Annotated in this window: 59 protein-coding genes (1 of these 59 cut by a window edge); 37 read left to right on the forward strand and 22 right to left on the reverse strand. The window is 66.5% G+C overall.

Annotation, left to right across the window (positions count from 1 at the left end):
• Positions 1-150 precede the first annotated feature (150 nt).
• The gene (locus BMW87_RS26695; protein WP_177192852.1) at positions 151-1,068 is read right to left on the reverse strand and encodes an AEC family transporter; all 918 of its coding nucleotides are present in this window, start codon (positions 1,066-1,068) and stop codon (positions 151-153) included.
• Positions 1,069-1,175: 107 nt separating this feature from the next.
• Between BMW87_RS26695 and BMW87_RS26700 the strand changes: the two genes are divergently transcribed.
• From BMW87_RS26700 to BMW87_RS26725, 6 genes are all read left to right on the forward strand, one after another.
• A complete protein-coding gene (locus BMW87_RS26700) occupies positions 1,176-2,150 on the forward strand; it encodes a tripartite tricarboxylate transporter substrate binding protein BugE (RefSeq protein ID WP_093050982.1) in 975 nt (324 codons plus the stop codon).
• A gap of 70 nt (positions 2,151-2,220) precedes the next feature.
• The gene (gene xerD / locus BMW87_RS26705; protein ID WP_093080020.1) at positions 2,221-3,129 is read left to right on the forward strand and encodes a site-specific tyrosine recombinase XerD; all 909 of its coding nucleotides are present in this window, start codon (positions 2,221-2,223) and stop codon (positions 3,127-3,129) included.
• A 50-nt stretch (positions 3,130-3,179) separates the two neighbouring features.
• The gene (locus BMW87_RS26710; RefSeq protein ID WP_093080024.1) at positions 3,180-4,172 is read left to right on the forward strand and encodes a Bug family tripartite tricarboxylate transporter substrate binding protein; all 993 of its coding nucleotides are present in this window, start codon (positions 3,180-3,182) and stop codon (positions 4,170-4,172) included.
• A 55-nt stretch (positions 4,173-4,227) separates the two neighbouring features.
• A complete protein-coding gene (locus tag BMW87_RS26715) occupies positions 4,228-4,803 on the forward strand; it encodes a TetR/AcrR family transcriptional regulator (RefSeq protein WP_093080027.1) in 576 nt (191 codons plus the stop codon).
• 94 nt (positions 4,804-4,897) lie between these two features.
• Entirely contained in the window at positions 4,898-6,031 is a 1,134-nt protein-coding gene (locus BMW87_RS26720; protein WP_093080029.1) for a thiolase family protein, read from the forward strand.
• Positions 6,032-6,069: 38 nt separating this feature from the next.
• Positions 6,070-6,549, forward strand: coding sequence for a MaoC family dehydratase (locus BMW87_RS26725; protein WP_093080032.1), 480 nt, complete (start codon positions 6,070-6,072; stop codon positions 6,547-6,549).
• A 2-nt stretch (positions 6,550-6,551) separates the two neighbouring features.
• Here the strand turns inward: BMW87_RS26725 and BMW87_RS26730 are convergent, their stop codons facing one another.
• Together BMW87_RS26730 and BMW87_RS26735 are read right to left on the reverse strand one after the other, a co-directional pair.
• Positions 6,552-7,238, reverse strand: coding sequence for a pentapeptide repeat-containing protein (locus tag BMW87_RS26730; RefSeq protein WP_093080035.1), 687 nt, complete (start codon positions 7,236-7,238; stop codon positions 6,552-6,554).
• Entirely contained in the window at positions 7,235-8,047 is an 813-nt protein-coding gene (locus BMW87_RS26735; RefSeq protein WP_093050961.1) for a ferritin-like domain-containing protein, read from the reverse strand. The genes BMW87_RS26730 and BMW87_RS26735 overlap by 4 nt, the downstream gene beginning before the upstream one ends.
• A gap of 41 nt (positions 8,048-8,088) precedes the next feature.
• Here BMW87_RS26735 and BMW87_RS26740 point away from each other — a divergent pair, with 41 nt between their 5' ends.
• Both BMW87_RS26740 and BMW87_RS26745 read left to right on the forward strand, forming a co-directional pair.
• The gene (locus BMW87_RS26740; RefSeq protein ID WP_093050958.1) at positions 8,089-8,613 is read left to right on the forward strand and encodes a gamma carbonic anhydrase family protein; all 525 of its coding nucleotides are present in this window, start codon (positions 8,089-8,091) and stop codon (positions 8,611-8,613) included.
• 37 nt (positions 8,614-8,650) lie between these two features.
• A complete protein-coding gene (locus BMW87_RS26745) occupies positions 8,651-9,649 on the forward strand; it encodes an Hsp33 family molecular chaperone HslO (protein WP_093080037.1) in 999 nt (332 codons plus the stop codon).
• Between the two features lie 25 nt (positions 9,650-9,674).
• Here BMW87_RS26745 and BMW87_RS26750 read toward each other — a convergent pair whose 3' ends face one another.
• From BMW87_RS26750 to BMW87_RS26780, 7 genes are all read right to left on the reverse strand, one after another.
• Positions 9,675-10,649, reverse strand: a complete 975-nt coding sequence (locus BMW87_RS26750; protein ID WP_093080040.1) for a hypothetical protein — start codon at positions 10,647-10,649, stop codon at positions 9,675-9,677.
• Positions 10,650-10,679: 30 nt separating this feature from the next.
• Entirely contained in the window at positions 10,680-11,351 is a 672-nt protein-coding gene (locus BMW87_RS26755; RefSeq protein ID WP_093080044.1) for an AAA family ATPase, read from the reverse strand.
• On the reverse strand, positions 11,348-11,941 hold the full coding sequence (gene pnuC / locus BMW87_RS26760) for a nicotinamide riboside transporter PnuC (RefSeq protein WP_371258860.1): 594 nt from the start codon (positions 11,939-11,941) through the stop codon (positions 11,348-11,350). The genes BMW87_RS26755 and pnuC overlap by 4 nt, the downstream gene beginning before the upstream one ends.
• 165 nt (positions 11,942-12,106) lie before the next feature.
• Positions 12,107-12,385: a cell division protein FtsB gene (gene ftsB, locus BMW87_RS26765; RefSeq protein WP_093050946.1), complete on the reverse strand. Its 279-nt coding sequence runs from the start codon at positions 12,383-12,385 to the stop codon at positions 12,107-12,109.
• Positions 12,386-12,404: 19 nt separating this feature from the next.
• The gene (eno, locus tag BMW87_RS26770; protein ID WP_093050943.1) at positions 12,405-13,688 is read right to left on the reverse strand and encodes a phosphopyruvate hydratase; all 1,284 of its coding nucleotides are present in this window, start codon (positions 13,686-13,688) and stop codon (positions 12,405-12,407) included.
• Positions 13,689-13,736: 48 nt separating this feature from the next.
• The gene (locus BMW87_RS26775) at positions 13,737-14,027 is read right to left on the reverse strand and encodes a DUF1330 domain-containing protein (protein ID WP_093050941.1); all 291 of its coding nucleotides are present in this window, start codon (positions 14,025-14,027) and stop codon (positions 13,737-13,739) included.
• A 61-nt stretch (positions 14,028-14,088) separates the two neighbouring features.
• Positions 14,089-15,771, reverse strand: coding sequence for a CTP synthase (locus BMW87_RS26780; RefSeq protein ID WP_093080049.1), 1,683 nt, complete (start codon positions 15,769-15,771; stop codon positions 14,089-14,091).
• Between the two features lie 122 nt (positions 15,772-15,893).
• On the opposite strand from BMW87_RS26780, the gene coaBC reads away from it, so the two are divergent.
• The 4 genes from coaBC to BMW87_RS26800 all read left to right on the forward strand — a co-directional run bounded on the left by coaBC (position 15,894) and on the right by BMW87_RS26800 (position 18,716).
• The gene (gene coaBC / locus BMW87_RS26785) at positions 15,894-17,117 is read left to right on the forward strand and encodes a bifunctional phosphopantothenoylcysteine decarboxylase/phosphopantothenate--cysteine ligase CoaBC (RefSeq protein WP_093080052.1); all 1,224 of its coding nucleotides are present in this window, start codon (positions 15,894-15,896) and stop codon (positions 17,115-17,117) included.
• Positions 17,117-17,584, forward strand: a complete 468-nt coding sequence (locus tag BMW87_RS26790; RefSeq protein ID WP_256216926.1) for a hypothetical protein — start codon at positions 17,117-17,119, stop codon at positions 17,582-17,584. Before coaBC ends, BMW87_RS26790 begins: the two co-directional genes overlap by 1 nt.
• Positions 17,585-18,031, forward strand: coding sequence for a dUTP diphosphatase (dut, locus tag BMW87_RS26795; RefSeq protein ID WP_007835673.1), 447 nt, complete (start codon positions 17,585-17,587; stop codon positions 18,029-18,031).
• Positions 18,032-18,215: 184 nt separating this feature from the next.
• On the forward strand, positions 18,216-18,716 hold the full coding sequence (locus BMW87_RS26800) for a glycine zipper 2TM domain-containing protein (protein WP_093080054.1): 501 nt from the start codon (positions 18,216-18,218) through the stop codon (positions 18,714-18,716).
• Between the two features lie 78 nt (positions 18,717-18,794).
• Here BMW87_RS26800 and BMW87_RS26805 read toward each other — a convergent pair whose 3' ends face one another.
• A complete protein-coding gene (locus BMW87_RS26805; protein WP_093050929.1) occupies positions 18,795-19,319 on the reverse strand; it encodes an FKBP-type peptidyl-prolyl cis-trans isomerase in 525 nt (174 codons plus the stop codon).
• Positions 19,320-19,333: 14 nt separating this feature from the next.
• Here BMW87_RS26805 and BMW87_RS26810 point away from each other — a divergent pair, with 14 nt between their 5' ends.
• The 3 genes from BMW87_RS26810 (at position 19,334) to BMW87_RS26820 (ending at position 21,320) form a co-directional block, all read left to right on the forward strand.
• On the forward strand, positions 19,334-20,476 hold the full coding sequence (locus BMW87_RS26810) for a JmjC domain-containing protein (RefSeq protein ID WP_093080057.1): 1,143 nt from the start codon (positions 19,334-19,336) through the stop codon (positions 20,474-20,476).
• Entirely contained in the window at positions 20,466-20,972 is a 507-nt protein-coding gene (locus BMW87_RS26815) for a hypothetical protein (protein WP_093080060.1), read from the forward strand. The genes BMW87_RS26810 and BMW87_RS26815 overlap by 11 nt, the downstream gene beginning before the upstream one ends.
• Before the next feature lie 93 nt (positions 20,973-21,065).
• Positions 21,066-21,320, forward strand: a complete 255-nt coding sequence (locus BMW87_RS26820; protein WP_093050920.1) for a hypothetical protein — start codon at positions 21,066-21,068, stop codon at positions 21,318-21,320.
• A gap of 79 nt (positions 21,321-21,399) precedes the next feature.
• Here BMW87_RS26820 and BMW87_RS26825 read toward each other — a convergent pair whose 3' ends face one another.
• The 6 genes from BMW87_RS26825 to BMW87_RS26845 all read right to left on the reverse strand — a co-directional run bounded on the left by BMW87_RS26825 (position 21,400) and on the right by BMW87_RS26845 (position 26,349).
• Complete coding sequence (locus tag BMW87_RS26825; RefSeq protein ID WP_093080062.1) at positions 21,400-22,176, reverse strand: MBL fold metallo-hydrolase; 777 nt, start codon at positions 22,174-22,176, stop codon at positions 21,400-21,402.
• 5 nt (positions 22,177-22,181) lie between these two features.
• Positions 22,182-23,261, reverse strand: coding sequence for an outer membrane protein assembly factor BamC (gene bamC / locus BMW87_RS26830; RefSeq protein WP_093050915.1), 1,080 nt, complete (start codon positions 23,259-23,261; stop codon positions 22,182-22,184).
• Positions 23,262-23,401: 140 nt separating this feature from the next.
• On the reverse strand, positions 23,402-24,328 hold the full coding sequence (dapA, locus tag BMW87_RS26835) for a 4-hydroxy-tetrahydrodipicolinate synthase (RefSeq protein WP_371127351.1): 927 nt from the start codon (positions 24,326-24,328) through the stop codon (positions 23,402-23,404).
• 43 nt (positions 24,329-24,371) lie between these two features.
• Complete coding sequence (locus BMW87_RS26840) at positions 24,372-24,941, reverse strand: class I SAM-dependent methyltransferase (RefSeq protein ID WP_093080065.1); 570 nt, start codon at positions 24,939-24,941, stop codon at positions 24,372-24,374.
• A gap of 13 nt (positions 24,942-24,954) precedes the next feature.
• Positions 24,955-25,095, reverse strand: coding sequence for a hypothetical protein (locus tag BMW87_RS35195; RefSeq protein WP_176928714.1), 141 nt, complete (start codon positions 25,093-25,095; stop codon positions 24,955-24,957).
• Positions 25,096-25,119: 24 nt separating this feature from the next.
• Positions 25,120-26,349: an MFS transporter gene (locus tag BMW87_RS26845; protein ID WP_093080067.1), complete on the reverse strand. Its 1,230-nt coding sequence runs from the start codon at positions 26,347-26,349 to the stop codon at positions 25,120-25,122.
• 218 nt (positions 26,350-26,567) lie between these two features.
• On the opposite strand from BMW87_RS26845, the gene BMW87_RS26850 reads away from it, so the two are divergent.
• From BMW87_RS26850 to BMW87_RS26885, 8 genes are all read left to right on the forward strand, one after another.
• The gene (locus tag BMW87_RS26850) at positions 26,568-26,984 is read left to right on the forward strand and encodes a DUF2846 domain-containing protein (RefSeq protein WP_256216927.1); all 417 of its coding nucleotides are present in this window, start codon (positions 26,568-26,570) and stop codon (positions 26,982-26,984) included.
• A 90-nt stretch (positions 26,985-27,074) separates the two neighbouring features.
• The gene (locus tag BMW87_RS26855) at positions 27,075-29,072 is read left to right on the forward strand and encodes a DNA topoisomerase IV subunit B (RefSeq protein ID WP_093050902.1); all 1,998 of its coding nucleotides are present in this window, start codon (positions 27,075-27,077) and stop codon (positions 29,070-29,072) included.
• Positions 29,073-29,102: 30 nt separating this feature from the next.
• The gene (locus tag BMW87_RS26860; protein WP_093050899.1) at positions 29,103-29,561 is read left to right on the forward strand and encodes a hypothetical protein; all 459 of its coding nucleotides are present in this window, start codon (positions 29,103-29,105) and stop codon (positions 29,559-29,561) included.
• Between the two features lie 19 nt (positions 29,562-29,580).
• Positions 29,581-30,489, forward strand: a complete 909-nt coding sequence (locus tag BMW87_RS26865; RefSeq protein ID WP_093080073.1) for a lytic transglycosylase domain-containing protein — start codon at positions 29,581-29,583, stop codon at positions 30,487-30,489.
• A gap of 14 nt (positions 30,490-30,503) precedes the next feature.
• On the forward strand, positions 30,504-31,625 hold the full coding sequence (locus BMW87_RS26870) for a Kelch repeat-containing protein (RefSeq protein WP_093080231.1): 1,122 nt from the start codon (positions 30,504-30,506) through the stop codon (positions 31,623-31,625).
• 55 nt (positions 31,626-31,680) lie between these two features.
• Positions 31,681-34,089, forward strand: coding sequence for a DNA topoisomerase IV subunit A (gene parC / locus BMW87_RS26875; RefSeq protein ID WP_093080076.1), 2,409 nt, complete (start codon positions 31,681-31,683; stop codon positions 34,087-34,089).
• Positions 34,089-34,280, forward strand: a complete 192-nt coding sequence (locus BMW87_RS26880) for a hypothetical protein (protein WP_093050889.1) — start codon at positions 34,089-34,091, stop codon at positions 34,278-34,280. Before parC ends, BMW87_RS26880 begins: the two co-directional genes overlap by 1 nt.
• Before the next feature lie 47 nt (positions 34,281-34,327).
• Positions 34,328-34,849: a hypothetical protein gene (locus BMW87_RS26885; RefSeq protein WP_093080078.1), complete on the forward strand. Its 522-nt coding sequence runs from the start codon at positions 34,328-34,330 to the stop codon at positions 34,847-34,849.
• Here BMW87_RS26885 and BMW87_RS26890 read toward each other — a convergent pair.
• Positions 34,846-35,967: an MBL fold metallo-hydrolase gene (locus BMW87_RS26890; protein WP_093050883.1), complete on the reverse strand. Its 1,122-nt coding sequence runs from the start codon at positions 35,965-35,967 to the stop codon at positions 34,846-34,848. The genes BMW87_RS26885 and BMW87_RS26890 overlap by 4 nt on opposite strands.
• Positions 35,968-36,187: 220 nt before the next feature.
• Here BMW87_RS26890 and BMW87_RS26895 point away from each other — a divergent pair, with 220 nt between their 5' ends.
• Both BMW87_RS26895 and BMW87_RS26900 read left to right on the forward strand, forming a co-directional pair.
• A complete protein-coding gene (locus BMW87_RS26895) occupies positions 36,188-37,780 on the forward strand; it encodes an esterase/lipase family protein (protein WP_093080081.1) in 1,593 nt (530 codons plus the stop codon).
• 62 nt (positions 37,781-37,842) lie between these two features.
• Entirely contained in the window at positions 37,843-38,379 is a 537-nt protein-coding gene (locus BMW87_RS26900; RefSeq protein WP_093080084.1) for a cysteine hydrolase family protein, read from the forward strand.
• A gap of 80 nt (positions 38,380-38,459) precedes the next feature.
• Here the strand turns inward: BMW87_RS26900 and BMW87_RS26905 are convergent, their stop codons facing one another.
• Positions 38,460-38,942, reverse strand: a complete 483-nt coding sequence (locus BMW87_RS26905; protein WP_177192849.1) for a MarR family winged helix-turn-helix transcriptional regulator — start codon at positions 38,940-38,942, stop codon at positions 38,460-38,462.
• 307 nt (positions 38,943-39,249) lie between these two features.
• On the opposite strand from BMW87_RS26905, the gene BMW87_RS26910 reads away from it, so the two are divergent.
• Both BMW87_RS26910 and BMW87_RS35575 read left to right on the forward strand, forming a co-directional pair.
• Complete coding sequence (locus tag BMW87_RS26910; RefSeq protein ID WP_256216934.1) at positions 39,250-40,893, forward strand: tannase/feruloyl esterase family alpha/beta hydrolase; 1,644 nt, start codon at positions 39,250-39,252, stop codon at positions 40,891-40,893.
• A gap of 305 nt (positions 40,894-41,198) precedes the next feature.
• Entirely contained in the window at positions 41,199-41,540 is a 342-nt protein-coding gene (locus BMW87_RS35575; RefSeq protein ID WP_256216928.1) for a hypothetical protein, read from the forward strand.
• A gap of 21 nt (positions 41,541-41,561) precedes the next feature.
• On the opposite strand, the gene BMW87_RS26920 is transcribed toward BMW87_RS35575, so the two are convergent.
• Positions 41,562-43,256, reverse strand: coding sequence for a magnesium transporter CorA family protein (locus tag BMW87_RS26920; RefSeq protein WP_256216929.1), 1,695 nt, complete (start codon positions 43,254-43,256; stop codon positions 41,562-41,564).
• Positions 43,257-43,400: 144 nt separating this feature from the next.
• Between BMW87_RS26920 and BMW87_RS26925 the strand changes: the two genes are divergently transcribed.
• The 8 genes from BMW87_RS26925 (at position 43,401) to BMW87_RS26960 (ending at position 50,175) form a co-directional block, all read left to right on the forward strand.
• Positions 43,401-44,072 carry an amino acid ABC transporter permease gene (locus BMW87_RS26925; RefSeq protein ID WP_093050872.1) on the forward strand — a complete coding sequence of 224 codons (672 nt, stop codon included), beginning with the start codon at positions 43,401-43,403 and terminating at the stop codon, positions 44,070-44,072.
• A gap of 24 nt (positions 44,073-44,096) precedes the next feature.
• Positions 44,097-44,750, forward strand: coding sequence for an amino acid ABC transporter permease (locus BMW87_RS26930; protein ID WP_093050869.1), 654 nt, complete (start codon positions 44,097-44,099; stop codon positions 44,748-44,750).
• A 61-nt stretch (positions 44,751-44,811) separates the two neighbouring features.
• Complete coding sequence (locus tag BMW87_RS26935) at positions 44,812-45,609, forward strand: transporter substrate-binding domain-containing protein (RefSeq protein WP_093050866.1); 798 nt, start codon at positions 44,812-44,814, stop codon at positions 45,607-45,609.
• Positions 45,610-45,638: 29 nt separating this feature from the next.
• Entirely contained in the window at positions 45,639-46,394 is a 756-nt protein-coding gene (locus BMW87_RS26940; RefSeq protein WP_093050863.1) for an amino acid ABC transporter ATP-binding protein, read from the forward strand.
• Complete coding sequence (locus BMW87_RS26945) at positions 46,395-47,138, forward strand: sugar phosphate isomerase/epimerase family protein (protein ID WP_093080086.1); 744 nt, start codon at positions 46,395-46,397, stop codon at positions 47,136-47,138.
• A 10-nt stretch (positions 47,139-47,148) separates the two neighbouring features.
• Positions 47,149-48,102, forward strand: coding sequence for a sugar kinase (locus BMW87_RS26950; RefSeq protein WP_093080089.1), 954 nt, complete (start codon positions 47,149-47,151; stop codon positions 48,100-48,102).
• A 5-nt stretch (positions 48,103-48,107) separates the two neighbouring features.
• Positions 48,108-49,097 (forward strand): 2-hydroxyacid dehydrogenase, encoded by a 990-nt coding sequence (locus BMW87_RS26955; protein ID WP_093080092.1) that lies wholly within the window; start codon positions 48,108-48,110, stop codon positions 49,095-49,097.
• Positions 49,098-49,149: 52 nt separating this feature from the next.
• On the forward strand, positions 49,150-50,175 hold the full coding sequence (locus tag BMW87_RS26960; protein WP_093050851.1) for a LacI family DNA-binding transcriptional regulator: 1,026 nt from the start codon (positions 49,150-49,152) through the stop codon (positions 50,173-50,175).
• Here the strand turns inward: BMW87_RS26960 and BMW87_RS26965 are convergent.
• Both BMW87_RS26965 and BMW87_RS26970 read right to left on the reverse strand, forming a co-directional pair.
• Positions 50,075-51,811 carry a GMC family oxidoreductase gene (locus BMW87_RS26965; protein WP_093080096.1) on the reverse strand — a complete coding sequence of 579 codons (1,737 nt, stop codon included), beginning with the start codon at positions 51,809-51,811 and terminating at the stop codon, positions 50,075-50,077. The two genes, BMW87_RS26960 and BMW87_RS26965, sit on opposite strands and share 101 nt — an antisense overlap.
• Positions 51,748-53,415: an FAD-dependent oxidoreductase gene (locus tag BMW87_RS26970; RefSeq protein ID WP_093080099.1), complete on the reverse strand. Its 1,668-nt coding sequence runs from the start codon at positions 53,413-53,415 to the stop codon at positions 51,748-51,750. Before BMW87_RS26970 ends, BMW87_RS26965 begins: the two co-directional genes overlap by 64 nt.
• A gap of 79 nt (positions 53,416-53,494) precedes the next feature.
• On the opposite strand from BMW87_RS26970, the gene BMW87_RS26975 reads away from it, so the two are divergent.
• Entirely contained in the window at positions 53,495-53,950 is a 456-nt protein-coding gene (locus BMW87_RS26975) for a MarR family winged helix-turn-helix transcriptional regulator (RefSeq protein WP_256216930.1), read from the forward strand.
• A 157-nt stretch (positions 53,951-54,107) separates the two neighbouring features.
• Positions 54,108-54,844, forward strand: the 5' portion of a protein-coding gene (locus BMW87_RS26980) for a serine hydrolase domain-containing protein (RefSeq protein WP_093080102.1). The gene runs 631 nt beyond the window's last position; the window shows 737 of its 1,368 coding nt (coding positions 1-737); it begins with the start codon at positions 54,108-54,110; its stop codon lies beyond the right edge, outside the window.

Below are 54,844 nucleotides of genomic sequence, written 5' to 3' on the forward strand. Positions count from 1 at the left end.
CGAGCACCGCAGGTTGCCCGAAGCGAAGCGTAGGGACGCAGACAGCAGGGTCGCCTTTTCTTTGCTTACTTTCTTTTGGCGAAGCAAAAGAAAGTGAGTCGGCCGCCGGGCCGAGACCCGGCCCCGGAACGCACTACAGAACACAGCACTTCACCGAGGCAGCGCCAAGGCAAACGGCAAACTAACAACCCCCAGCAAGGTAGACAACGTCACCAACCCCGCCACATAAGGCCCGTTGTACCCCATCCGAGCAGCCAGCACATAAGCACTGGAAGCCGTAGGCACAGCAGAAAAAGCCATCAACACGGCAGCATGCGTCGCATCCAGCCGCAACCAAAGCGCCAACCCCCATGCGACCAGCGGCAAGAACAGATGCCGTATCGCCAGCACCGAAACAGCCAGCACCTTCCCCGCCCCCAGCGTGGAGAACTTCATCCCAGCCCCCGCAGCCAGCAACCCCAACGCCAGCGACGCAGCCCCGATACGCGTCAACGTAGGCGTCGCCCAGGCAGGCACAGTCAAGCCCAGCACATTCGCCAGCAGCCCTGCCACCGTCGCGACGATCAGCGGGTTGCGCACCAGCTGCCGCACGAACCCGGTCTGCGCATGTCGCGTCATCGGCCACACGGCCGCGATGTTGAAGATGGGCACGCACACACCGATCAGCACCGCGATCAGCAACAGGCCCTCGGCCCCGGCCAGCCGCTCCGCCAACGCCAGGCAGATGAAAGAGTTGAAGCGGAACGCGACCTGCGCACTGGCCGCGTGGTCGCGCCGGTCGATGTGGGTGCGCAGGCCCGGAATAAAGGGCAGGGCATAGGCCATCGCGATGCCGCAGGCACCGACGCCGACGCCCGCCGTGAGCAGGCTCGATGTCGCACCGAAGTCGAGCGGGCTGCGCACGATCGAATGGAACAGCAGTACGGGAAAAAGAAAGTAGTAAACGAGGCTCTCGACCTGATCCCACACGCGGCGGTCGAGCGCGGTGTAGCGGCACAGGAGCCAGCCGATGGCGATGAGGGAGAAGTCGGGGAAAAGCAGCTGAGCGTAATTCACCGCTTCGAGGATAAACCCGCTTGACCATGGGTAATCCACAGCACGGAGAGCGCTCCTGAACCGCTAGCATCCGGGCTTCGTTTTTCGACATCATTCATTCAAATACCAAGGAGTTTTCGATGCAACGTCGTCAATGGAGCGCGCTGGTGGGAGGCGCCGCACTGGTCGCCATCGCGGGTCAGAGCTTTGCGCAGGGTTACCCCAACAAGCCCGTCGAGTTGAGCGTGCCCTTCGCACCGGGCGGCACGACGGACATCGTGGCGCGCGTGATCTCCGATCCGCTGGGCAAGGTGCTGGGCCAGCCCGTGGTGGTGATCAACCGCGCCGGCGGCGGCGGCATCGTGGGCGCGGCCGAAACGGCGCGTGCCACGCCCGACGGCTACAAGCTCGGCATTGCCACAGTGTCGAGCACGGCGGCCAACCCGGCCATCAACCCGAAGACGCCGTACGACCCGATCAACGACTTCACGCCGATCATCAACATCGCGGCCACGCCGAACATCATTGCGGTCAACCCGAGCTTCCCGGCCAAGAACTATGCCGAGTTCGTGGCCGAGCTGAAGAAGAACCCCGGCAAGTATTCGTACGCCTCGTCGGGCACGGGCGGCATCGGCCACCTGCTGATGGAGCTCTACAAGAGCCTGACCAACACCTTCGTCACGCACATCCCCTACCGCGGCGCGGGCCCGGCGCTGAACGACGTGGTGGCCGGCCAGGTGCCGATCATGTTCGACAACATTCCCTCGGCCATGCCCTTCATCACCAGCGGCCGGCTGATCCCCATCGTGGTGTCGGCGCCGCAGCGCCTGGCCGCGCTGCCCAATGTGCCGACCTTCAAGGAAGTGGGCCTGGAGCCGGTGAACCGCATGGCCTACTACGGCATCCTCGGCCCCAAGGGTCTGCCGAAGGAAGTGGTCGAAAAGATCAGCGCTGGCGTGAAGAAGGCCGTGGAAGAACCGGCGGTGCGCAAGCGCATCGAGGACACGGGCTCGCTGATCGTGGCCAACTCGCCCGAGCAGTTCGCTGCGCAGATCAAGGCCGAGTACGAGGTCTACAAGCAGGTCGTGAAGAAGCAGAACCTGAAGCTCGACTGATAACTCTTCTTCGCACGAAAGAAAGCCGCCCGCATGCCGGGCGGCTTTTTCTTTTGTTATCTTGCAAGGCATGACCGAGGCAGCCACGCAGACACCCGACATCGACGACTTCATCGACGCCCTCTGGCTCGAAGACGGGCTGTCGAAGAACACGCTGGCCGCCTACCGCCGCGACCTCGCGCTGTTCGCGCAGTGGCTGCACGCGCAGCGCAGCGGCGCCGGGCTCGATGCCGCGAAGGAGTCCGACCTGCAGGCCTACATGGGCGCGCGCCTGTCCACCAAGGGCAAGGCCACTTCGGCCAACCGCCGCCTCACCGTGTTCAAGCGCTACTACCGCTGGGCGCTGCGCGAGCGCCGTATCGTGGCCGACCCGAGCATCCGGCTCGCGCCCGCGCGGCAGATGCCGCGCGCCATCAAGACGCTGTCGGAAAAGCAGGTCGACGACCTGCTGGCCGCGCCCGACGTCGAGTCGGCGCTCGGCCTGCGTGACCGCGCGATGCTGGAGCTGATGTATGCGAGCGGCCTGCGCGTGAGCGAGCTGGTGGCGCTCAAGGCCATCGACATGAGCCTGAACGACGGTGTGCTGCGCGTGCTGGGCAAGGGCAACAAGGAGCGGCTCGTGCCCTTCGGCGGCGAAGCGCGGCGCTGGATCGAGCGCTACCTGGAGGAGTCGCGACCCGCCATCCTCGATGGGCAGCAGACGCCCGACCTGTTCGTGACCGCGCGCGGTGCGGGCATGACGCGCGTGATGTTTTGGATCATCGTGAAGAAGCACGCCACCGCGGCCGGCATCCACGTGCCGCTGTCGCCGCACACGCTGCGCCATGCCTTCGCCACGCACCTGCTGAACCATGGGGTCGACCTGCGCGCGGTGCAGCTGCTGCTGGGGCATGCCGACATCTCGACGACGACGATCTACACGCACGTGGCGCGCGAGCGCCTGAAGCAGCTGCATGCGCAGCACCATCCGCGTGGATGAAGGCGGACAATGAGAAGCGACGCAACCCTCGCAGACGAACGACAGACACCATGAATTTCCTTGCTTCCTCGAAGCCCTCGCACCGCATGGCGACCCGCCTTCTTGCTGCCGCCGCGCTGTGCGCCGCTTCCGGCGCGCACGCGCAGGCCGTGCCCAAGACGGTTCGGCTCATCGTTGCCTACCCGGCGGGCGGCGTCAGCGACGTGGTCGCGCGTGCACTGGGCGACCGGCTCGCTGCGCAGATGGGCATCACGGTGATCGTGGACAACCGCGCCGGCGCGAGCGGTGCCATCGGCATGGACGCCGTCGCCAAGGCCGCGCCCGACGGGGCAACGCTGGGCTTCTCGGCCATCAGCCCGCTGGTGCTGAGCCCGCACCTGGGCAAGCTGCCCTTCGACCCGCTGAAAGACGTGGCACCGGTGGCGAGCGTGATGTATTCGCCGGTGCTGCTGATTGCCACGCCGGCCAGCAAGGCGAAGGATTTCCGCGCGCTGATCGATGACGCCAAGGCGCATCCGGGTGCGGTGCGCTGGGCCACGTCGGGGCCGGCCTCGCTCGGGCACATCGTGCTGGAGCAGCTGCGTGCGGCGGCGGGCGTCGACATCACGCACGTGCCCTACAAGGGCGGCGGCCAGCAGCTCAACGATGCGATCGGCGGGCAGTTCGAGATCCTGTCGACCAACGCGAGCCCGACGCTGTCGTCGCACATCCAGTCGGGCAAGCTGCGTCCGCTGGCGGTGGGCGCCCCCGCGCGCCTCGAGAGCCTGCCCCAGGTGCCCACGCTGGGCGAGCTGGGCTACAAGGCGGCCAACATCAATTCACTGTTCGGCGTGTTCGCGCCCGCAGCCACGCCGAGCGCTCTGGTTGCGAAGTACAACGCCGAGATCAACAAGGCGCTGGCCAGCCCCGAGCTGCGCGCCAAGCTCACGGCCACCGACAACGTGCCGACCGGTGGCAATGCGGCCGCGTTTGCGAAAGAGATCGCCAGCGAGTTCGAAAGCAACGGCCGCATCGTGAAGGCCGCGGGCATCAAGGCCGACTGACGCCTGAATGACACCTCGGCTTGTGGTTTGATTTTCCCTACCTTATAGTAGGTAGATGACCAGCGCCACAGCCCTTGCCACCGGCAGCACCCGCGAGCAGATCCTCGCGGTGGCGCGCGGGTTCATCGAAACGCGCTCCTACCTGGGCTTCAGCTTCCAGGACGTGGCCGACGCGGTCGGCGTGCGCAAAGCCAGCCTGTACCACCACTTCCCGACCAAGGAGGCGCTGGGTGTCGCGGTGATCCGCGCGGCCACGCAGGGCTTCAAGGACTGGGACGCCGCCCGGGCGCGCGAGCCGAAGGACGCGCTCGAATCGTATTTCCGCATGTACCGCAACACGCTGAGGGCTGGCTCGGGCATGTGTCCCGCCGGGGCGCTGGCGCCCGGCTGGGGCGTCATCAACGACGAACTGCGCCAGGCCGTGCAGGAGTTGCGCAACACGCAGGTGACGTGGCTCACCGGTGTGCTGGGCGCGCTGATGCCGGCGCGGAAAAAGGGCGCGTCGGTCGCTTCGCTGGCCGCCTATGTGTTTTCGGTCTGCCAAGGCGCGCTGCTGTCGGCGCGCATGACAGGGCGCGTGGACGACTTCGACGAAGCCGTCGCGCAACTCAGGAGTTCACTGCCCGGCTGACCGCCAGGCCTGATGCAGGCACGTTTCGGCGTGCCTATTTTTTGACCTCGTAGCCTACCGATTGGATGGTAGACAAACCTGTTGGAGCACACCCATGAAAGCCGTCATTTCTGCCTACGCCCGTTCCCCTTTTCATTTCTCGAAGAAAGGCGCACTCGCTGAAGTGCGGCCCGACACGCTCGCTGCGGGCGTAGTGCGTGGCCTGCTGCAGCGCACCGACCTCGACCCTGCGCTGCTCGAAGACGTCATCCTCGGCTGCGCGTACCCTGAAGCCTCGCAGGGCAACAACCTCGCGCGCATCGTCGGGTTGCTGGCCGGCCTGCCGCACGAGGTGGGCGGCATGACGGTGAACCGCTTCTGCGGCTCGTCGATGCAGGCCGTGCACATCGCCGCCGCGCAGATCGAGGCAGGCATGGGCGACGCCTTCCTGTGCGTCGGCGTGGAGTCGATGACGATGGTGCCGCAGGGCGGCTTCAACTTCTCGCCGAACCCCGAGCTGAAGGAGAACACCGACGCCTACATCTCGATGGGCGAGACGGCCGAGAACGTGGCGCAGCGCTGGAACGTGAGCCGCGCCGACCAGGAGGCCTTTGCGGTCGAGTCGCACCGCAAGGCGGCCGAGGCGCGCGCGCAGGGGCGCCTGGCAGGCGAGATCGTGCCCGTGCGCCTGGCATCGGGCGACATCGTCGATGCCGACGGCTGCATCCGGCCCACGACTTCGGCCGAGGCACTGGCGAACCTCAAGCCCGCATTTCGCCCCGATGGCGTCGTGACGGCCGGCACCTCGTCGCCGCTGACCGACGGCGCGGCCGTGGTGCTCGTCACCAGCGATGCCTTCGCTGCCAAGCATGGCCTGCAGGCGCTGGCGCGCATCAGGTCGTTCGCCACCGTGGGCGTCGACCCGGCCATCATGGGCATCGGCCCGATTCCCGCGACCCGCAAGGCGCTGGCGCGCGCCGGCCTGAGCGCGGCCGACCTTGATGTGATCGAGATCAACGAGGCCTTCTCTTCGCAGGCGCTGGCTTGCATCCGCGACCTCGGGCTCGACCCGGCGAAGATCAACCTCGACGGCGGTGGGCTTTCGATCGGCCATCCGCTGGGCGCGACGGGTGCGCGTATCACCGGCAAGGCTGCATCGCTGTTGGCGCGCGAGAAAGGCCGCTATGCGCTGGCCACGCAATGCATCGGCGGCGGGCAGGGCATTGCGACGATTCTCGAGCGGGTCTGAGCGTCCGAGAATGCGGACAGAAACCACAAGGAGACCCGATGACGGCAAGCACTGAAGCCGGCGCGAAGCGCAAGCTGTACCTGGAAGACCTGGCGGTAGGCGACCGCTTCCAGAGCGGCGAGCACGTGCTGGACGTGGCGCAGATCAAGGCCTTCGCGCAGCAGTTCGACCCGCAGCCTTTCCACACCGACGAAGAGGCCGCCAAAGCCACCTTCTTTGGCGGCCTCGCCGCGAGCGGCTGGCACACGGCCGCCCTCACGATGAAGCTGCTGGTCGACAGCGGCATCCCCCTGGCCGACGGCATCATCGGTTCGGGCGGCGAGCTCCAATGGCCCAGGCCGACGCGCCCCGGCGACGTGCTGCACGTGGTGAGCGAGGTGGTCGAGATCATGCCCTCGCGCTCCAAGCCCGGCCGCGCGATGGTGACGATGCACTGCCAGACGCTCAACCAGCGCGGCGAAGTGCTTCAATCCTTCACGCCGAAGCTGGTGGTGCACAGCAGGCCAGCATCGGCCTGAGTTCAGACCACGCGCAGGCCCAGTTCCTCGACCAGGGAGGCGGCCTGTCGATGTGAGATGGTGGCGCCCTTGAACTGGGCCGCGTTCGCGAGCCGCAGACCGCCCAGGTCGACCTCGCGCAAGTCCGCGCCTTCGAAGCGCGCGAGCTTCAGGTGCGCGTTGCGCAGGCTGCCGCCCTCGAACACGGCCTCGCGGAAATCGCAGCCCGACAGGTCGGCCTCGGAGAAGTCGAGTTGTTCGAGCTTCTGCTTGCGGAATGACATGCCCCGCAGGTGCGCGTCCACAAGCAGCGAATCCTTGAAGCCGATGCCCAGCGCCGAGACTTCGCCGAAGTGCGCACCCGTGAGCTTCACGCCGCTGAAGAACGCCGAGGCCAGCTTGGCGCGCGTCCACTGCGTGTTGTTCAGGTCGCAGTCCTGGAAGCGCGCGTTCGTCAGGTCTGCAAGGCCGAAGTCGGCCTGGCGTGCCCTGCATCCGGCCCAGCGCGTCTCCGACAGCAGCGCGCGGTCGAACGAGGTTTCGGCGAAGTTGCAGAGCGTGAACTGCGCACCGCGCAAGTCGAGTCGCGACAGGTCGGCTTCATCGAAATTGCAGCGCTCGAAATGCAGCGGCTCGGCGCCCTTGTGGTCTTGCAGGCAGGCCAGCAGGTCGGGGCGCGACCAGGTCTGGTCGGAAATCATGTTGCTCATTCGGGGCGCGAGTCGGTCAGCGCACGGAGCTCTTCGGGGCTGAAGCCCGCCCGGCTGCGCGCCTCGAGGTTGAAAGGCGGTTTGTGGCGCGGTGCGTCGTAGCGCGCCACCAAAGCGGGGTAGGTCGCCTCCGCATCGAGGCCCGCGCCGTCGCACAGCCAGCGGTACCAGTGGTTGCCGATGGCCACGTGGCCCACTTCGTCGCGCAGGATGATGTCGAGGATCTCCACCGCGCGCAGCGCATCGGGCGTGTTCACGCGCTTGAGCTTGCCCTGGATGAGCGGCGTGGCGTCAAGCCCGCGCGCCTCCAGCGTGCGCGGCACCAGCGCCATGCGCGCGAGCACGTCGTCCTTCGTTTTCTCGCACATGTTCCACAGGCCGTCGTGGCCGGGGAAGTCGCCGTAGCGCCAGCCCATGTCCTGCAGGTGCGTGTGCAGCAGGGTGAAGTGCAGAGCTTCTTCGTCGGCCACGCGCAGCCAGTCGCGGTAGTAGGCCTCGGGCATGCCGTCGTAGCGCCACACGGCGTCGAGCGCGAGGTTGATCGCGTTGAACTCGATGTGGCAGATCGAATGGATCAGCGCGGCACGGCCTTCGGTGGTGAAGGGCGAGCGCTTTTGCACGGCGGTGGCGGCCACGCGCAGCGGTCGTTCGGGGCGGCCCGGCACGCCAACATCGTCGCCGGCGGTGCGGATCGGGTCGGTTGCTATGGAATCGGTAGCGCCGGACAAAGATATGGCGCGCGTTGCAGCCACCTTCTCGTCGGGGTCTGTCAGGCGTAGCGCGGCGAGCGCGCTCAATCGGGGGTGCATCCCTACAATTCTAGTTTTTGACCTTCCATGGACTGAAAGCAATGGCGCTCTACGAACTCGACGGCGTGGCCCCCCAGATGGGCGAAGGAGCATGGGTGGCCGACAGCGCTGAGGTCATGGGCAACGTCAAGCTGGCGGACAACGCCAACGTGTGGTTCGGTGCCGTGCTGCGCGGCGACACCGAGCTGCTGACCGTCGGGCGCAACAGCAACATCCAGGACCTGTCGGTGCTGCACGCCGACATCGGCTGCCCGCTGACCGTCGGCGACAACGTGACCATCGGCCACCAGGTGATGCTGCATGGCTGCACCATCGGCGACAACACGCTGATCGGCATCCAGGCGGTGGTCTTGAATAACGCGAGGATCGGCCGCAATTCGATCGTTGGCGCCGGCAGTGTCGTGACCGAGGGCAAGGAGTTCCCGGACAACTCGCTCATCATGGGCTCGCCGGCCAAGGTGGTGCGCACCCTCGACGACGCGGCGGCCGCCAAGCTGCGACAGGGCGCCGAGCACTATGTGTTGAACGCCCGTCGCTTCGCGAAGGGCCTGAAAAAGATCGCCTGACCGCCCCGGTGGCAGGCACACAGAGAAAGAAGACGTTTTGAGCGAGCTGCACAAATTCCTGTTCGATGGCCTGCCGGTGCGCGGCATGATCGTGCGCCTGACAGATGCGTGGCAGGAGATCCTTGCGCGGCGCGCCTCCAACACCGCCACCGGCGCCTACCCGCCGCCCGTGGCCGAACTGCTCGGCGAGATGACGGCTGCCGCCACGCTGATGCAGGCCAACATCAAGTTCAATGGCGCGCTGATCCTGCAGATCTTCGGCGACGGTCCCGTGAAGGTCGCGGTGGCCGAGGCCAAACCCGACCTGAGCCTGCGCGCCACCGCCAAGGTGATCGGCGACCTGCCGACCGATGCGCGCCTGCCCGACATGGTCAACGTGAACAACAAGGGCCGCTGCGCCATCACGCTCGATCCCAAGGACAAGCTGCCGGGCGCCACCCCCTACCAGGGCGTGGTGCCGCTCTTCGGCGACGAGGGCGAGAAGCTCGGCAAGCTCAGCGACGTGCTGCAGCACTACATGCTGCAAAGCGAGCAGCTCGACACCACGCTGGTGCTCGCGGCCGACGACAAGGTGGCTGCTGGCCTGCTGATCCAGCGCCTGCCGGTGAAGGGCGAGGGCAACCTCGAAGGCACCTCCGACAAGGATCACGACCAGGCCAACGAAGACCAGATCGGCCGCAACGAGGACTACAACCGCATCTCGATCCTCGCGTCTAGCCTGACGCGCGACGAGCTGCTGACGCTCGACATCGAGACCATCCTGCGCCGCCTGTTCTGGGAAGAAAAGCTGCTGCGCTTCGAGCCGCAGGCCGGCCTGCTGGGCCCGCACTTCGCGTGCACCTGCGGCCGCGAGCGCGTGGCGCAGATGATTCGCGGGCTGGGCGTGGAGGAGGCCGAGAGCATCCTCGCCGAGCGCGGCGACATCGAGGTGGGCTGCGACTTCTGCGGCAAGCAGTACCGCTTCGACGCGGTCGACGCGGCGCAACTGTTCAAGCCGCTGGGCGACCAGATTCCGGGTAGCCCGGTCGTTCAGTAATCCTGGGTGCCCGGGCTGGGCAGGCTCAGCGCGCGCCGTCGTCGAATTCGCTGAAAGCTATGTCGGGCGCGCTCGTGTTGTGCTTCGACGGCAGGCTGCGGCCGAAGCGCACTTGCGTGGCCTGCAGCGTCTTCACCTCGGGCAACGGCAGCACCTGCAGCGCCGCTTGAGGCGATGCCTGCCAGCGCACTTCGCTCACGTCGGCGTTGTCGGGCGTGACGTACATCGAGCGCAGCACCGCGAAGGGCTGTGCGCTCGCGGTGGGCTTCGACAGCGTCACGTCGAGCGCGGTGCGTGCGCGGCTGATTTCGTCCACGCGCACCGCGGCGCTGCCGCCGTTGGTGAAGCGCACGTTAATGGCCAGCGGCCGCGGCACGATGCGGATCGACGCGATGTTCACCACCGGCCGCGCGGCCGCCTCGACCGGGCCGAGCAGGAACGACGAGCCGTACACGCCATCGCCGAAGCGGGCTTCGGGCAGCGGCTTGATGCGCCAGTAGCCGTCGGACGGGTAGAGCACGATCGCTTCGAGCGCCTTGCCGTTTTCCTTCTTGAACACCTGCAGCAGGTGAAAGCCGCTGTCCTTGCGCTTGCCCACCTGCACAGGCACGCGCTGCGGCCGCCAGAAGGTCGGCAGCGTCATGCCGACGATGCGCCACTGGGCGTTGTCCATCAGCACCACGGTGCGCTTGCGGAAGCGGTGCGCCGGGTCGGTCGGGTGCGCGCCGCCGTCGAAATTGCAGCCCGAGAAGTCGGGCTTGGTGACGTCGTTGCCGATCTTGTCGAGATAGTCAGGCTGCAGCGCCTCGATGCGCATGTGGCGGATGCCATCCCCGCGCAGGGTCAGCGAGACGTTGTCTTCCTCGGCGCAGGCGGTGGTGGTGGTGCCGTTCTCGACGGTGGCGGCAACGGGGGCTGCGGTGGCCTGGCCAGTGGCCAGCAGCAGGGCGGCCAGAACGCCGGGAAGAAGCGTGACGCGCGCGACGGTCGAAAGGGGCATCGGGTCTCCGGTAAGAAGTGAGGCGCGCCGCTACTCGCGGCGCGCGATCAGGTCGCTGAAGAGCTTATGTTCGCATTCCGGGTCGGAGCATTTCTCGCAAGGCCACGACCACGAGGCGGGCTTCGCGTCGGACTGGACGCGCGTACGCGGACGGCCTTCGCTGCCCGCGATGGAATTGATGGCGTTCCAGGCATTGGCAAGCCGTTCGCCGCCCGTGCCGTGCACCACGGCATACGAGAGCTTCGCGCCCGTGAGCGCGGCGCGCACCAGCGTGTCGGTCGGCTGGCGCGCGTGCGGGCCGTCGCGCATGTCGTCGGCCACCCAGGGCAGGTCGAGCGCGGTGAGCAGCGTGATGGCATAGCGCCGTTGCGCGGCCAGGGCGCTTTCGTAGAGCATGGTGTCGGCGAACAGCTGCTCGCTGTAGACGGCCGTCATGAGTGCGGTTGTGTCGGCCACCACCACGCCGGTGGCGGCCGCGGCGTCGATACGGCGGGTCTGCTCGTCGGCGATGGCCTGCTGCTCGTCGGGGCGTGGCGTGCGGCCTTCACGCTCGCACCATTCGCGCAGGTATTCGCCCACCAGCATGGTCGGCGTGCCGCGGTCCTGCAGGCGCTGCGCGATGGCGCGGGCCAGCTCGGTCTTGCCGGTGCTCTCGGCGCCCACGAGTGCGATGACGCAGCCGGTCGGCAGCACTGGCGTCATGCACGCACCGCCTGCGCGGGCATGCGCTGCCGCCACGCGATGTAGCCCGCCACGCTGAGCACGGCGAATACCGCGTACAGGCCCACGGTGAGCCACAGCCCCTTGTGAATGAACAGGCCCACGCTCACGACGTTCACGGCCAGCCAGATCAGCCAGTTCTCGATGAACTTGCGCCCGAGCAGGAACTGCCCGACAAGGCTCAGGCCGGTGGCGAAACCATCCCACCAGGGCACGTCGGTGTCGGTGAAGCGGCGCAGGAAGAGGGCGACGGCCGGCCACGCCAGTGCGCAGGCAGCAAGTGTGAGCGCGATGCCGCGCGCCGAGAGCCGGGTGACATGCAAGGCGCTGCCGTCGGCGCGATGGCCACGCAGCCATTGCGACCAGCCCCATAGCGCGACGAAAGCGAAGAAGACCTGGAGCGAGGCGTCGCCGTAGATGCGCGCCTTGGCGAATACCGCCACGTAGAGCAGTGAACTGACGATGGCCAGCGGCCATCCCCAGTGAATCTCGCGCATGTTGCAGCCGACCATGGCGAGCGCCAGGAGCGAGGCCACGAGCTCGAGCCAGCTGACAGGAGAGCCCCACAGCAGAAATGCAGGGGCCGAGAGAAGCTCGAGGATCAGGTTCTCCCCCGGAGGGCACCGTCGCAGTCTGTGCGTGGGACACCGCGGAACCGGCTTTGCCGGGCCGCTGGTGTCGCCCCCTGGAAGGGGGTTGGCGAAGCGACACGAAGTGCGCGAAGACTGGGGGGCATCCTAATGTGCGATCTGTACGAACACTTCGTTCGGCTTCACCATGCCGAGTTCCGCGCGTGCACGCTCCTCGACCATTTCTAGGCCGTCCTTGAGGTCGTTGACCTCGGAGGTCAGGCGCTCGTTGGTCAGCGCAGCCTTGGCGTTGGCTTCCTTCTGGTCGGCCAGCTTGGTGCGCAATTGCGTCACGTCGCGCACGCTGCCGCGCCCGTTCCACAGCTGCCACTGCAGGATGGCCAACAGGAGCAGCAGGACGATCGGTGGAACGAGGCGGGCGCGCATGCCGCGTGGCGTCCGGGCGTTACTTCAGGTTGTAGAACGCGCCGCGGCCCGGGTAGACGGCGATGTCGCCGAGGTCTTCTTCGATGCGCAGCAGCTGGTTGTACTTGGCGATGCGGTCCGAACGCGACAGCGAGCCGGTCTTGATCTGGCCGGCGTTGGTGCCCACGGCGATGTCGGCGATGGTGCTGTCTTCGGTTTCGCCCGAACGGTGCGAAATGACGGCCGTGTAGCCCGCGCGCTTGGCCATCTCGATGGCGGCGAAGGTTTCGGTCAGCGTGCCGATCTGGTTGATCTTGATCAGGATCGAGTTGGCGATGCCCTTCTCGATGCCTTCCTGCAGGATCTTGGTGTTGGTGACGAACAGGTCGTCGCCCACCAGCTGCACGCGCTTGCCCAGGCGTTCGGTCAGGTGCTTCCAGCCGTCCCAGTCGCCTTCGTGCATGCCGTCTTCGATGCTGATGATCGGGTACTTGTCGACCCAGGTCGCGAGCATGTCGGTCCAGCTTTCGGCCGTGAGCGAGAGGTTTTCGCCCGACAGCACGTACTTGCCGTCCTTGTAGAACTCGCTGGCCGCGCAATCGAGGCCCAGGGCGATCTGCTCGCCGGCGGTGTAGCCGGCCTTGTCGATGGCTTCGAGGATCAGCTGGATGGCTGCTTCGTGGCTCTCGACGCTGGGGGCGAAGCCGCCTTCGTCGCCGACCGCCGTGCTGATGCCGCGGTCGCCCAGGATCTTCTTCAGTGCATGGAACACTTCGGCGCCATAGCGCACGGCCTCGCGGAAGCTCTTGGCGCCCACGGGGATGATCATGAATTCCTGCAGGTCGAGGCTGTTGTTGGCGTGCGCGCCGCCGTTGATGACGTTCATCATCGGCACCGGCATCTGCATGCCGCCCATGCCGCCGAAGTAGCGGTACAGCGGCAGGCCCGACTCTTCGGCTGCTGCGCGGGCCACGGCCATCGAGACGGCGAGGGTGGCGTTGGCGCCCAGGCGGCCCTTGTTGTCGGTGCCGTCGAGGTCGATCATCGTGCGATCGAGGAAGGCCTGTTCGCTGGCGTCGAGGCCGAGCACGGCTTCCGAGATCTCGGTGTTGATGTTCTCCACGGCCTTGAGCACGCCCTTGCCGAGATAGCGGCTCTTGTCGCCGTCGCGCAGCTCGATGGCTTCGCGCGAACCGGTCGATGCGCCCGAAGGCACGGCTGCGCGGCCCATGGTGCCCGATTCGAGCAGCACGTCGCATTCGACGGTGGGGTTGCCTCGGCTGTCGAGAATTTCGCGGCCGACGATGTCAACGATTGCACTCATCTTTTGTCTTTCTCTTTCTGGTCTCTTTGGCGGATGAACAAATTGGGATCAGAGGCCTTCGACGGCGATCATGTTCATGATTGCCGCGCCGGCACGCGCTTCGCGTGCCTTGAGGTACTCGGGTGTCTCGTAGAAGGCCTTGGCCTTCTCGAAGCTGGCGAACTTGAGGATGACGATGCGCGTGGGCTTCCAGTCGCCTTCGAGCGGTTGAATCTGGCCGCCCCGCACGCACACTTCGGCGCCGTGCGCCTGCATGGCGACGGTCGACCACTTCTTGTATTCCTCGTACTGCGTCGGGTTGGTCACCTCGACGTGGGCGATGACGTAGCCGCTGCTCATTCGAATACCTCCGTGCTCCGCACTGCGGCGCGAGCTTGCTTGGGGCGGCCCGGCGCGGCGCTCATGCGACCGCCTTCAGTGCCTTGTTGGTGCTGCCGGCGCCCTTGTCCTTGTGCTCGAGCGCAGCCTTGATGAAGGCGTTGAACAGCGGGTGGCCGCCCCACGGGGTCGACTTGAACTCGGGGTGGAACTGCACGCCGATGAACCACGGGTGCACGTCCTGCGGCAGCTCGACGATCTCGGTCAGGTGCTCGCGCTGCGTGAGCGCGGAGATCACGAGGCCGGCGTTGCGCAGCTCGTCGAGGTAGTTCACGTTGGCTTCGTAGCGGTGGCGGTGGCGCTCCGTGACCACGTCGCCGTAGATGCTGTGCGCCAGCGTGCCGGGAGCCACGTCGGAGCTTTGCGCGCCCAGGCGCATCGTGCCGCCGAGGTCGGACTTCTCGTCGCGCGTCTTCACAGTGCCGTCGCGGTCCTTCCACTCGGTGATCAGCGCGATCACGGGGGTAGGCGTCTCGGGGTCGAACTCGGTGCTGTTGGCGTTCTTCAGGCCGGCCACGTGGCGGGCGTATTCGATGGTGGCGACCTGCATGCCCAGGCAGATGCCGAGGTAGGGCACCTTGCCTTCGCGGGCAAAGCGGGCGGCCGAGATCTTGCCTTCGACGCCGCGCTGGCCGAAGCCGCCGGGCACCAGGATGGCGTCGTACTTGGCCAGGCGCGACACGTCTTGTGCCGAGATGGTCTCGGAGTCGATGTAGTCGATCTTCACGCGGGCATGGTTCTTCATGCCGGCGTGGCGCAGTGCTTCGTTCAGCGACTTGTAGCTGTCCGACAGGTCGACGTACTTGCCGACCATGGCAATCGACACTTCCTTTTGCGGATGCTCGACTTCGTACACCAGATCGTCCCAGCGCTGCAGCTTGGCGGGCGGGGTGTTGATGCGCAGCTTGTCGCAGATCAGGCCGTCCAGGCCCTGTTCGTGCAGCATGCGGGGCACCTTGTAGATGGTGTCCACGTCCCACATCGAGATGACGCCCCATTCGGGCACGTTCGAGAACAGCGAGATTTTGGCGCGCTCGTCGTCGGGAATCGGGCGGTCGGCGCGGCACAGCAGGGCGTCGGCCTGGATGCCGATGGCGCGCAGTTCCTTGGCGGTGTGCTGCGTGGGTTTGGTCTTGAGCTCGCCGGCGGCGGCGATCCAGGGCACGTAGCTCAGGTGCACGAAGGCCGAGTTGTTCGGGCCCATGCGCAGACTCATCTGGCGCACGGCTTCGAGGAAGGGCAGCGACTCGATGTCGCCCACGGTGCCGCCGATTTCGACGATGGCCACGTCCACCTCGTGCGCCGTGCCGATGCCGGCACCGCGCTTGATGTATTCCTGGATTTCGTTGGTGATGTGCGGAATCACCTGCACCGTCTTGCCGAGGTAGTCGCCGCGGCGCTCTTTTTCGAGCACGGTCTTGTAGATCTGGCCAGTCGTGAAGTTGTTGGCCTTGCGCATCCGCGTGTTGATGAAGCGCTCGTAGTGGCCGAGGTCGAGGTCGGTCTCGGCACCGTCATCGGTGACGAACACTTCACCATGCTGGAAGGGCGACATCGTGCCGGGGTCGACATTGATGTACGGATCGAGCTTGATGAGGGTGACTTGGAGGCCGCGCGATTCGAGGATCGCGGCGAGCGAGGCGGAGGCGATTCCCTTGCCAAGGGAAGAAACGACACCACCGGTGACGAAGACAAATTTGGTCATGCCAGTTCCGGACCATAGATCCGGGCAGTGGGAAATTGCGATTATAGGTGTGCCCTTCGCGACACCTTTCGCCAAGGGCTTGTTGCCGCTTGTTCGATGGCATGTGAGCAACAATACGCCCCATGCAAGATCTCGCCGGCAAACACATCGTCCTGGGCCTCACAGGGGGCATCGCCTGCTACAAGTCGGCCGAGCTGTGCCGCCTGTTCGTCAAGGCGGGCGCGACCGTCCAGGTCGTCATGACCGAGGCGGCGGAGCAGTTCATCACTCCCGTGACCATGCAGGCGCTCTCCGGGCGCACCGTCTACACCTCGCAGTGGGACACGCGTGAGCCCAACAACATGCCGCATATCAACCTGAGCCGCGAGGCCGATGCGATCGTGCTGGCGCCCTGCAGCGCAGACTTCATCGCGCGGCTGGTGCAGGGCCGCTCCGACGACCTTCTGAGCCTGATGTGCCTGGCCCGCCCCATGGACCGCGTCCCGCTGCTGATCGCGCCGGCCATGAACCGCGAGATGTGGGTCCATCCCGCCACGCAGCGCAACCTGATGCAGGTGTCGGCCGATGGCGCGACCGTGCTGGGCGTGGGCAATGGCTGGCAGGCCTGTGGCGAAACCGGCGACGGCCGAATGCTGGAGCCGGCGCAGCTGCTCGAGGACATCACAGCCTTCTTCAGCCCCAAGCTGCTGGCGGGGCAGAAGGTGCTGGTCACGGCCGGGCCGACCTTCGAGGCTTTGGACCCGATCCGCGGCATCACCAACCATTCGTCCGGCAAGATGGGCTTTGCCATTGCCCGTGCGGCCCGCGAGGCGGGCGCCGAGGTCACGCTGGTGGCCGGCCCGGTGCACCTGCCGACCCCGCGCGGCGTGACGCGCGTCGACGTGCTGTCGGCGCAAGACATGCTCGAAGCGACCATCCGCGCTACGCAGTCTGCTAGCATTTTTGTAGCTACAGCCGCCGTGGCGGACTGGCGGCCCGCAACGCACAGCGACCAGAAGATCAAGAAGGACGGCAGTGGCAAGACACCGGTGCTGAATTTCGTGGAGAACGCCGACATCCTCCTCACGGTCGCCAAGAGCGAGCGGGCCCAGTCGAAGAAGCTCTTCTGCGTTGGCTTCGCAGCCGAGAGCGAGAACCTCGCCGAGCACGCCAAGGCCAAGCGCGAGCGCAAGGGCATTCCGCTGCTGGTCGGCAACATCGGCCCACTGACCTTCGGGCAGGACGACAACGCGCTGCTGCTAGTGGACGCCAACGGCGTGCGCGAGCTTCCGCGCGCGCCCAAGCTCACGCTGGCGCGCGAACTGATGACCGAAATTGCAGCCCGGCTTACCGACTGGAGGGTCTGATGAACCTGAATCCCCAATGGAACACGCCGCCGAACGGCGACTTCGCTCGCTATGTCGAGCGGCTGTCGGCGCAGGCCGCGTTGCCGAAGAGGGCAGCGCAGCCCGGCGAGCCCGGGCTCGATGTCGGCATCACGACGGCACCCGGGCAGCAGGGCGGCCCCGTGACTGCCGCCATGCAGCAACGCAACGAGGCAGCGTCGAACGGCGAAGTGCCGAAGTCACAGCCCGGGTCGTTCGACCCCCTGACCCTCAAGGTGCTGGGCGTCGGCGGCGCACTGGTGTTCCTCGTGCTGTGGGCGGCCGGCGTGCCGTTCGGCGTGCTGGTCCTGCTGGCGGGCCTGGCCGTCTGGTTCGGCAAGAAATTGAAGGGCGTGAAGCTCACCCCCGGCGTCGCCAAATGGCAGCAGGTGCTCGAGGAAGCCGCCCGCAAGCAAAAAGAACAGCAACAGAAGCAAGGCAGCAAGTAAGTGAAAGTCGACGTTCGTATCCTCGATCCGCGCATGGTGGATCAATTGCCCGCGTATGCCACTCCCGGAAGCGCCGGCCTCGATCTGCGGGCCTGCCTCGATGCCCCCATCACGCTGGAGCCCAATGGCTGGCAGCTGGTGGGCACCGGCATTGCCATCCACCTGGCCGACCCGGCCTATGCGGCGCTGATCCTTCCGCGCTCCGGGCTGGGCCACAAGCACGGCATCGTGCTGGGCAACCTCGTCGGCCTGATCGACAGCGACTACCAGGGCGAGCTGAAGATCAGCGCCTGGAACCGCAGCGACACGCCTTTCGTGCTGCAGCCGATGGAACGGCTCGCGCAACTGGTGATCGTGCCGGTGGTGCAGGCGCAGTTTCGGGTGGTCACAGACTTTGCACCTTCGCAACGGGGCGAGGGCGGCTACGGCTCCACGGGCAAGCACTGAGCCGATCTGGGAGGGAAGTTGGGTTTCCGAGCGGTAAAGAGCGGAACCGGCAAAGGCCGGCCGACCTCGAAGGTATCAGTGTGTGTTCTGACGTCATCGCAGCGGGCGCTGCGGCGTTAGTCAGGCAGGCACAAGCCGATGCATGCATTCTTCATGCATCGTTCTATTCGAGGAGCCTCCCAACATGAAGATCTCAATGCGCTTTGTTTCCGTCACTGCTTCCGTGCTGGCCGTGGCCACGCTTACGGCATGCGTGGCCCCGGCGCCGGTCTACCAGACCTCGCGCTATCCGTACCAGGCGCCTCCGCAGGCCATTCAGTACCGCGAAGCTTCCTACGTCGAGTATGGCCACGTGGCCAACATCGAGGTGCTGCGCAGCGAAACCGCTGGCACCGGCACCACGGGCGGCGGCGCTGTCGCCGGCGGCGTCATCGGTGGGGTGGTGGGCAACCAGTTCGGGCGTGGCAATGGCCGTGCCGCAGCCACCGCGCTGGGTATCGTGGGTGGTGCTCTCTTGGGCAACACTATCGAGGCTCAGCAGAACGGCCCGCGTGCCTATGAAACCTATCGCGTGTCGGTGCAGACCGACCGTGGCGGCTTCCGCGCCTTCGACGTGCAGAGCCCGGGCGACCTGCGCATCGGCGACCGCGTGCGCATCGACAACGGTCAGATCTCGCGCATGTAAGTCGCTTCGTCCTTCGGGGCGTGAAAAAGCCGGGCGTCGCCCGGCTTTTTTTGTGGGCGCTCGCTGGCGGCCCTTCGGTCAGTGCAGCGTCTGGTTGCTTGGCGCCATCGGCGACACCTTGAAGAAGCCCGTGCCTGCCGAGCCGCGGCCGACTTCCTCTTCGGTGGCCTCGCGCACCGAACGCACCGTGATGTCGAGCCGGATCGCGATGCCGGCCAACGGATGGTTGCCATCGAGCACGAGGTGATCGGGATAGATCTCGGCCACGGTGTAGATCGCGTCTTTTGGAATGTTGCTGTTCACGCCCTTGGGCAGGGCGGAGCCGTCGAAGGTCATGCCTTCTTCCGTGCCTTCAGGGAAGAGCGAGCGGGGTTCCAGAAAGAGCAACTGGTCGTTGAAGTCACCGAAGCCCTGTTCGGGTTCAATTTGCAGCTGCACCCGGGCGCCGGGCTCATGGCCTTGCAGGGCCGCTTCGATCACGTCGAAGAGATCGTCGCCGCCGACCATGAATTCCACCGGCTCGTCGAGCACATCCAGCACGTCGCCGAGCGTGTCTTTCATGGTCCAGGTCAAGCCGACCACGCATTGTTCAGAGATTTCCATTGCAGAATTCTCCCATGGAGATTAACCAACCGCTGCCGTTGCTCGGCGGCCTGAGCGCCGCGCAGTTCATGCGGCGGTACTGGCAGAAAAAACCTTTGTTCGTCCGCCAGGCGATACCCGCGATGGTGCCACCGATCGAGCGTACTGAGCTGTTCGCCCTGGCCGAGCGTGAGGACGTCGAATCGCGCTTGATCCGCCACGGCAAGGCTGGCTGGTCGCTCAAGCATGGGCCGCTGGCCCGGCGCGCCCTGCCGCCGTTGAAGCAGCCGGCCTGGACGCTGCTGGTGCAGGGCGTCGACCTGCATCACGAGGGTGTGCACGAACTGTTGCGGCAGTTTCGCTTTCTACCTGACGCCCGCCTCGACGACCTGATGATCAGCTACGCGAGCGACACCGGCGGCGTGGGCGCGCATTTCGACAGCTACGACGTTTTCTTGCTGCAGGCACAGGGACGCCGCCGCTGGTCCATCGGCAAGCAGAGCGATCTGCGCCTGCAGCCGGGCGTGCCGCTCAAGATTCTCGAGAACTTCGAGCCTGAGCAGACCTTCGTGCTCGAGCCCGGCGACATGTTGTATCTGCCTCCGCGCTATGCCCACGACGGCGTGGCCGTGGGCGACGATTGCATGACCTGCTCCATCGGCCTGCGTTCGTCGGCCCTGGGCGAACTCGGCGCAGACCTGCTGGCGCGCATGGCGCAGGCGTACGCGGAAGACCTGGAAGATGCAGGCCCGGCCGAGCTGGCGCGCTACCGCGATCCGGCACAGCCCGCGGTCGATGCGCCGGCCGCAATGCCTGCCGCGCTCCAGGGCTTCGCGCGCAAGGCCATCGAGGCCGCACTGCGCGACCCTGACGCCGTCGATCGCGCACTGGGCGAGTCACTCACCGAGCCCAAGGCCAACGTCTGGTTCGGCGAAGGCGGCGAGGCGCCCGATGCGATGCAGCGCGTGTCTTTGGATCGCCGCACGCGCATGCTCTACGACACGCGGCACATCTACATCAACGGCGAGAGCTTTCGCGCGGGCGGTGCCGACGCGACGCTGATGCGCCGTCTGGCCGACCAGCGCGCGCTCGGCGCACGCGAGCTGGCGCGCGCGAGCGAAGGCGCACTCGCGTTGCTGGGCGAGTGGTGCGAGGCAGGGTGGCTTCATGCCGAATGACGACGCGCCCAGCCTATCGTTGCCCGAAGGGCGCTTCGATGGCCGCGAGGCCTTCGATGCACTCCTGCGCGGCGCGCTGTCGGTCGCGGCGCAGCAGGGCTGGAAAGAGGTCGTCTTCAGCGACCCCGACTTCGCCGACTGGCCCCTGGGCGAGCGCGCGACCATCGAAGCGCTGCAGGCCTGGTCGGCCAGCGGCCGCCGCCTGATGTTGCTCGCGCAGCGCTTCGATGTTCTCGAGCGCGGCCACGCGCGCTTCGTGCCGTGGCGCCGCATGTGGGACCACATCATCGAATGCCGCGCCACCGGCAAGGCCGCGGGCTCCGAAGTGCCGAGCGCCATCTGGACGCCCACGTGGTTCGTGCACCGCATCGACCCCGAGCGCAGCAGGGGCGTGAGCGGTGACGACGCGCGTGCGCGCCGTGCGTTGCGCGAGGCCATCGACGAGTGCTGGCGCCTTGCGCGGCCCGCCTTTCCTGCATCGACACTCGGCTTGTAAGCCAATGCCGCGAATGCGGCCGCGAGACATATTCGGGCGGGTATGCAGGTCTAGAATTTTTTCGTCCAGACCTTCATTGCCAAAGGAGATTCCATGAAGAAGTCATCGTCCGTCCTGATTGCCTCGCTGATTGCCGCTGCCGCGCTCGTCGCCTGCGGAAAGAAGGAGGATGCAGCGCCGGCTGTCGTGACGCCGCCTCCTGCGCCCGTGACCGAACCTGCGCCCGCTCCGGCCCCTGCGCCTGCCACCGATCCCGCCGCAGCGCCTGCACCCGGTGCTTCGTCGGCACTCGATGCCGCGAACGCAGCTACCGAGGCCGCGAAGAAGAATGAAGCGCCGAAGCAATAAGCAAGGCCTCGGCATTCGCCATGCAAAAAGCCGCCATGAGGCGGCTTTTTTTCTTAGGAGAGAGTGAGGACGCTTCGGCTCACACGTCGAGCCAGGGCGAGCCCTCTGATGCGGTGGCGGTAAGCATCTCGGCTTCATCACCGCCGAGCGCTTCGGCCATCAGGCGCCGCACGATCTCGGGCCGATTGTTCTGCTCGCTCAGGTGCGCCGCGACCACATGGCGCAGGCCGTCGTGCAGCACCGCGCGTGCGATCTCGGCCGCGGCCGTGTTCGACAAGTGCCCGTAGTTGCCGCCGACTCGGTGCTTGAGAAAAGGCGGATAAGCCGAGTTGGCCAGCAGATCGCTGTCGTGGTTGAACTCCAGCAACAGCGCATGCACACCGCTCAGGCGGGCCAGCACGTGGGCCGTGGCGTGGCCCAGATCGGTCAGCACGCCCAGCGTGCGGTTGCCGTCGGTGCAGCGCAGTTGCAGCGGCTCGCGTGCATCATGGGGAACGGTGAAGGGCTGCACGCAGATGTCGCCGATCGCAAACTCCGCATCGTCGCGCGCCAGGTTCAGCAGGCCCTCGAAATCGCGGCCGCCGGTGGCGAGCCACGTGCCTTCGCTCATCCAGACTGGAATGCGGTTGCGCCGCGACAGCGAATGGGCGCAGCCGATATGGTCGCCGTGCTCATGGGTCACGAAGACCGCATCGATGTCGCCGGCGGCAAGGCCCGCCTGGGCCAACCGCAGATCGAGCTGCTTGATGCCGAAGCCGCAGTCGATCAGGAGGCGGGAGGTGCGGCCGCCGCTGGTCGCTTCGACCAGCGCGGCGTTGCCCGTGCTGCCGCTGCCGAGACTTCGGAAGCGGAGCATGCGGGTTACTTCAGGTCGTCGGCGATGACCTTGACGATGCGCTCGGCATTCGCCGAGGTTTCGGGCGCACCGGTTTCGTTGAGCACCGACACCGTGGTGGCTTCGCCCTGGCCCTTGACCGAGATGCGGAACTTGAGCGGCGCTTCGGTCTTGCTCGAGCCGCTGAACAGCTTGCCGAAGAAGCCGGGCTCCTTCTTGTCGGGATCGGGCGTCACGTAGCGCACGTAGTACAGGCCGGCGCTGCGATCGCGGTCTTCCACGGTGAAGCCGGTGCGATCGAGCGCGAGGCCCACGCGGCGCCATGCGCGGTCGAAGCCTTCGCTGATCTGCACGACCGGCTGGTTGCCGACCTTGGCGATGGTGGCGGTCTTGGTCGGCGCGGTGGTGGCGGCCAGGATCTTCGACTGCTCTTGCGAGACGCCGAGCTTGACCATCAGGCGGCGCAGGAATTCGGTCTCGAGTTCAGGATCGCTGGGGCGGGGCTGCCACACGGTCTGGTCCTGGCGCGAGTTGTTGTAGACCTCTTGCATGCCGCGGTGGCTGATGAAGATCTCGGTACCGGTCGGCGTGCGCTCCAGGCGGGTGCGGAAGCGGTCGAGTTCGCCGGTCGAGTAGACCGAATCGACCAGCTTGCCCAGCGTGCCGCGGATGATGTCCTGCGGCAGCTTGGCGCGGTTCTCGGCCCAGTCGGTTTCCATGATGCCCAGGTTGCGCTGGTCGGTGGTCAGCAGGAAGCCGCTTTCCTGCCAGAAGTCTTTCACCGGGTCCCAGAGCTGGTCAGGCGTGCGGTTGACGATGATCCAGCGCTGCGTGCCCGAGCGCTCCATGCGCACGTCGCCGATGTTGCTCACGGCGGTGGGGATGCCGGGGGCGTTGGCGATGCCGGCCTGGTAGGCATTGGCAGTCACGGCGCCGCCGGGAATGGCATAGCGGTTGTCGCGCGAGAGTTGGGAGAGATCGGGTGGGACTTCGAGCGTCGGGGCCTTGCCTGCGCTCTTGTAGTCGATCTTGTCGCTCTCGAGGACGGAGCAGGCGGCGAGGCTGGCAACGAGGGCCAGCAGTGCAAGTCGCGAAAGGTTCTTCAACGTCGTCTTCCTTGTTGGAATGGTTCGGTCTATCTATGGGCCGCAGTGCCCGCCATCTCAGAGCACGGTTCGGGCAAAAGGTTGCTTAACCTTGCTGCGACCAGGGAAAAGGCAGTTCCGGAATGTAGGGGGAGGGGTGCTCAGCCCTTCAGCAGGCCGGTGGCGCGCAGGGCGCCTTCGACTGCGGGGCGGCTCGCTTCGCCGAGTTCGGTGAGCGGCAGGCGCAGCGCGCCGCCGCAAAGGCCGAGCCGGGCCATGGCCCACTTCAGCGGAATCGGGTTGGGCTCGACGAACAGGTTGCGGTGCAGCGGCATGAGCTCGAACTGGATCTGCATGGCGCGCTTGACGTCGCCTGCCAGCGCCGCCACGCACAGCTCGTGCATCTTGCGCGGCGCAATGTTGGCCGTGACGCTGATGTTGCCCTGGCCGCCGCAGAGCATGAGCGCGACCGCGGTCGGGTCGTCGCCTGAGTAGACGGCAAAGTTCTTCGGCAGGTCGCGAATGAGCCACTGGGCCCGCTCGATGTTGCCGGTGGCTTCCTTGATGCCGATGATGCCGGGCACCTGCGCCAGGCGCAGCACGGTGTCGTGCGCCATATCGGCAACGGTACGGCCGGGCACGTTGTAAAGGACGATGGGCAGGTCGCCCACGGCCTCGGCAATGGCCTTGAAGTGCTGGTACTGGCCCTCTTGCGTGGGCTTGTTGTAGTACGGCACGACCTGGAGCTGCGAATCGGCGCCAACGCCCTTGGCGAACTTGGCGAGCTCGATGGCTTCCTTGGTCGAATTCGCGCCGCAGCCGGCCATCACGGGCACGCGGCCCTTGGCCTGCTCGACCGAGACACGGATGATTTCGCAGTGCTCTTCGACATCGACCGTCGGCGATTCGCCGGTGGTGCCGACCACGCCAAGGCAGTCGGTGCCTTCTTCGATGTGCCAGTCGATGAGCCGCCGCAGGGCGGGGTAGTCGACACTGCCGTCGTCGTGCATCGGCGTGACGAGCGCGACGATGCTGCCTGTCAGTTGCTCCAAGGGGGAATCTCTTTGTCGGTGGACGAAAGCGCCGATTCTACTTACTCCGGCGCCCCGCAAGACAGCCGCCCCGGCCCCCTCAGTTTCCCTTAAGGAGGTGGCGGGCGGGCTGGCCGGCGTCGGGTGCGGCCGGGCGTATGGCCGCGATTCGCTGCACGAAGCGCGCCGGTTCACGGATGAAGCCGTCTTCGTAGGCCACCACCCGCAGGCCGGCGCAGGCCGCCAGCAACTCGCCGGGCTGCAGCAGGAAGTCGGGGCGCGAGGGCTTGCCGACGGTCTCGTTGCCCGCAGCAAAGGTTTCGTAGAGCAGAACGCCGCCCGGTGCCACTGCGCCGACGATGTCGGCCATGCGCGGGCGCCAGAGATAGTTGGTGACGACGACAGCGCCGAAGGCCTGGCCGGTAAAGGGCCAGGGGCCGGATTCGATGTCCGCCTCGACGGTGCGGCCGAAGGCGCCGGCCGCCTCGATGGCTTCGGGCGAGCGGTCGACACCGGTGACCGGGTGCCCGCGGCCCGCAAACCACTGCATGTGCCGCCCGGCGCCGCAGGCCACGTCGAGCACCGTGGCGCCAGGCGCGAGCAGGTGCGACCAGCGGACGATCCATTCGGAAGGCGCGGACAGGCCGTGCATGGGCGCTACGTCTTTCATGACCGGCCCGGCCTCAGAAGCAGGACCAGATCTGATCGACCAGCGTCACCAGAAAGTCCGGGTGCACGTAAAGCGCGAATACGCCACCCAGCACAGCCAGTGCGGCGGCCAGCCAGCCCGCGTGGATGATGTGGTGGCGCATTTGCGGAGTCATGGCCCTGGTTTATACGCAATCAGATCAGCCTGCGACACCGGCCGGCTGGGGCGACGAGCGCGCAATGGCGCTTTCCTTCACCGGCAGGTTGATCAGCGCCGCGAACACGCCCAGCGCGATCGCGATGTACCAGACGATGTCATAGCTACCGGTGGTGTCGTACAGGTAGCCGCCCAGCCACACGCCCAGGAACGAGCCGACCTGGTGGCTCAGGAACACGAAGCCGCTGAGCATCGACAGATGCGCCACGCCGAAGATGCCCGCCACGATCGCATTGGTCGCGGGCACGGTCGACAGCCACAGGAAGCCCATTGCCGCCGAGAACACATACACGCTGAGCGGCGAGATTGGCGCCAGCAGGAACAGCGCGATCGACACGGCCCGCGCGAAGTAGATCGCCGCGAGGATCTTGCGCTTGGCCAGCTTCTGCCCCAGCAGCCCCACCGTATACGTGCCGAACACGTTGAACAGCCCGATCAGCGCCAGCGCGTAGCCAGCCACCTCGGCCGGCAGCGCGCGGTCGCGCAGGTAGGTCGGCATGTGGATGCCGATGAACGCCAGCTGGAAGCCGCAGACGAAGTAGCCCGCCATCAGCAGCCCGAAGCTCGGGTAGCGGAAGGCTTCGCCCACCGCCTGCAGCACCGACTGTTCGCGGTGCCCGGCCAGCGCTGCCGTCTTCGGTTCGCGCAGGCCGAAGGCCAGCGGGATGATCACCAGCACCAGCACAGCCACAACGGCCAGCGCTGTCTGCCAGCCCAGGTGGCCGATCAGCCGCCCCTCGATGGGCGCCATCAGGAATTGGCCGAACGAGCCGGCCGCCGCCGCCACGCCCATGGCCCACGATCGCCGCTCGGCCGGAATCTGCCGTCCGATCACACCGTAGATCACCGCATAGGTCGAACCTGCCTGCGCCGCGCCGATCAGCACGCCCGCACTCAGTGTGAAGAGCAGCGGCGTCGGCGAGTGCGCCATGCCGAACAGCCCCAGCGCATAGAACACAGAGCCGCCGATCAACACCCGGAACGCGCCGAACCTGTCGGCCAGCATGCCCGCGAACACGCCGAAGATGCCCCACGAGAGGTTCTGGATGGCCAGCGCGAACGAGAAGGTCTGCCGGCTCCAGTCCTGCGCCTGCGTGATCGGCTGCAGCCAGAGCCCGAAGCCGTGGCGGATGCCCATCGAGAGCGTGACGATCATCGCCCCGCAGAACAGGACTTGCTTGACCGAGAGAGCGGGGGCGGCGGAGGATTGCATGACTTCGAATGTAACGATTCGCCTGCTTTGGCAGGTGGCACGGCGGCCAAAGCCATTGATGATTTATCGGGGCGGCTTTGATGCAATCGGCGCATCAAGCTGACGCGGGCCTCGTAAATCCGTGTTTGCAATTCGTTACATTCATCCGCAGTGCTTTTTCCTCACGAGGAATTCAAACAATGAGAAGAACCGCCCTGAAGCTTGCCGTACTCACGGTGATGACGATCACGATTGCGGGCTGCGCCGTTACCGGCACCAAATATCAGGACATGTCCGGCACCATTCCCAAGGTGAAGCCCGGCGAAGGCCGCATCTTTTTCTTCCGCGCTGCAACCCCCTACGGCTCGGCATTGCAGCCTCTCATTCGCCTCGACAAGGTGGTGGTGGGAGCTTCGAAGTCCGGTGGCTTCTTTTATGTCGACCGTCCCGCCGGCACCTACCAGGCTGCGACCATGAGCGACCTGAGGAAGACGCTCGGCATTTCCCTCGAAGCCGGCGAAACGAAATACGTGCGCATGTCGCCGTCGTTCGGCCTGGTGACCGGGAGCATCGTTCTGGACATGGAGCCGGCTGAAAAGGCCAGGCCCGAACTTGCCTCGCTGGCTTACACCGGTCAGGTCATCATCGACAAGTAGGCCCGGCCATCATGCAACCCTCTGGCTGCGGCCGGAGGCTCCTGTATGGGTATCCAGTCATTTGGCGGCGACTGACTACAATCCGCCCCCATGGCGACTCCCCCCAAGACTCCCCCCAATTCACCGTCCGCATCCTCCGGCTATTCGGAAGGCTCCATCCGCGTGCTCAAGGGCCTCGAGCCCGTCAAGCAGCGCCCGGGCATGTACACCCGCACCGACAACCCGCTGCACATCATCCAGGAAGTGCTCGACAACGCCGCCGACGAGGCGCTCGCGGGCTACGGCAAGAAGATCAAGGTCACCCTGCACACCGACGGCTCGGTCAGCGTCGAAGACGACGGCCGAGGCATTCCCTTCGGCCTGCACCCTGAAGAAAAGGCCCCCGTGATCGAACTCGTGTACACCCGGCTGCACGCGGGCGGCAAGTTCGACAAGGGCTCGGGCGGCGCCTACAGCTTCTCGGGCGGCCTGCACGGAGTGGGCGTGTCGGTGACCAATGCGCTGTCGAAGCGGCTCGAAGTCACCTCGCACCGGGAAGGCTCAGCCGCCAAGCTGGCCTTCAGTGCCGGCGACGTGATCGAGGCGCTCGAAATCCGCAAGCTCGAAGCGGGCGAGCGCAAGCAGGGCACCACCGTGCGCGCCTGGCCCGACGCCAAGTACTTCGAAACCGCCGTGCTGCCCATGGGCGAGCTCACGCACCTGCTGCGCAGCAAGGCCGTGCTGATGCCAGGCGTGAGCGTCACGCTCACGAACGAGAAGACCAAGGAAACGCAGCAGTGGCTCTACAAGGGCGGCCTGAGCGACTACCTGATGCAGACGCTCAACGGCGACCCCGTCATCCCGCTGTTCGAAGGCAGCGGCCATGCCGACAAGAACGCCGACAACTTCGCCGAAGGCGAGGGCGCCGACTGGTGCGTGGCCTTCACCGAAGACGGCCAGCCAGTGCGCGAGAGCTACGTCAACCTGATTCCCACCAGCGCCGGCGGCACGCACGAAAGCGGCCTGCGCGACGGCCTCTTCACCGCGGTGAAGGGCTTCATCGAACTGCACTCGCTGCTGCCCAAGGGCGTGAAGCTGCTGCCCGAAGACGTGTTTGCGCGCGCTTCGTACGTGCTGAGCGCCAAGGTGCTCGATCCGCAGTTCCAGGGCCAGATCAAGGAACGCCTGAACTCGCGCGATGCCGTGCGCCTGGTGTCGAGCTTCGTGCGTCCCGCGCTCGAGCTGTGGCTCAACCAGCATGTCGACTACGGCAAGAAGCTGGCTGAGTTGGCCATCAAGGCCGCGCAGACGCGCCAGCGCGCCGGCCAGAAGGTCGAGAAGCGCAAGGGCTCCGGCGTGGCCGTGCTGCCCGGCAAGCTCACTGATTGCGAGAGCAAGGACATCAGCCACAACGAAGTCTTCCTGGTCGAGGGCGATTCCGCCGGCGGCAGCGCCAAAATGGGCCGCGACAAGGAAAGCCAGGCCATCCTGCCGTTGCGCGGCAAGGTGCTCAACACCTGGGAAGTGGAGCGCGACCGGCTGTTCGCCAACACCGAAATCCACGACATCTCGGTGGCCGTGGGGGTCGATCCGCACGGCCCCAACGACACGCCCGACATGAGCGGCCTGCGCTACGGCAAGGTCTGCATCCTGAGCGATGCCGACGTGGACGGCTCGCACATCCAGGTGCTGCTGCTCACGCTGTTCTTCCGTCACTTCCCGAAACTCATCGAAGCTGGCCACGTGTATGTCGCAAAGCCGCCATTGTTCCGGGTCGATGCGCCCGCGCGTGGCAAGAAGCCGGCCTCCAAGGTCTATGCGCTGGACGAGGGCGAACTGACCGCCACGCTCGACAAATTGCGTAAAGATGGCGTGCGCGAAGGCGCCTGGAGCATCAGCCGCTTCAAGGGCCTGGGCGAAATGAGCGCGGAACAATTGTGGGAAACCACGCTCAATCCTGACACCCGGCGCCTGATGCAGGTCCAATTGGGCCGGTTCGACTTCACGTCCACCCAGGGCGAGATCACCAAGCTCATGGGCAAGGGCGAAGCGGCAGCCCGGCGCGAACTCATGGAGTTGCGCGCCGACGATGTCGACATCGACGTCTGATTCCGACCGGAATATTCCTCACGACAGGGCATGAACGGGCACAAGATCATTTGCGGTTCGCTGGCAGGGGCTTGCGTTGCAGGCGCGATTGCCATGCTGGCGCGCGCCCATCCGGCCATCGCACCGCCGGACCTGTTCTTTTCCGGGCTGTTCGTGTTCTTCGTGTTCGTGTTCCTCTGGGCGGGCTGGTGGGACGAGGCGGTCAACGACAACGCCCAGCCCAGCCTGGCGGAGCGGACCGTCGCCACTGGCTGGCTGTGGATGCGCCGGCTCGTCTGCTGGGGCGGTGCGTTCGTCTGCCTCCTGATTGCCGCGTCAATGTTCGTCGAGGGTATCCAGCCCGGGCAGGTGCCAGCCGTTGTCCTCGCCGTGTCGGTTGGCGGCGTGCTGATTTGGGCCGGTCTGAAGGGCTTCGGGCGTGTGCGCGGCATGAGCGACGACGCTGCGGTTCACGCCGAGCGCCGCAAGCGCTACGGCTGGTGGTTCTGACGACAGGACACGCATTGCCATGACACGCTGGTTTCGCCCCTTCATGCTGTGTGCAGGCCTTGTGCTGTCGCTGCAGGGCGCGCACGCCGCTGACATCTACGGCTACATCGACAGCAAGGGCATCGCGCACTTCGCTTCCGAAAAGATCGACGAGCGCTACCAGATCTTCTTTCGCGGCGGCCAGAGCTTCGACACGGCACAAGGCATTTCTCCGCTGGGCCGTGGTGGCCGCAAGCTCGACGGCAAGGTGTCGCCTGCCTCGCAGAGCCTGCTCGCCATGTTCGAGGCATCGCCCGGCTACAAGACCGCCAAGACGGCGCTGCGCGACGCATCGAACAAGCATTCGATCGACTACGAACTGCTGCAGGCGCTCATCGCGACCGAGTCGGGCTTCGACGCGCAGGCCGTCTCGCCCAAGGGTGCCATGGGCCTCATGCAACTGATGCCTGCGACGGCTCAGCGCTACGGCGTGTCGGCGGACAAGCGCAACACCATCGAGAAAAAGCTGTTCGACCCGCGCATCAACATCGCTGCCGGCTCGCGCTACCTCGGCGACCTGATCGCGATGTTCCCGGGCCAGATCGAGCTGGCGCTGGCCGCCTACAACGCGGGCGAGGGGGCGGTGCAGCGCGCGGGAAACAAGATCCCGAACTACAAGGAAACGCAGAACTACGTGCAGACCGTGCTGCAGCTGTATGCGTACCTGAAGCCGTCCGTGGCGACGGGCGGTAGTGGCGGTGGTGCCGTGCGTGGTGGCAAGACGCCGGGCCGCATCCGCATGGAACTGACGGTGCCGCAGGGCGGGGCCATCGGCCGCGGCAACATGCCGTCCGACGCGCCGCGCAACATGCCGACCATGCCGGACATTCCCGAGCCTTCGGCGGTGCCGACCGGCGCGGCCGATGTGCCCGGCGCACCGCTGTCCTGATGAAGAAGTCCGGCATGCACCGTCGAAGCTTCGTTCTCGCGACCGCTGCCGGCATGGTGGCAGGCACCGTGCGTGCACAGCATCCGGCCACGCACGACACGCTGCCGACGGCGCCTTCGTCCACCGAGCCCTATGCCAAGCTGCAGGGCGGCGTGCCGCACCACATGACGCCCGACCAGGAGGCGCAGCGCTTCACCGAGAGCACCGCGCCGCCCGGCCCGCAAGGCCGCTGGGAGCCGCGCGCGGCCTTGCCGATTCCGCGCAGCGAGATGGCCTGGGCCACCGCCGCGATGGGGCGCATGCATGTGGTCGGCGGATATGGCGAGGGCAAAGTCAACCGCGACTACCACCACATCTACGACCCGAAGGCCGACCGCTGGCTCGACGGCGCGCCCCTGCCGCGCGGCGCCAACCATGTCGCGGTGACGGCCGAGGGTGGCCGCGTCTATGCGCTCGGCGGTTTCGTCGAGCAGAACCGCCGCTCCGACACGAACGCCTACGTCTACGATATCGCCGCCAACCGCTGGACTGCCATCGCGCCGCTGCCGCGACCGCGCGGCGCGGCGGCTGCGGTAATGCTCGACGGCGCGCTTCACCTGATCGGCGGAGCCTCGGAGCCTGCTGCCGAACGCGCGAGCGTCAGCTGGCACGAGGTCTACGACCCCAAGGCCGATCGCTGGTCAACCGCCAAGCCGCTGCCCGGCGCACGCGACCACGTCGGCTGCGTGTCGAACGGCGGCCAGATCCACGTGATCGGCGGGCGCTTCAACACCTTCGAATACAACACCGACCTGCACCACGTCTACCTGCCCGCACGCGACACCTGGGAGCTGCGCTCGCCGCTGCCTACCGCGCGCTCGGGCCATGGCCTCGTGGTATATCGAGGCCGCTTCTTCGCCATGGGCGGGGAGGGCGGCATTCTCGTCAGCGGCGTACCGCGCCAGGCCAAGGTGTTCGGCCAGATGGAAAGCTACAACCCCGTGGACGACACCTGGCAACGCCACGCTCCCATGGCCACGCCGCGCCACGCCGTGGGCGCGGCCGTCATCGGCGACTGGATCTACGTCGCGGGCGGCGGCGCGGTGCTCGGCGGCGCCGTGCAGTCCGCGGTGCACGAGGCATTCACACTGGGCTGATCGCGACTACCCTCGCGCACGGCCCGCAGCAACTGTTTTTCTCACCTTCTCTTTCATGGATTCCCAACCTCCGCTCGATCTCCAGGGTCCTACCGACGGCGACACGACCCTGACCCTCGCTGACTACGCCCAGACTGCCTACCTCGAATACGCGCTCAGCGTGGTCAAGGGCCGCGCGCTGCCCGATGTGTCCGATGGCCAGAAGCCGGTGCAGCGCCGCATCCTGTACTCGATGTCGCGCATGGGCCTGGGCTTCGGCGGCACCAACGGCACTGTGGGCGCCAAGCCCGTGAAGAGCGCGCGCGTGGTCGGCGACGTGCTCGGCCGCTTCCATCCGCACAGCGACCAGGCCGCGTACGACGCGCTGGTGCGCATGGCGCAGGATTTTTCGCAGCGCTATCCGCTGGTCGATGGCCAGGGCAACTTCGGCAGCCGCGACGGCGACGGTGCCGCGGCCATGCGCTACACCGAAGCTCGCCTGGCGCGCATCACCAGCCTGCTGCTCGACGAGATCGACGAAGGCACGGTCGACTTCATTCCCAACTACGACGGCAGCACCGAGGAGCCGCGCCTGCTGCCCGCGCGGCTGCCGTTCACGCTGCTCAACGGCGCGAGCGGCATTGCCGTGGGCCTGGCCACCGAAATCCCGAGCCACAACCTGCGCGAGATCGCCGACGCCTGCGTGGCGCTGATCAAGTCGAACGGCAAGCTCAGCGAAGAAGAGCTCTTCGCCATCGTGCCCGGCCCCGACTACCCGGGTGGCGCGCAGATCATCAGCAGCGCGAGCGACATCGCCGACGCCTATCGCACCGGCCGCGGCTCGCTCAAGGTGCGAGCGCGCTGGAAGATCGAGGACCTGGCGCGCGGGCAATGGCAATTGGTGGTCAACGAGCTGCCGCCGGGCGTCAGCACGCAGAAGGTGCTCGAGGAAATCGAGGAAATCACCAACCCGAAGGTCAAGACCGGCAAGAAGGCGCTCTCCGCCGAGCAGACCCAGTTGAAGGCCGCGATGCTGTCGGTGCTCGACGTGGTGCGCGACGAGTCCAGCAAGGACGCCGCCGTGCGCTTGGTGTTCGAGCCCAAGACCTCGCGCATCAGCCAGGACGACTTCATCACCACGCTGCTCGCGCAGACCTCGCTCGAAACCTCGTCGCCCATCAATCTCACGATGGTCGGCATCGATGGCAAGCCCACGCAGAAGTCGCTGCGCCAGATGCTCAACGAGTGGATCGCGTTCCGCGAGATCACCGTCGAGAAGCGTTCGCGGTTCCGGCTCAGCAAGGTGATGGACCGCATCCACATCCTGGAAGGCCGGCAGCTGGTACTGCTGAACATCGACGAGGTGATCGCGATCATCCGCGCGGCGGAAGACCCGAAGGCGGCGCTCATCGCGCGCTTCAATCTCAGCGAAGTGCAGGCGGAGGACATCCTCGAAATCCGGCTGCGCCAGCTTGCGCGGCTCGAAGCCATCAAGATCGAGCAGCAGCTCAAGGAACTGCGCGAGGACCAGAAGAAGCTCGAGGACATCCTCGGCAGCCCGGCCGCGCTGCGCCGCCTGCTGGTGAAGGAAATCGAGTCCGACGCCAAGTCTTTTGAAGACGCGCGCCGCACGCTGATCCAGGCCGAGAAGCGCGCAGTGGCCGAAGTGAGAGTGGTTGACGAGCCCGTCACCGTCATCGTGTCGCAGAAGGGCTGGGTTCGTGCACAGAAGGGCTGGGCCAGCGAGAAGGCCGCGGGCAACGGTGCGAATGGAGAAAAGGGCGCAACGCCCGAATACAGCTTCAAGTCGGGCGACGCGCTCTACGGCGCCTTCGAGTGCCGCAGCGTCGACACGCTGCTGGTCTTCGGTAGCGCCAAGGACAAGTCCGTGCGCGTCTATACGGTGCCCGTGGCCTCGCTGCCCGGCGCGCGCGGCGACGGCCAGCCCGTCACCACGCTCATCGAGCTCGATGCGGGCACGCACGTCACGCATTTCTTCGCGGGCCCGGTGGGCGCCAGCGTGCTGCTGGCCAACACCGGCGGCTACGGCTTCATCGCCACGGTCGAGAACATGATGTCGCGCCAGCGCGGCGGCAAGGCCTTCATCGACGTGGGCGAGGGCGAGCAGCTGTGCCGTCCGTCGCTGGTGGGTGGCGCTAGCGGCGCCGAGCCGATGCTCCAGGCCACGCATGTGGCCTGCGCCTCGACCGGCGGCCGCATCCTGACCTTCGACATCACCGAGCTCAAGAGCCTGCCGAAGGGCGGCCGTGGCCTCACGCTGATCGACCTCGAGGCCAAGGACACCCTGGCCGGAGCCGCTGCCTACACGCGCAGCGTGAAGATCGAAGGCATCGGCCGCGGCGCCAAGGAGCGCGAAGAAACGCTGGAAATCCGCACCCTCAACAACGCGCGCGGCACCCGCGCGCGCAAGGGCAAGGCGGCCGACCTGGGCTTCAAGCCGACGAGCATCGTGCGGGTGCTGTGATGGGCGGCATCGACATCAGCGTCATCGGGATCTTCATTGCCGTGGTCACGGGCCTTGGCAGTTATGTGCTGGGCCGTCGCATGCGCGAGAAGCGGGCGGCGAAGAAGCGCGAGAAGAACCGCATTGCGTCGCAGGCCAACGAGACGCGCCAGGTGCGGCGCGCGCGGGAGCGCAAGGAGCGCGGCGAGTAAACATGGCCGCTTGCGCTTGGAGTCGAACAGCAGGAGGAGAGAGCGTTATGGCAGTAGCTGAGGGACTGCTCGGTTGCGTTCGCTATATCGCGTTCGCAGGCGCAGCGGCTGTGTTGTCGGGGTGTGCGAGCGTCGAATACAAGGACGCGACGGGCGACAGGACTGCAAGGCTGCGTGTTGTCCAGAATGCGTCGGCCCGGGTGATCTCTTACTCCTTCGCGGTGCGCGAGAGTTGCCGCAGGGAGGGGCCCAAGGGCGGCGTGCTCTTCAACGAGCGATCGGAGTCCAGGAGGGTAGGCATGGCGCCCCGTCTGAGTACCGACTTCATGAGCTCTGAGCGGATCATTCCGGCGGACGTTGAAGTGGTGCTGCTGGCTGGCGGCAGCACCGTGTGGTCGAATTGCGTGGGAACCGTTCGCTTCGTCCCTCGCAGCGGCGAACAGTACGAAGCGATTTTTCTCTGGCCTGCATCGGCGCCTCGCTGCACCATTCAGTTGCGCAGGATTGTTCTGGCCGGAAACGGCGAGGTTTCACGTATCGAGGAGCCCAGCGCCTCGCGTTGCGACTAGCGCAACCCTTGCCACCACCGCGTGTTGGTCCGCGCCTGTCCCACCGTCACCACTTCGCCGATCACCGGCGTCGCCAGCTCGATCTTCTTCGCCTCCGCCAGATCCGCGATGCGGTCCAGCGGGTCATGCCAGGTGTGGAACGCCAGGTCGAAGGTGCTGTTGTGCACCGAGAAGAACACCTTGCCGCGCAGGTCTTCGAAGGCCTGCACGCTCTGCTCGGGCGTCATGTGCACGGCGGGCCACATGGTGTCGTAGGCGCCGTTTTCCATCAGCGCGATGTCGAAGCCGCCGAAGCGCTCGCCGATCTGCTTGAAGCCCGGGAAGTAGCCCGAGTCGCCGCTGTAGAAGAGGCGCTGGTCGCCGCTTTGCACCACCCATGAGGCCCACAGCGTACGGTCGCGGTCGTTCAGCGTGCGGCCTGAGAAGTGCTGTGCGGGCGTGGCGGTGAGCTTCACGCCGTCGTGTTCGCCGCCTTGCCACCAGTCGAGCTCTGTCACGCGCTCGGCCGGCACGCCCATCACTATCAGCCGCGCACGCACGCCCAGCGGCACGAAGTAGCGCTGCACGCTCTTCGATAGGTATTCGATGGTTGCCACGTCGAGGTGGTCGTAGTGGTCATGCGAGAGGATCACGCCTTCGATGGGTGGCAGTTGTTCGAGCGTGATCGGCGGCTGGTGAAAGCGCTTCGGCCCGGCCCATTGCACGGGTGACGCGCGTTCGCTGAACACGGGGTCGATCAGCCAATACTTGCCGCGCAGCTTCAGCAGATGCGACGAATGGCCGAGGCGCACCACGTGGTTGGCTTTGACGTCGAGCGAATCGAGCGCACCGCGGTCCAGCGCCTTCACCGGAATTGCATCGACCGGCACGGTGTCGACCTTGCTGCCCACGATGAAACGCGACCAGATGCGCCATGCGCTGGCTTGGGCGGGCAGGTCGGGGTTGGCCATGTTGTGGAAGCCGCCGTCCTTGAATTGCGGCGAGCTGTCATAGCGCGTCTCGCCGCTGCCGGCGGCACTGCAGCCCGCGACGAGGGCGCAGCCGGCCGCGGCCAGCACTGTGCCCCGGCGCAGCAGTTGGGGCAGGTAGGAGCCCTGGGAGCCCGAATCGTCAGCCATGAGAAAGCCCTCTGGATCTTTGTTTGCAGGATGGCGCGAGAGTAGCCACGGCGAACGTTTCAATGGTTTCAGCGGTAGAAACATTTGGGGCGCGGGGGTATATCGGTCTCCCCTGCGCGAATGTCCCCCGGCCTTCCTATGCCATGAGCCGTATGGCGGGCCCCTGCCAGGTTCGGCACACTGGAAAGCTTCATCGACTTTCGACGAGGCGGCAGATTCCATGAGCAGCAATCGCTATCCCATCATCTACGTGCGCGGCTACGCCATGACCGAGTCCGAGCGGGACGAAACCGCGGCCGATCCGTTCTGCGGCTTCAACATCGGCTCCACGGTGTATCGCGCCACCGTCAAGAAGGAAGCGCCGGCGCAGAAGTTTGTTTTCGAATCGCCCATGGTGCGCCTGCTGGCCGACTTCCAGTACCAGAGCGTCTACCAGAACGGCCTGGACATCCTCGACCCCGACTGGAAGCCCTCGCCGGACGAGAACGGCAGGGACGTCGACGGCATCCCCTCGGCCTCGGTCATCATCTACCGCTACTACGACTCGGGCTCCGAGTTGCTGGGCGACGGCCAGGCCAAGGACGTCAAGGTGTATGCGCAGGGCCTGAGCCAGCTGATATTGCGCGTGCGCGAGCTCGTGGCGCTGCGCGAGGGGCCGGGCTACTCGCCCGCCGACTTCCGCTGCTACCTCGTCGCGCATTCGATGGGCGGCCTGGTGGTGCGGGCCTTCCTGCAGAACGCCGCACTCGGTGATGCGGCCGCGCGTGCCTGCGTCGACAAGGTGTTCACCTATGCCACGCCGCACAACGGCATCGACATGGGCGGCATCAACGTGCCGGCCTGGCTCACGGTGAACGAGATGAACACCTTCAACCGCGAGAAGATGTCCGAGTTCCTGGCCACGCAGCCGATCAACGGCCGCATGGACTACCTGCCGGCCACGGCCTTTCCGGCCGAGCGCTTCTTCTGCATGGTCGGCACCAATCGCGGCGACTACGAAAGCGCCAAGGGCCTGTCGCGCATGTTCGCGGGCCACGGCAGCGACGGGCTCGTGCGCATCGAGAACGCCTCGCTCTGGTCCACCGATGCCGCAGGCAAGACGCAGCCGGTGGCCACCGCCTTCACCTACCGGTCGCACTCCGGCTTCTTCGGCATCGTCAATTCCGAGGAGGCTTACCAGAACCTCACGCGCTTCCTGTTCGGCGACGTGCGGGTCGACCTGTGGTTCGACATAGACGGCGTCACCTTGCCGCCCGACCTGCCTGCCGGTGCCGACGTCGATGCGCTCTACCAGGTCGAGTTGCTCGCCGCGCCGCGCGGCAAGCGCTGGTACCTGAGCCGGCGCGTGGCCGAGGAAGACTCGCCCGCCTGCCGCACGCACAAGGAACTGACCGACCCGGCCAAGGCCGACCGCCGCTCCATCTACCTCTCGACCGTGTTCCTCGCCAACAAGGCCCGCGTGAAGCAGGACCGCCCGACGCTTGCCTATGCCATGACGCTGGGCGTGCGCGTGCCCGACTACCAGGTCAACAACAAGTTCTGGCTCGACGGCCACTACGAGGGCAGCTCGCTGTTCCGCGACACGCTGATCATCGAGATCGCGCCGCCCCAGGCCGACGACCCGGCGCAGAACTGGAACGTCAAGTACGGCTGGCAGACCGACACGGCAGGGCGGGCTTCGCTGCCGATGAGCCCGAAGCAGCTGGCCGGCGGCAAGCTGCAGTTCGTGGTGCCGCTGTCCAGCCTTGGCGCTGCACCGGCCGCGCCCGGCATCAGCGGCAAGGTGCGGCTGGAGGTGAGCGCCTGGCAGTAGGGCGCAGGTCAGGCAGCGTGGGGCACAATCGCGCCGGTCAAGAACCCGCCGATTCCGGACCCATGAAAACTGCCGTTCTCGTCATCGACGTCCAGCGTGGCCTTTGCGACGATCCGCCGCGTCCCCATCAGGCCCACGAGGTGATGCAGCGCATCAACGCGCTCACCGAACGCGCCCGCGCGGCCGGCGTGCCGGTGGCCTTCATCCAGCACGAGAATGCGGTCGACCTCGAATTCGACTCCGAGCGCTGGCAGCTCGCCGGCGCGCTCAACACCGACTCGCGCGACGCGCGCATCCGCAAGACCACGCCCGACTCCTTCCTTCGCACGCCGCTGGAAGCCTGGCTCTCCGGGCACGGCGTGAAGCGCGTGGTGGTCTGCGGCTATTCGTCGGAGTTCTGCGTCGACACGACAGTGCGCCGCGCTGCCGCCCTCGGCTACCACGTGGTGCTCGCGGCCGATGCGCACACTTCGCACGACAAGCCGCACGCCACGGGCGCGAAGATCCGCGAGCATCACAACGCCACGCTGTCGGACATCACGAGCTTCGGCGTGCCGATCCGCGCCGTGACCAGCGCGGAAGTCGCCTTCGGCGACTGAACGCAGCCTGCACGAACCGCGCGCGGCACGGGCGTGCGCCCGCAGGCGAAAGAGCCTGCATCGAATGGATGCCTGAATGCTCACACCCTGCGTGACACGGCAACCTTGTGCAGGAGCTCGATCAAGATCAACTGCTCGCCCTTGGAGAGGTTGCCGAGCACATGCTGCTCGCCTTCGATCACCGACCGTGTAGCGCTGCTGGCAAGCGTTGCGCCGGTCGGGGTGGTTCGAAGGTACTGGGCCCTGCGATCCGTTGCATGCGGGGCGCGCTTGATCAACTCTCGCCTCTCGAGCCGTTCGAGCCATGCCGCGATGTTGGGCGCCGTGACCGCGAGTGCCTTTGCCAGGCGGGCGGCCGACACGTCGGGATTTTCGTGAATCAGGCACAGCACCGTGAACTCGACGGGGCGAAGGTCGAAAGGTGTGCCTACTCGCTCGGCGAACACTGCGTCGGTGACGATCGTCGCCTGCGCGAGCTGATAGCCGAGCACGTGATGCAGGGACGCTTCGACCAGCCGGCCGGCTGGTGTGGCATCTACCGGATTGCTTCTGTTCTTGGGCATTCCGGGCATTGTCGTTCTGCCTCCAAGTGATTCACTGCCTGATCTAACTGGCTCAGGGGACCGTCGTTGGAGTGCAAACTGCTTAATGGAAAACCATAACTGGTTATCTTTGATAGTTAAGTAGATTAACTATAGGCGCTGCATCCAGGCGTCGAAGGAGACATTCTTGAAGACCCCCGCATCCCTGATCTTTGTCGCGTCATTGCTGACCGCCTGCGGCGGAGGAAATAGTGGTGGCGGCTTCGTCGGCTCGTTCCCGACGACCGGCACGTCGACGAGCGCCCCGCCGGCCGGCAACGGCAATCCCGTGACTCCTCCGGACAATCCGCTGCCGCCTGTCGAGACACTGCCGGTGCTCGGCGCGGCCACCGGCGCGGCGCTCATCGATTGCGCCTCGCTTGCCGGCTTCACCTTTGCCAACACGACGATCACTGCAGCCAATGCGATTGCCGCCGGCACCCTGAGCGTCGCCGGCAAGCCGGTGGGAGCGCATTGCCAGGTGCGCGGATCGATGTATCAGCGCACAAGCCCGGTCGACGGCCAGAGCTATGCGATCGGCTTCGAGATGCGCTTACCGGTGAACTGGAACGGGCGGTATTTCTATCAGGCCAACGGGGGGCTCGACGGCAGCGTCGGCACAGCCACCGGGCCGGTGGGCGGAGGCGGCGTTCTGGACAACGCCCTGAACAAGGGCTTCGCGGTGATCAGCTCCGACGCGGGGCACCAGGCGCCCACGCCGTTCTTCGGCATCGATCCACAGGCTCGCCTCGACTACGGCTACCAGGCTGTCGGCAAGCTCACGCCGATGGCGAAGGCGTTGATCGCGTCGGCTTATGGAAAGGGCCCCGACCGCTCCTATATCGGCGGCTGCTCCAACGGCGGGCGCCACACGATGGTTGCCATGTCACGCTATGCGGACGACTACGACGGCTTCCTGGTGGGCGACCCCGGCTTCCGGCTTCCCCTTGCGGCCTCCGCAAACATCGTCGGCGCCCAGAACTACAACGCCCTGGCAACCACCCCGGGCGATCCGGGCACGGGTTTCACGCTGGCCGAACGTACCTTGGTCTCCAATGCAGTCCTCGCCAAGTGCGACGCCCTCGATGGCACGATCGACGGCATCGTCCAGGACACCGGCGCATGCCAGGCGGCTTTCTCGCTCGACCGCGACGTTCCCACCTGCAGCGGCTCGCGCGATGGCACATGCCTCTCGGCCGACCAGAAGCTTCGCATTGCGCAACTCTTCGCGGGTGCGCTCGACGGCAGTGGAAAGAAGATCTACGCGAGCTTTCCCTTCGATGCGGGCCTGAACACGACCGGCTGGTCATCGTGGAAGTTCTCGAATTCATTGAACCTCGACTCGGGCGCGGTCGCCTTCGTCTGGCAGGTGCCGCCCGAGAACCCGACCGGCTTCAATGGTCCCAATTTCACGCTCACGGCCAACATCGATTCGATCCTCTCGAAGATCACGTCGACCGACGGGCTCTACACCGAGAACTCGCTTTCGTTCATGACGCCGCCGAACCCTACGGATCTGAGTCGCTTGAAGAAGCGCGGCGCCAAGGTCATGGCCTACCATGGAACGAGCGACCCCATCTTCTCGAGCGACGATACGCAGCACTGGTATGACCAGCTGACGGCGGCCAACGGCGGCGATGCATCCAACTTCGCACGCTTCTATCGGGTGCCCGGAATGAACCACTGCGCCGGCGGCCCGACCACCGATCAGTTCGACATGCTCGCACCGCTCGTCAATTGGGTGGAGAAGGGCGAGGCCGCCGATTCGGTCGTCGCCTCGGCGCGCGGTACGGGCAACGCGGGCGGCGTGAATGCGGACGTGCCTTCCGGCTGGTCGCCCACCCGCAGCCGGCCGCTCTGCGCCTACCCGAAGGTTGCGCGCTACAAGGGCACGGGCGATATCGAGAAGGCCGAGAGTTTCAGCTGCCAATGAAAGGCTTCGCGCCTGGTAGCACTCGGCCGCGGGCGAACTGCGTGGCTATACTGCGCCCGTCACGCCGAATGAGGCGTGATCGGGTTTGACAGCCTGAAGCAATCTCTGCGACGTGAGCCGCAGCTTCCCCGCAGGACCTGCGGCTTTTTCGTTCGCGCCCCAGTTTTGGCGGCTCGGATGGGAGGGCTCGCGCCCTGCCGGTTTCTCGCAAGAGGTTGCCCGGTCTGTCAACCCGTCCGAGCTGCCGCCCTCGTTTGACAGCGAGAGCGGCGGTTTTTGCAAATCGCAACCTCTGGAGGTCGCCCGTGACCAAGTCTGCCCGCGTGCTCAAGCACGCGCCGAAAACCGATACCGCCTCAACGCCGAAGTCGGTTCATCCCCATTCAAATGCCGAGTCGGTTGCCCTGCAAGCAGGCGACGACGTCGAGGGCATTCGCCAAGTGCACAGCGCCTACGTATGCCTCGAAAAGCTCGTCGTTCCGATGCAGGTGAATGAGCGCGAGGAGATCTATCCAACCCGATCCGAATTCGGCGCACTGTTCCGCCTGGTCAATGAGGAGCTGCAACGGCGGATCGACGCTGCGGACAGCACGATCGGCTCCTTGCGCGACGCTTTGAGCAAGCAAGTCTGCGAACCTGATCGATGAGTGGCTCGGGGCAAGCGCCGGTCAATCCGCCCCAGGCCGCCACACCCGCGCCAGTGCGGCCATCTTGCCCCTGAATCCCAGCCGGTCGTTCGACAGCGCATCGATGAAATCCGACAGCCGCTGCGACTTCACCATCGTGTAGATCGTCAGCCACGTCGTCGCGACGAACACCACGCCGAACCACACTGCCTTGCGCCACAGCGGCGCGTCGGCCTCGGCCAGCAGGTTCATGCCGAGGAAGCCGGTGGTGATGGTGCCGATGAGGCCGAACAGCGTGACCACCGTGAGCCGCACGACAGTGCTGGCCTGCCTGCGCAGGCTGTCGGCGTCGAGGTACGTGTTCATGTCGGCGATGCGTGCCTTGACTTCGTCGTAGAGCGGGTCGAGCCCGAGGTGCGTGGCGCACATGTGCGAGAGCGCGCGCACCTGCGCCTGCTCTGAAATTTCGTGGAACCAGTAGCGGTGCGTGAAGCGCAGGAAGCGCTCGAAGCTCGCGCGGATGGCGCGCTTGAACTGCTTCACGCTCGGCGTGCTGCGGATGTCCAGCCGCTTGAGCGCCTCCACCAACTGGTCGGAGAACATCAGCAGCGAGGCCTTCTGGAAATGCGCAATGAGGAACAGCAGGAAGTGCTGATGCCTGAACTGCGCGAGCACGCCGCGGTCGCGGCAGCAGAAGAATTCGGAGTTCGCGTCGCCCACCACGATGAGCGCATGGCCGTTGCAGAGGTAGCGCGTGTTGGGCGCTGCGCCCGCGTTCACCCAGAAGCGGTCGTAGCAGTACTTGTGCTCGAAGTCCGCTAGGTGATGTTCCGCGTAGGGCAGGTGGGCGTCGGTGGCGCCTGCGCCGGTGACCAGCGCGAGCCGCACGAAGTCGTCGCGAGTGAGGCGGCGCGGGTCGTCCAGCGACAGGTAGGCCATGACCGGCATGCGGTAGTACTCGATCTGCCGGTAGCGCAGCACGCCAGGGTCTTCCGAATGGTCGCTCACCAGCGGCTGCATCAGGTAGGCCCAATGGGCGGAGATGCGCGGCGCGCGGTGCTGCGCCACGTGCGAGAGAAAGGCCTCGCGCTGCTGCGCGTCGGAGCTCGCGAGCACATGGCCGTCGGCGGCCAGCCATTCGACGCTGGCCATGCAGTGCAGCGCCGAGCCGTCGGGCTCCCAGCCTGAAGGGTAGGCGCGGCCGAAGCGGTAGAGGATGTCTTGCGCCTGCGCAAGGCTCAGGTTGTTCGCACCGACTTCGAGGTTGAGCAGCACCACGTCGATGTCGAAGAAGAAGTACAGGTCGCAATGGATCACATCGAGCGTGACCGGCGCGTCGCCTGGCTGCGCCACCAGGCGCACGGCCGCAATGTCGTGGCGGCGGAAGATGCGCATCGGCGAATCGCCGTCGCCGCCCATGCCATCGCCACGCGAGCGGCCTTCGCCGTACAGGAAGCGCTGCACGTACGGCAGGAAGCTCACGAACTCGTTGTAGTGCCGCTCGTGAAAGCGGCTGCTGTCGCCGGTGTATTCGTCGACCTCTTCGCGCCATGGCGAGGCGTCGCCCATCTCGCGCAGCACGTGCCAGGGCCCGTGATGGTGCGCGGGGCTGGCGTGCGGCGCAGGCATCAGCCGCAAGGGCCAGAGAAGGGCCTGGCGGAAATGCTGCACGGTGGGGGCGCCCGTGAGGGGCGTATGTGCCTCTGTGGGCATGGTGGCCGCGGGTGGGTTCAGCATGGACTTCAGTGTAGGCAGAAGGTGAGACAAAACGACCACCTAGGGGAATCCCTATATGAGCCTGAAACCGGTTTCATATAAGCTGCAAGCCTTGCTTTCGGGGCACGTACGCGCCCACCCGGCGCGCATTCGGGTCCGCCCACCATGAACTACCAGTTTCAATTCGACGCCGTCTTTGCCGCCTGGCCGCTGCTGCTCAAGGGCACGTGGATCACGGTCCAGCTCTCGCTCATTGCCACGGTGCTGGGCCTGGTGGTGGCCATCTTCTGTGCCTGGGGCAAGACCTCGGGGCCGGGCTGGCTGCGCTTTCTGGTCAACGCCTACATCGAGGTGATCCGCAACACGCCGTTCCTCGTGCAGCTGTTCTTTTTCTTCTTCGCGCTGCCGGCCATCGGGTTGCGCTGGTCGCCGCAGACGGCCGCGCTGGTGGCCATGGTGGTGAACCTGGGCGCCTACGCCACGGAAATCATCCGCGCGGGCATCGAGTCGATTCCCAAGGGGCAGATCGAGGCGGGCAGGGCGCTGAACCTCAAGCCTTGGGAAATCTTCCGCTTCGTCATCATCAAGCCCGCGCTGAAGGCCATCTACCCGGCGCTCACGAGCCAGTTCATCCTGCTGATGCTGAGCTCGGCCGTGGTGTCGGTCATCTCGGCCGACGACCTGACCTCGGTGGCCGCCAACCTGCAGTCACAGACCTTCCGCAGCTTTGAGATCTACATCGTCGTGGCCGCCATCTATCTCGCGCTGGCACTGGCCTTCTCGGCCATGTTCAAGCTGATCTACAAGCGCACGCTCAACTACCCGGACCGCCGGTAAGAGGCGACGGACGGAGACATCAACATGCGCACCTTCGGCTTCCCCGAATTCCTTTTCATCCTCGAAGCGGCCAAGTGGACGCTGGCGCTGTCGGCCATCGCCTTTGTGGGCGGCGCGATCCTGGGGCTCATCATTGCGCTGATGCGCACGTCTGAATCGACGTGGGCGCGGGCCGTATCGACCACCTTCATCCAGATCTTCCAGGGCACGCCGCTGCTGCTGCAGCTGTTCCTGGTGTTCTTCGGCGCGCCGGTGCTGGGGCTGGACATCAACCCGTGGGTTGCCGCCGGCGTTGCGCTCATCCTGAACAGCGCGGCCTTCCTCGGCGAGATCTGGCGCGGCTGCATCGAGGCCATTCCGCGCGGACAGTGGGAAGCAGCAGAGGCGCTGAGCCTGAAGTACAGCTCGCGCATGCGCGACGTGGTGCTGCCGCAGGCCTTCAAGATCGCGCTGGCGCCCACGGTGGGCTACGTGGTGCAGATCATCAAGGGCACCTCGCTCGCGGCCATCATCGGTTTTGTCGAGGTCACGCGTGCGGGGCAGATCGTCAACAACGCCACCTTCCAGCCGCTCATCGTGTTCTCGGTGGTGGCAGCCATCTACTTTGCGATCTGCTGGCCGCTTTCATTGCTGGCCGCGCGCATGGAGCGCCGCCGCGCCCGCGCTCTCGCGCGCTGACCCTTTCCGTTGTTCTTTTTCTTTCTCGTCGCTTCCTTCCCTTATTCAGGAGACACATCCAATGACCGTCATCACCTCCCGCCGCGCAGCGCTCGCAGCCCTCGGCCTCGGCGCCGCCCTCACCGTGTTCGCACCCTTCGCCTCGGCGCAAACCGTGGCCGACATCAAGAAGAAGGGCGAGATCACCATCGGCATGCTGGTCGACTTTCCGCCCTACGGCACGACCGACGCGAAGAACCAGCCCGACGGCTACGACGCCGACGTGGCCAAGCTGCTGGCCAAGGACTGGGGCGTCAAGGCCAACATCGTGCCGGTGACGGGCCCGAACCGCATTCCCTTCCTGCTGACCAACAAGGTCGACCTGCTGGTGGCTTCGCTGGCCGTCACGCCCGAGCGCGCGAAGCAGGTGCAGTTCTCGCAGCCCTACGCAGCCGCCACCATCGTGCTGTACGGTGCGACCAAGACCTCCATCAAGGCGGCAGGCGACCTGAAGGGCCTGCGCGTGGGCGTGGCTCGCGCTTCGACGCAAGACGTGGCCGTGACCAAGGCCGCGCCGGAAGGCACTGAAATCCGCCGCTTCGACGACGACGCTTCTGCCATGCAGGCGCTGATCTCGGGCCAGGTCGATGCCATCGGCTGCTCGGTGACCGTGGCAGCGCAGATCGCCAAGCGCGTACCCGCCAACACCTTCGAAAACAAGTTCACGCTGGTGCAGCAGTCGATGGGCATCGCGATGCGCCCGGGCCAGGAAGAGCTGCACAAGGCGGTGAACGAATTCGTGCAGAAGAACACCGCCAACGGCGAGCTCAACAAGCTGTATCAGAAGTGGCTGCAGGCCGACCTGCCCAAAATGCAATAAGCAACCCCCGAGGCTGAAGGAATCCTGGCATGACGACGGAATCGATCATCCGCATGGAAGCGGTCAACAAGTGGTACGGTGAATTCCAGGTGTTGACTGGCATCGACCTGTCGGTGCGCCAGGGCGAGCGCATCGTGATCTGCGGGCCCTCGGGCTCGGGCAAGTCCACGCTCATCCGCTGCATCAACCGGCTCGAGACGGTGCAGAAGGGCCGCATCGTGGTCGACGGCATCGACCTCACGGCCGGCGGCAAGAACATCGACGCGGTGCGTGCCGAGGTCGGCATGGTGTTCCAGCAGTTCAACCTGTTCCCGCACCTCACCATCCTCGAGAACTGCACGCTCGCGCCGATGCGTTCGCGCGGCATGACGAAGGCGCAAGCCGAAGAGGTGGCCATGAAGTACCTCACGCGCGTGCGCATTCCGGAGCAGGCTGGCAAGTACCCCAGCCAGCTCTCGGGCGGCCAGCAGCAGCGTGTGGCGATTGCGCGCGCGCTGTGCATGACGCCCAAGATCATGCTGTTCGACGAGCCCACCTCGGCGCTCGACCCCGAGATGGTCAAGGAAGTGCTCGACACGATGATTGGCCTCGCCGAAGACGGCATGACCATGCTGTGCGTGACGCACGAAATGGGCTTTGCCCGCAGCGTGGCCGACCGCGTGATCTTCATGGCCGAAGGCAAGATCGTCGAGCAGGCGCCGCCCGAAGAATTCTTCGGCAACCCCAAGGACGAGCGCACGCGCCAGTTCCTCGGCCAGATTCTCAGCTCCCACCAAGCCCACTGAATGTCCTTCTCCGTTCTGATTTCTCTGTCGTCCTTCGGCGCGGCCGAGGTGGGGCGGCATGGCCAGCTCTGGTGTTCGCAGCTGGCACGCACGGCGGGCGCCGATTCGGTCGAAGTGCGCGGCGAGATGTTGCGCGACGCCGATGCCGAGCTGCCCGCATTGAGCGGGCTGGCCTCCGTGTATTCCAGCCCCGAGGGCTTGTGGGCTCAGGGCGGCTGGCTCGACAGTGCAGCGCTCAAGCGCGGCATCGCTGCCGCCACGCGCGTGGGCGCGAAGCGGCTGAAGATGTCCATCGGCGACTTCCAGGCTTCCTCGCATGGCTCGCTCTGGGGCCTGAAGGTGGAGCTCGCGGAAACCCGCGTCGAGCTGCTCATCGAGAACGACCAGACCGTGCGCGCCGGCACGCTGCCCGCGCTGCAGACCTTCTTCGACGTGGCCGACCGCGCCGGTGTGTCGCTGGGCATGACCTTCGACATGGGCAACTGGCACTGGCTCGGCGAGTGCCCGCTGCAGGCGGCGCAGGCGCTCGGCCACCGCGTGCGCTACGTGCATTGCAAGGGCGCGCAGCGCCTGCCGCACAAATGGGTGGCGGTGCCGCTGGGTGACTCCGTCGCGCCATGGCGCTCGGTGCTGCGCGCGCTGCCGGCCGACGTGCCGCACGCCATCGAATACCCGCTCGTGGGTGACGACCTGCTGGCCGTTACCCGCGCGCAGATCGACTTCATCCGCGCCGCGCGGGCGTAGGAACAAACACATGACAGAACCAACCGCCTTCGACGTCGCACTCTTCGGCGAAGCCATGCTGCTGCTCGTGGCCGACCGGCCCGGCCCGCTGGAAAACGCAGAGGCGTTCCACAAGCGCACTGCCGGCGCCGAGACCAACGTGGCCATCGGCCTCTCGCGCCTGGGGCTCAAGGTGGGCTGGGCCAGCCGGCTCGGCACCGATTCGATGGGCCGCGCGCTGCTGGCCGCGATGCGCGCCGAAGGCATCGACTGCTCGCACGTGATCACCGACGCAACGCAGCGCACCGGCTTCCAGTTCAAGGGCCGTGTCACCGACGGCAGCGACCCGCCGATCGAATACCACCGCAAGGGCTCGGCCGCGAGCCACATGGGCCCGGCCGACGTCGACGAAGCATGGTTGCGTTCGGCGCGTCACCTGCACGCCACCGGCGTGTTCGCCGCCATCTCCGACACCAGCCTGCAGGCCGCGCTCAAGACCATGGACGTGATGCGCGCCGCCGGCCGCACCATCTCGTTCGACACCAACCTGCGCCCCACGCTGTGGTCGTCCACCGAGACCATGCGCCACTGGGTCAACGAACTCGCTTCGCGCGCCGACTGGGTGCTGCCCGGCATCGAAGAGGGGCTGCTGCTCACCGGCCATGACAAGCCCGAAGACGTGGCGAAGTTCTATCGCGATCGCGGCGCGAAGCTGGTGGTCGTCAAGCTCGGCGCCGAGGGCGCCTACTACGACAGCGATGTGGCCGGCACCGGCCGTGTCGATGGCTTCCCGGTGAAGGAAGTGATCGACACCGTGGGCGCGGGCGACGGCTTCGCGGCCGGCGTGGTGAGCGCGCTGCTCGAAGGCAAGAGCGTGCCCGAGGCAGTGCGCCGCGGCGCATGGATCGGCGCGCGTGCAGTGCAGGTGCTGGGCGACACCGAAGGCCTGCCGACGCGGGCGCAACTCGAAGAAGCGGGGCTCTGAACACCATGACGAATGTGTCGAAGAAGAACGTGCTCGTCTTCCGGCCGTTGCCCGAAGACCAGCTGGCGCGCCTGCAAGCCGTGCACCACGTGGTCGTGGCCGATCCGCGCAAGGAACCCGAGGCCTTTGCCGCCGCGCTGCGCAGCGCGAACGGGCTGATCGGGTCGAGCCATACGGTCGATGCCGCGCTGCTCGACGGGGCGCCGCAGCTCCAGGTGATTTCGAGCGTGTCGGTCGGTGTCGACAACTATCCGCTGGCCGAGCTGCACAAGCGCGGCATCGTGCTGTGCCACACGCCCGACGTGCTCACCGAAACGGTGGCCGACACGGTGTTCGCGATCCTCATGGCCACGCAGCGCCGCGTGGTCGAACTGTCGACGCTGGTGCGCGAAGGCCGCTGGACGAAGAACATCGGCGAAGAGCTCTTCGGCACCGACGTGCATGGCAAGACGCTGGGCATCCTGGGTTTCGGCCGCATCGGGCAGGCCGTGGCGCGCCGTGGTGCGCTGGGCTTCGGCATGCCGGTGCTGTATCACGCACGCCGCCCGGTCGACCTGGCAACGCAGGCGCCCGAATTGCAAGGCCGCGCCACGCACACGCCGCTGGACGACCTGCTCGCGCGCGCCGACATCGTGCTCGCGATGCTGCCGCTGACCGACGCGACGCGCGGCATGATCGACGCCGCCTTCTTCGCGCGCATGAAGCCTGGTGCAGCCTTCATCAACGGTGGCCGTGGCGCCACCGTGAACGAAGACGCGCTGCTCTACGCACTCGACCACGGCACACTGCGCGCCGCCGGCCTCGACGTGTTCGCGAAAGAGCCGCTGCCGGCCGATTCGCCGCTGCGTACGCACCAGCGCGTGACGCCGCTGCCGCACATCGGCTCGGCCACCCACGAGACGCGACACGCCATGGCCGAGCTCGCCACGACGAACCTGCTGCAGGTGCTGGCCGGAGAGAAGCCGACTGCGCCGTACGACACGGCATCCGCATGAGCACGAGCCGGTTTTTCTCCCTCCCCCGCTGGGGGAGGGCGGGAGCAAAACCATGAAGCCGACCGGCCGCGCCACCATCGCCGACGTCGCCGAAGCCGCTGGCGTCTCCAAGGCCACCGTCTCGCGCTTCCTCAATCACCGCGAGCGGCTCCTGAGCCCCGACATCGCCGCGCGCGTCGAAGTCGCCATCGCGGCGCTGGCCTATTCGCCGAGCCCGATGGCGCAGGCGCTGAGCCATGGCCGCTCGCGGCTCATCGGCCTGATCGTGGCCGACATCACCAATCCGTACTCGGTGGCGGTGCTGCGCGGCGCCGAGAAGGCCTGCCAGGACGCCGGCTACCTCGTGATGCTGTTCAACCTCGGCAACGAGAGCGAACGCGAGCGCGAGGCCATCGACGCGCTGGCGGGCTACCAGGTCGACGGCTTCATTCTCAACACGCTGGGCCGCGGCAGCAATGTGGTCGACGCGGTCACGCTGCACGGCAAGCCGGCGGTGCTGGTCGACCGCCGCCACACCGGCATGCACACCGACTTCGTCTCGCTCGACAACCACGCCGCGATGCAGGCCACCTGCGGTCATCTGGTCGAGGGCGGGTATCGCGAGCTGCTCTACGTCACTGAGCCGCAGAAGGGCGTGAGCTCGCGGCGCGAACGCACGGCCGCCTTCGGTGCCTGCGTGGCCGCGCACGAGCCGCGCGTGGCGGGCGAGGTGTTCGAGTGCGTCGAGGGTGAGAGCGATGCGCTCGACGAGGCCTTGCGCGCTCTGCGTCAGCGCGCCAAGCGCGGCCGACGGGCCGCGGTGGTCGCGGGCAATGCCGTGGTCACGCTGCGCATCGCGCAGGCCATGGCGCGGCTGGGCTGGCAGTTTGGCGCCGACCTCGGCTTTGTCGGCTTCGACGATCCCGAATGGGCCTCGCTCATCGGCCCCGGCCTGAGCACCGTGGCACAGCCTACCGACGCCATCGGCCGCACGGCCGCTACCTGCCTGATCGAGCGGCTGCGTGGGCTGGATGCTGCGCCGCGCCAGTTGCTGCTGCCTGGAGAGCTGGTGGTACGAGGCTCGTCGCAGGCGCTCTAGCATCCTGCTGCGCGCGGTCGAAGGTGATCGGCCCGCGCATCCAGTCGGCCGCGCGTTCGGCAATCATGATCGTTGGCGCGTTGGTGTTGCCGCCGATTAGCGTCGGCATGATCGAGGCATCGACCACGCGCAGGTTTTCGATGCCGTGCACGCGCAGCTTCGCGTCTACCACCGCCATAGCATCTGTGCCCATCTTGCAGGTGCCCACGGGGTGGTAGATGGTGTCGGCGCGCGCGCGAATGTGCTGAATGAGTTCTTCGTCGGTGTGCGCGTCGGCCGTGTAGAGCTCGTGGTGGCGGTACTTTTCGAGCGCCGGCGCGCGCAGGATCTCGCGCATCTTCTTCACGCCTTGCAGCAGCAGCGCCATGTCTTCCGGGTCTGACAGAAAGCGTGGGTCGATGCGCGGCGGCGAGCCTGGGCTGGCATCGTTCAGGCGCACATCGCCGCGGCCCTTCGGACGCAGCACGCACACATGGCACGAGAAGCCGAAGCCCGCGTGCAGCTTGCGTGCATGGTCGTCGGTGATCGCGATCACGAAGTGCAGTTGCAGGTCGGGCCGCCGCAGTTCGGGCGACGACTTGATGAAGGCGCCGCCCTCGGCGAACGGCGTCGCGATCATGCCCTTGCCGCTCTTGCGCCACTCGGCGATGGCCTTCACCAGATGCAGGCCACCCACCACGCCGATGCCGAACAGGTCGGTGTGCTTCGAGGTGTAGGCGAGGATGAAGTCGGTGTGGTCCTGCAGGTTCTGGCCGACGCCCGGCAGTGCATGCTGCACGGCGATGCCGTGGCGGCCCAACTCGGCCGGGTCGCCGATGCCCGAGAGCATCAGCAGTTGCGGCGAGTTGAATGCGCCGCCGCACAGCGCCACCTCGCGCCGCGCGTGAAGGGTCTCGATGCTGCCGTCTTTGTGCCGCACTTCCACGCCGGTGGCGCGCCGGTCTTCGAGCACCACGCGCAGGGCCTGCGTGTCGGTCAGCACCGTGAGGTTGGGGCGCTGGTTCATCACCGGATGCAGGTAGGCGGCGGCCGCCGAGCAGCGCTCGCCGTTGCGCGCGCCATCGTGGAACTGCGTGACCTGGTAGAGGCCCGCGCCTTCCTGTTCGGCGCCGTTGAAGTCTTCGTTGCGCGGAATGCCGCACTCCGCAGCGGCCAGCACGAAGTCTTCGGCAATGGGGCGCGGGCTCTGTTGCTCCGAGACCTGCAGCGGCCCGTCGGCACCGTGCAGTGCGCTCGCGCCGCGCTGGTTGCCCTCGGCGCGCTTGAAGTAGGGCAACACTGCGTCGAACGACCACCCGGTGCAGCCCGCGCGCTCCCAGTCGTCGTAGTCGTCGCGATGGCCGCGCACGTAGAGCATGGCGTTGATCGCGCTGGAGCCGCCCAGGCAGCGTCCGCGTGGCTGGTAGCCTTTGCGCCCGTTCAGGCCGGGCTGCGGCACGGTCTGGTAGGCGTAGTTGTTGATGCGCGGGCGGCCCGGCAGCATCGCCACCGTGGCGGCAGGCGCCCGCACCAGGATGCCGCGGCCGTCGCCGCCAGCCTCGACCAGACAGACCTTCACGGCGGGGTCTTCGCTCAGCCGCGAGGCCAGCGTGGCGCCGCCGGAGCCGCCACCCACGATGACGTAGTCGAATTCCATGGCGCTTCTTCCTTTTGTTCTGTGCTGCCTGCGTCCGCGCGGACGGATTCGACTGTAGGAATGAACGTGCAATCAGGGCTTGGCGTTTTCCCTTGTCTCCGAAGCCAGGCCGAGGTCATGCCGAGGTCGTGCAGATACCCCTCCAGCTCTTCGATGTGGGCGGAGTCGACGATGGCGCCGACATAGCCGTCCGGGCGCACCAGCACCCAGTCGCCCGACGCGAGCCCATAGGCTTCCCGGAAATGGCCGCCATGGTCGCGCAGGTCGCCTCTTTCGCCGAAGGTGTGGATGTGCAGGCCTGGGCGCGGTGCCACGTCGCGACGCTCGACCTTGCAGCCCAGCAGCGTCCAATGCGCGCCCTTGAACAGCTCGAACAGGCGCGTCGGTTGCCCGGCGGCGCCGGTGACCGGCGCATCCGGCGCGCGGTCACCCGCACGCAGGCCGCCAACGCGTGCCGGCTTCTCCATCGCGAGGGACGATTCGGCGTACCCGAGGTCGAGCTGATGCACTTCCCGCCCGCGCCGCATCTCGCCGCGCTTGGCTTCGCCGAGCAACTTCGTGGCAAGCCCGAGCATGTCCGCGGCAATCGGGCGGCGCTCTTCCTCATAGCTGTCGAGCACGGTGCCGGGTGCGCCGGCGGCAACTGCCGCCAGCTTCCAGCCAAGGTTGTAGGCGTCCTGCACGCTGGTGTTGAGCCCCTGGCCGCCGGTGGGGGGATGGACGTGTGCGGCGTCGCCGACCAGCAGCACGCGACCTACCCGGTAGCGATCGGCCAGACGCGCGTTCATGCTGAAGGCCGAGGCCCACGAGACCGAGTGGATACGGATGTCGTCGCGGCCGGTGCGTTCGGCAACCATTGCTGCCAGCCCCTGTGCGGAGAGGTCGATGTCGCCCTCCAGCGGTATCGGTGCCTGCAGCTGGAACAGCTCCGTTCCGGCGAGCGGGCACAGGGACATCTGTGCATTCATCTCGCCTTCGTTGAAGCGGTGCCATGCTTCGCGCCCCAACCCTGACAGGACGACGTCGGCCACCACGGCACGCACGCCCAGCGTCTTGCCCGGAAAGCCGATGTCCAGCGAATGCCGCACGAAGCTGCGGCCACCGTCGGCGCCGACGAGAAAGCGCACGCGCAGCGTTTCTTCACCCGCCGCGCTGGCCAGCCGCGCCGTCACGCCGTCCTCGTCCTGCTCGAAGCCGATCAGTTCGCGGCCGAACGCGGGTCGATGCCCGAGCTCGGTCAGGCGCTCGCGCATCACGCCCTCGGTCAGGAACTGCGGGACCATCAAAGGAGAGCCATAGGGTTCAGAAGGTGTCGGTGCTTCGTGCGCCATCACCAGCGAATCGGCATGGCTGCCGTCAGCGCGGTATTCCCGCGAGGGCGGATACAGGCCGCCGGCCGCGACGATCCGCTCGAGGATGCCCAGATCCTCGAAGACCTCCTGCGTTCGCGGCTGGATACCCTTGCCGCGCGAGCCCCGGAAAGGCGTGTCCATCTTCTCGATCAGGCGGAAGGAAACACCTCGCCGCGCCAGGTCGATGGCGAGCGTGAGGCCGGCTGCGCCGGCGCCGCAGATCAGGACGTCGGCGGAAAACTGCTGTGTCATGGCAAACTCCAATATGTGTAATATGCACTCAATAGGAGCGGATGCTATGCCAAAGAAAATAAATGTGCAAGATACACATATGTCCGCGCAACTGCGGGCGCTGCACGGTGCGCTGCTGACCGTTGTGAGCGTCATGAATCGCCCGCAGCGCGACGAGGCGATGGTGCGCGAAGCGGGCATCTCGCTCGACCGCGCCTTGTTTCCGCTGCTGGTGGGCATCGAACGCGTAGGACCGATCGGCGTGGTCGAGCTCGCCGACCGTGTCGGGCGCGACTACACCACGGTCAGCCGGCAGGTCGCGAAGTTGGAGAGTCTTGGCCTGGTGGAGCGCCAGGGCGGCGTTCACGACCGGCGCGTGCGCGAAGCGATCGTGACGCCGAAGGGCAAGGTCATGACCGATGCCGTGGATGCAGCAAGGGAACGGCTGGGGCGCGCCATATTTGCCAAGTGGGAACAGCAGGATTTCGAGGAGCTGGTGCGGCTTCTGCAGAAGTTTGCGGTCGATATCGAGGCGGGCCCTGCAGGCGAGCGTTGATCGGGTTGAGAGGGGCGCTGCCTCGCTGACCTTTGAACACACGGCGCGCGACCGGGGCCTCATCGGGTTTCCTCTGCCGCGGCAGACAGGCGATTGACAGCCACCGGCGCGACACTGTCGCAACCGGTCCATCCCGCAAGACAAGGAAGCCAGGAACATGGAAGAGACAACAACAACGACCCCCGCCATCTCGCGCCGCGGCCTGCTGCGCCTTTCCCTTGGCGGCACCGCCATGGCCTCGCTGCCCGGCATCGGCTGGGCAGCCACCGGCGCCGCCGCGCCGGCCTTTGCCGACGGCCTGCCGCGCAGCCGGCCCGAGGCGCAGGGCATCTCGTCGGCGTCGATCCTCGCCTTTCTCGACGATGCCGAGCGCGGCGCGTTCGAGCTGCACAGCTTCATGCTGTGGCGCAACGGCCATGTGGTGGCCGAGGGCTGGTGGGACCCCTACAAGCCCGAGCGCCGGCACATGACGCATTCGCTGACCAAGAGCGTCACCGTGTGCGCGGTCGGCATGGCCATTGCCGACGGCAAGTTCGGACTCGACGACAAGGTCGTGTCCTTCTTTCCCGAGCACCTGCCGCCCACGGTCAGCGCCAACCTCGCGGCAATGACCGTGCGCGACCTGCTGACCATGCGCACCGGGCACGAGTCAATGGTGTCGGGCTCGGTGTGGCGGCCCATTCGAACGAGCTGGATCGCCGAGTTCTTCAAGATCCCCGTGGTCTACACGCCGGGCAGCAAGTTCGTCTACACCAGCGCGGCTACCTACATGCTGTCGGCCATCGTGACGAAGACCACCGGGCAATCGACGGCCGACTACCTCAAGCCGCGCTTCTTCGAGCCGCTGGGCATTACCGGCTATGAGTGGGACGTGGGCCCCGAGGGCATTTCGCC

It is taken from the genome of Variovorax sp. OV084, assembly GCF_900111625.1.
Lineage (GTDB): Bacteria > Pseudomonadota > Gammaproteobacteria > Burkholderiales > Burkholderiaceae_C > Variovorax.

Bases quoted from the DNA above. Each gene is read 5' to 3' on its own strand.
- BMW87_RS26700 (WP_093050982.1), top strand. From the start codon at position 1,176: ATGCAACGTCGTCAATGGAGCGCGCTGGTGGGAGGCGCCGCACTGGTC.
- xerD (WP_093080020.1), top strand. From the start codon at position 2,221: ATGACCGAGGCAGCCACGCAGACACCCGACATCGACGACTTCATCGAC.
- BMW87_RS26710 (WP_093080024.1), top strand. From the start codon at position 3,180: ATGAATTTCCTTGCTTCCTCGAAGCCCTCGCACCGCATGGCGACCCGC.
- BMW87_RS26715 (WP_093080027.1), top strand. From the start codon at position 4,228: ATGACCAGCGCCACAGCCCTTGCCACCGGCAGCACCCGCGAGCAGATC.
- BMW87_RS26720 (WP_093080029.1), top strand. From the start codon at position 4,898: ATGAAAGCCGTCATTTCTGCCTACGCCCGTTCCCCTTTTCATTTCTCG.
- BMW87_RS26725 (WP_093080032.1), top strand. From the start codon at position 6,070: ATGACGGCAAGCACTGAAGCCGGCGCGAAGCGCAAGCTGTACCTGGAA.
- BMW87_RS26730 (WP_093080035.1), bottom strand. From the start codon at position 7,238: ATGAGCAACATGATTTCCGACCAGACCTGGTCGCGCCCCGACCTGCTG.
- BMW87_RS26735 (WP_093050961.1), bottom strand. From the start codon at position 8,047: ATGCACCCCCGATTGAGCGCGCTCGCCGCGCTACGCCTGACAGACCCC.
- BMW87_RS26740 (WP_093050958.1), top strand. From the start codon at position 8,089: ATGGCGCTCTACGAACTCGACGGCGTGGCCCCCCAGATGGGCGAAGGA.
- BMW87_RS26750 (WP_093080040.1), bottom strand. From the start codon at position 10,649: ATGCCCCTTTCGACCGTCGCGCGCGTCACGCTTCTTCCCGGCGTTCTG.
- BMW87_RS26755 (WP_093080044.1), bottom strand. From the start codon at position 11,351: ATGACGCCAGTGCTGCCGACCGGCTGCGTCATCGCACTCGTGGGCGCC.
- ftsB (WP_093050946.1), bottom strand. From the start codon at position 12,385: ATGCGCGCCCGCCTCGTTCCACCGATCGTCCTGCTGCTCCTGTTGGCC.
- eno (WP_093050943.1), bottom strand. From the start codon at position 13,688: ATGAGTGCAATCGTTGACATCGTCGGCCGCGAAATTCTCGACAGCCGA.
- BMW87_RS26775 (WP_093050941.1), bottom strand. From the start codon at position 14,027: ATGAGCAGCGGCTACGTCATCGCCCACGTCGAGGTGACCAACCCGACG.
- BMW87_RS26780 (WP_093080049.1), bottom strand. From the start codon at position 15,771: ATGACCAAATTTGTCTTCGTCACCGGTGGTGTCGTTTCTTCCCTTGGC.
- coaBC (WP_093080052.1), top strand. From the start codon at position 15,894: ATGCAAGATCTCGCCGGCAAACACATCGTCCTGGGCCTCACAGGGGGC.
- BMW87_RS26790 (WP_256216926.1), top strand. From the start codon at position 17,117: ATGAACCTGAATCCCCAATGGAACACGCCGCCGAACGGCGACTTCGCT.
- BMW87_RS26800 (WP_093080054.1), top strand. From the start codon at position 18,216: ATGAAGATCTCAATGCGCTTTGTTTCCGTCACTGCTTCCGTGCTGGCC.
- BMW87_RS26805 (WP_093050929.1), bottom strand. From the start codon at position 19,319: ATGGAAATCTCTGAACAATGCGTGGTCGGCTTGACCTGGACCATGAAA.
- BMW87_RS26810 (WP_093080057.1), top strand. From the start codon at position 19,334: ATGGAGATTAACCAACCGCTGCCGTTGCTCGGCGGCCTGAGCGCCGCG.
- BMW87_RS26815 (WP_093080060.1), top strand. From the start codon at position 20,466: ATGCCGAATGACGACGCGCCCAGCCTATCGTTGCCCGAAGGGCGCTTC.
- BMW87_RS26820 (WP_093050920.1), top strand. From the start codon at position 21,066: ATGAAGAAGTCATCGTCCGTCCTGATTGCCTCGCTGATTGCCGCTGCC.
- BMW87_RS26825 (WP_093080062.1), bottom strand. From the start codon at position 22,176: ATGCTCCGCTTCCGAAGTCTCGGCAGCGGCAGCACGGGCAACGCCGCG.
- BMW87_RS26840 (WP_093080065.1), bottom strand. From the start codon at position 24,941: ATGAAAGACGTAGCGCCCATGCACGGCCTGTCCGCGCCTTCCGAATGG.
- BMW87_RS35195 (WP_176928714.1), bottom strand. From the start codon at position 25,095: ATGACTCCGCAAATGCGCCACCACATCATCCACGCGGGCTGGCTGGCC.
- BMW87_RS26845 (WP_093080067.1), bottom strand. From the start codon at position 26,349: ATGCAATCCTCCGCCGCCCCCGCTCTCTCGGTCAAGCAAGTCCTGTTC.
- BMW87_RS26850 (WP_256216927.1), top strand. From the start codon at position 26,568: ATGACGATCACGATTGCGGGCTGCGCCGTTACCGGCACCAAATATCAG.
- BMW87_RS26855 (WP_093050902.1), top strand. From the start codon at position 27,075: ATGGCGACTCCCCCCAAGACTCCCCCCAATTCACCGTCCGCATCCTCC.
- BMW87_RS26860 (WP_093050899.1), top strand. From the start codon at position 29,103: ATGAACGGGCACAAGATCATTTGCGGTTCGCTGGCAGGGGCTTGCGTT.
- BMW87_RS26865 (WP_093080073.1), top strand. From the start codon at position 29,581: ATGACACGCTGGTTTCGCCCCTTCATGCTGTGTGCAGGCCTTGTGCTG.
- BMW87_RS26870 (WP_093080231.1), top strand. From the start codon at position 30,504: ATGCACCGTCGAAGCTTCGTTCTCGCGACCGCTGCCGGCATGGTGGCA.
- parC (WP_093080076.1), top strand. From the start codon at position 31,681: ATGGATTCCCAACCTCCGCTCGATCTCCAGGGTCCTACCGACGGCGAC.
- BMW87_RS26880 (WP_093050889.1), top strand. From the start codon at position 34,089: ATGGGCGGCATCGACATCAGCGTCATCGGGATCTTCATTGCCGTGGTC.
- BMW87_RS26885 (WP_093080078.1), top strand. From the start codon at position 34,328: ATGGCAGTAGCTGAGGGACTGCTCGGTTGCGTTCGCTATATCGCGTTC.
- BMW87_RS26890 (WP_093050883.1), bottom strand. From the start codon at position 35,967: ATGGCTGACGATTCGGGCTCCCAGGGCTCCTACCTGCCCCAACTGCTG.
- BMW87_RS26895 (WP_093080081.1), top strand. From the start codon at position 36,188: ATGAGCAGCAATCGCTATCCCATCATCTACGTGCGCGGCTACGCCATG.
- BMW87_RS26900 (WP_093080084.1), top strand. From the start codon at position 37,843: ATGAAAACTGCCGTTCTCGTCATCGACGTCCAGCGTGGCCTTTGCGAC.
- BMW87_RS26905 (WP_177192849.1), bottom strand. From the start codon at position 38,942: ATGCCCAAGAACAGAAGCAATCCGGTAGATGCCACACCAGCCGGCCGG.
- BMW87_RS26920 (WP_256216929.1), bottom strand. From the start codon at position 43,256: ATGCTGAACCCACCCGCGGCCACCATGCCCACAGAGGCACATACGCCC.
- BMW87_RS26925 (WP_093050872.1), top strand. From the start codon at position 43,401: ATGAACTACCAGTTTCAATTCGACGCCGTCTTTGCCGCCTGGCCGCTG.
- BMW87_RS26930 (WP_093050869.1), top strand. From the start codon at position 44,097: ATGCGCACCTTCGGCTTCCCCGAATTCCTTTTCATCCTCGAAGCGGCC.
- BMW87_RS26935 (WP_093050866.1), top strand. From the start codon at position 44,812: ATGACCGTCATCACCTCCCGCCGCGCAGCGCTCGCAGCCCTCGGCCTC.
- BMW87_RS26940 (WP_093050863.1), top strand. From the start codon at position 45,639: ATGACGACGGAATCGATCATCCGCATGGAAGCGGTCAACAAGTGGTAC.
- BMW87_RS26945 (WP_093080086.1), top strand. From the start codon at position 46,395: ATGTCCTTCTCCGTTCTGATTTCTCTGTCGTCCTTCGGCGCGGCCGAG.
- BMW87_RS26950 (WP_093080089.1), top strand. From the start codon at position 47,149: ATGACAGAACCAACCGCCTTCGACGTCGCACTCTTCGGCGAAGCCATG.
- BMW87_RS26955 (WP_093080092.1), top strand. From the start codon at position 48,108: ATGACGAATGTGTCGAAGAAGAACGTGCTCGTCTTCCGGCCGTTGCCC.
- BMW87_RS26960 (WP_093050851.1), top strand. From the start codon at position 49,150: ATGAAGCCGACCGGCCGCGCCACCATCGCCGACGTCGCCGAAGCCGCT.
- BMW87_RS26965 (WP_093080096.1), bottom strand. From the start codon at position 51,811: ATGGAATTCGACTACGTCATCGTGGGTGGCGGCTCCGGCGGCGCCACG.
- BMW87_RS26970 (WP_093080099.1), bottom strand. From the start codon at position 53,415: ATGACACAGCAGTTTTCCGCCGACGTCCTGATCTGCGGCGCCGGCGCA.
- BMW87_RS26975 (WP_256216930.1), top strand. From the start codon at position 53,495: ATGTCCGCGCAACTGCGGGCGCTGCACGGTGCGCTGCTGACCGTTGTG.